We start from the raw sequence: 45828 nt of genomic DNA, 5'->3' as shown, positions 1-45828 counted from the left end.
CGACGAACACGCCGTGTCCACCGACACCGCCGGCCCCTCCAGGCCGAACGTGTACGCCACCCGGCCGGAGACGACACTGCCGGCGCTGTGCCCGGAGACGTAGTCGTGGTACATCACCCCGGCGAAGACACCGGTGGACGAGCCGCGCAGCGATCCCGGGTCGATGCCGGCCCGCTCGAACGCCTCCCAGGACACCTCCAGCAGGAGCCGCTGCTGCGGGTCCATCACCACCGCCTCGCGGGGCGAGATGCCGAAGAAGACCGGGTCGAACTCGGCGGCGTCGGTGAGGAAGCCACCCTTGGCCACGTACGTGGTCTCGGGGCGGGTGCCGGTCGGGTCGTGGAGCCGGGCGACGTCCCAGCCCCGGTCGGTGGGGAAGTCACCGATGGCGTCGGCGCCCTCGGCGACGAGCCGCCACAGGTCCTCGGGCGAGTCGACGCCACCGGGGTAACGGCAGGCCATCCCGACGATCGCCACCGGCTCGTCGGCCGTGGCCGTGCTGGTGCGGGTGTGCGCCGGGTCGGCGTCGGTGCCGACTACCTCGCTGAGCAGGTGACGGGCCAGCTCGCGCGGCGACGGGTAGTCGAAGATCAGGGTGGCGGGCAGCCGCAGGCCGGTGACCGCCGAGAGGCCGTTGCGCAGCTCGACGGCGGTCAGCGAGTCGAAGCCCAACTCCTGGAAGGCGCGGCCGGCGTCGATCCGGTCGGCGGAGGCGTGCCCGAGGACGGCCGCCACCTGGGCGAGGACCAGCGCGGTGGCGCTGCGCTCCCGTTCCTCGGCGGGCTGGGCGGCGAGGTCCGCCGCCCAGCCGGAGGAGGTGACGGACGCGGCGGCGCGGCTGGCGGCCCGCCGGGCCGGTCGGACCAGGCCGTGGAACGGCAGCGGCAGGTCGTCGCCGAGGGTACGCAGGGTGGCCAGGTCGAGCCGGGCCGGGACGGCGGTCGGGTACGGGTTGGCGACGGCGGCGTCGAGCAGGGCCAGCCCGTCGGCGGTCGTCAGGGGCAGCACCCCGCCCCGCGACATCCGTTCCCGGTCGGCGTCGCTGAGCCGGTCGGTCATCGCCGAACCCTGACCCCACAGCCCCCACGCCAGTGACACGCCCGGTAGGCCGGCGGAGCGCCGCAGCACCGCCACCGCGTCCAGGAACGCGTTCGCCGCCGCGTAGCTGCCCTGCCCCGGCGCACCCAGCACCCCGGACAACGAGGAGAACAGCACGAACGCCGACAGGTCCCGGTCCCTGGTCAGCTCGTCGAGCAGCCACGCCGCATCGACCTTCGGACGCAGCACCCCCGACACCCGCTGCGCCGACAACGACGACAGCACACCGTCGTCCAGCACACCGGCCGTGTGCACCACCGCCGACAGCTCCGGGTGGGCGTCCAGCAGCGCCGTGACCTGTCCCCGATCGGCCACGTCACAGGCGACCAGTGCCACCTCGGCGCCCGCCTCGGACAGCTCGGCGACCAGGGCCGGGGCACCCGGTGCCGCCGCGCCCCGGCGCGAGACCAGCAGCAGCCGGCGGACCCCGTGCGTCGACACCAGGTGCCGGGCCACCACCGCGCCCAGCGCGCCGGTCGCGCCGGTGACCAGCACGGTGCCGGTGCCGAAGAGCGGGGTGTCCGGGGTGGCGGGTGCGACGACCTGACGGGTGAGACGCGGCACCGAGACCACGCCCCGCCGGATCCGTACCTGCGGTTCGCCGGTCGCCAGCGCGGCGGCGAGCAGCGCCGCGACCACCCCGGTCGGGTCGGCGTCGGCATCGGTGTCGGTGTCGGTGTCGACCAGTAGTAGCCGGTCCGGGTTCTCGGCCTGCGCGGAGCGGAGCAGACCCCAGACGGCCGCGCCGGCCAGGTCGGTCCCGTCGTCGCCGACGGCGTGCCGGGTGAGCACGACCAGCCGGTGGGTGTCCGGGCCGGTCAGCCAGTCCTGCACCACGGCGAGGACCCGGTGCACCTCGTCGTGCACGGCGGCGGGGCTGTCGACGGCTCCGCCGCCCCCGGCGGGCAGCACCAGCAGCCCGGCGGTTGCCTCGGCGGCGGACGTGGTGTCCGGGGGCGTCGGGTCGGCGGCGGCCGGGGCCGCCTGCGGCGGGGCGGGGGCCGTGCCGGCGGCCGGGTGGTAGGCCCAGGTCGGGGCGGGTACCGCCGTGGGGGTGCCGATCTCCTGCCAGGTGAGGTCGAACAGCGCGTCGGCGATCCCGCCGGCCCGGGTGACCTGGACCGGGCGCAGCACCAGCGATTCGACGGTGGCGACGGGGGCGCCGACCGCGTCGGCGACCGCCACCCGGACGCCGGAGCCGGCCGGGGTGAGCCGTACCCGTACGCCGGCCGCGCCGGTGGCGTGCAGGGTGATCCCCGACCAGGCGAACGGCAGGCCGCGGAAGGTGTCGCCGGCGGCGAGGCCGAGGGCATGCAAGCCGGCGTCGAGCACCGCCGGGTGCAGGCCGAAGCCGTCGGCGGCCACCCCCTCGGGGAGGCTGACCTCGGCGAAGAACTCGTCGCCGCGTCGCCACACCCGGCGCAGGCCACGGAAGACCGGGCCGTAGACCAGGCCGCCGGCGGCGAGGTGGTCGTACAGGTCGTCGGTGGGGACGGGGTCGGCGTCGGCGGGCGGCCACTCGGTGAGGGCGGTGCCGGTGGTGCGTCGGCCAGGGGTGAGCAGGCCGCTGGCGTGCCGGGTCCACGGGGCGTCGGCGTCCGCGCCCCGGGCGTACACCTGGACGGTGCGGGCCTGGACGGCGTCGGCCGCGCCGACGACGACCTGGAGTTGGACGGCGCCCCGCGTGGGCAGGACCAGCGGGGTCTCGATGGTCAGTTCGTCGACGGTGTCGGCGCCGACCTGGGCACCGGCGTGCAGGGCGAGGTCGACGTAGCCGGTGCCGGGGAAGACCACCGCGCCGTCGACGGCGTGGTCGGCGAGCCAGGGGTGCGATTCGAGGGAGAGCCGGCCGGTGAGGACGGCGCCGTCGGCGTTGGCGAGGGTAACCGCCGCGCCGAGCAGCGGGTGGTCGGCGGAGTCCAGGCCCATGGCGGTGGCGTCGCCGGGGTCGGCGGTGGCGTCGAGCCAGTAGCGCTGGTGCTGGAAGGCGTAGGTGGGCAGGTCGACCTGCCGGCCGCCGGGGTGGACCGCCGCCCAGTCCAGGTCCAGCCCACTGACCCACGCCTGCGCCATCCCGGTGGCGAAGCCGGCGACCTGGTCCCGGTCCCGACGCTGCAACGGGACCGCCACCGCGTCCTCCACACAGTCGGCGACCATCGCGGTGAGCACACTGTCCGGCCCGATCTCCACGAACCGGGTCACCCCACGCGCCGCCAACACGGCCACCGCGTCGGCGAACCGCACCGTGCCCCGCACCTGCGCCTGCCAGTAGGCGACACTGCCCAACTGCGCGTCGCCGACCAGATCCCCGGTCGCCGTGGACACCACCGGGATACCCGCCGGACCAGCGTCGACCTCGGCGAGGACCTGCCCGTACTCGGCCAGCATCGGATCCATCAGATGCGAGTGGAACGCGTGCGACACCCGCAACCGACGGGTCTTCACCTCCAACGACGCTTCCAGGGCGGCGATCTGCTCCTCGGTGCCCGACACCACCACCGCACGCGGGCCGTTCACCGCCGCCACATCAATGCCGCCGAGATCCAACTCGGCCAGCGGCGCGGCGATCGCCAACATCGCCCCACCAGCCGGCAACGCCTGCATCAGACCACCCCGAGCCGCCACCACCCGACAGGCGTCCTCCAGGGACCACACCCCGGCCACATACGCGGCAGCCAACTCACCGATCGAATGACCCGCCACGAAGTCCGGCCTCAGACCCCACGACTCGGCCAACCGGAACAACGCCACCTCGACCGCGAACAACGCCGGCTGCGTCCACCCGGTCTGATCGAGCACACCATCCGGGTCGGCGAACATCACCTCCCGCAGATCACCACCCAACAGCGGCCCGAACGCGGCACACACCTCGTCCAACGCCGACGCGAACACCGGGAACGCGGCGGCGAGGTCACGACCCATCCCCACCCGCTGCGCACCCTGACCCGTGAACAGGACAGCCGTCCGACCGGCGGTCACCCGACCCGACAGACCACCACCGGCAGCCAGGGCGTCCAGGCCGGCCGCGCCGTCCCCGAGCGCCACACCCCGGTACGCCGATGCCGCCCGCGTCGTGCCGAGCGAGTACCCGACGTCCGCCGGACGCTCGTCGGTGAGGAAGTCCCGCAGCCGGGCGGCCTGGGCGGCGAGCGCCCCCGCCGAGCGGCCGGAGAGCGGCCAGAGCAGCACCGGCGGTTCGTCCGCCTCGACCGGCGCGTCGGCCTCGACCGGTGGCGCCTGCTCCAGGATGACGTGCCCGTTGGTGCCGCTGACGCCGAACGACGACACCCCGCCCCGGCGGGGCTGGCCGTGGTCCGGCCACTGCTTCGCCTCGGTGAGCAGCCGCACCGTGCCGGCGGACCAGTCCACGTGCGACGAGGGTGCGGAGACGTGCAGGCTCCTGGGCAGGACGCCGTGCCGCAGCGCCATCACCATCTTGATCACGCCGCTGACGGCGGCGGCGGCCTGGGCGTGGCCGATGTTCGACTTGACCGAGCCGAGCCACAGCGGCCGGTCCGTCGGCCGGTCGTGGCCGTACGTGGCGATCAGCGCCTCCACCTCGATCGGGTCGCCGAGGGTGGTGCCGGTGCCGTGCGCCTCGATCAGGTCGATGTCGGTGGAGGTGAGCCCGGCGTTGGCGAGGGCCTGGAGGATGACCCGCTGCTGGGCCACCCCGTTGGGGGCGGTGAGGCCGTTGGACGCGCCGTCCTGGTTGATCGCGGAGCCCCGGATGACGGCGAGCACGGGGTGGCCGTTGCGCTGGGCGTCGGAGAGCCGCTCCAGCAGCAGCATGCCGACGCCCTCGCCCCAGCCGGTGCCGTCGGCGTCGTCGGAGAAGGGCTTGCAACGGCCGTCGGCGGCCAGCCCCCGCTGCCGGCTGAACGCGACGAACGCGCCGGGCGTCGACATCACGGTCACGCCGCCGGCCAGCGCCAGGCCGCACTCCCGCTGGCGCAGCGCGTGCGCGGCCAGGTGCAGGGCGACCAGCGACGACGAGCAGGCGGTGTTGACGGTGACCGCCGGCCCCTCCAACCCGAGGCTGTACGACACCCGCCCGGAGATGACCGCACCGGAGCTGCCGGTGCTCATGTACGCCTCGACCGGCTCGGGCAGCACGGTGAGCCGGTCCCAGTAGTCCTGCCCGCCGCAGCCGACGAAGACGCCCACCGGGCCGCCGCGCAGCGAGTCGGGGTCGATGCCGGCCCGTTCGCACGCCTCCCAGCTCGCCTCCAGCACCAGCCGCTGCTGCGGGTCCATGGCCAACGCCTCGCGGGGCGAGATGCCGAAGAACTCGGCGTCGAACTCGGCGGCGTCGTGGACGAAGCCGCCCTGCTGGACGTAGCTGCTGCCGGCGGTGCCCGGGTCGGCGTCGTAGAGGGCGGTGGTGTCCCAGCCCCGGTCGGTGGGGAAGTCGCCGATGGCGTCGACGCCGTCGGCGACCAGCCGCCACAGCTCCTCGGGTGAGGTGACCCCGCCCGGGTAGCGGCAGGCCATGCCGACGATCGCGATCGGGTCCTGCTCCTGCGACTCGACCTCGCGCAGCCGTTCCCGGGTGCGGTGCAGATCGGCCGTGACCCGCTTCAGGTAGTCGAGGAGTTTCTCTTCGTTCGCCATCCGAACCTCACCAAACTCGTTGCCAGCGGACACGTTCCGGGGAGCGCGGTGGCGGCTCAGGTCATCCCGAGTTCCTTGTCGATCAGGTCGAAGACGTCGTCGGCGGAGGCGCTTTCGAGCCGGTCGACCAGGGTGGTGCCCGCGGTGGTGCTGAGGGTCTCGTTGAGCTTCGCCAGCAGGGACTGGAGCCGGACGGTCACCCGGTTGCGTTCGATCTCCTCGGGCGTCAGGCCGGCCACGGTGACCTCCAGCCGGTCCAGCTCGGCCAGCAGGCCACCGGCGGCGTCGCCGGTGAACCCGAGTTCGGCGCGGAGCTGGTCGGCGAGGGCGGTCGGGGTGGGGTGGTCGAAGACCAGGGTGGCGGAGAGCCGGACGCCGGTGGCGGCGCTGAGCCGGTTGCGCAGTTCCACGGCGGTCACCGAGTCCATGCCGAGTTCCTTGAACGCGCGCTGCGGTTCCACCTGGTCGGCGTCGCCGTACCCGAGGACGGCGGCCACGTTGGTGCGGACCGTGCCGAGCAGCACGGCGCGCTGCTCGGCCTCGGGCAGCCCGGCGAGCTGGTCGGCGAGCGCCGAGGACGCCGGGTCGGCGGCCTCGGCGGCCTCGGGTGCGGCGTCGGGGAGGTCGGCGAGCAGCGGCCGGGACCGGGCCAGGGTGTAGATCGGGGCGAACCGGGTCCAGTCGACGTCGGCGACGACGAGGTGGCTCTCGTCGTGGTCGAGCGCCTGCCCGAGCGCGCCGACGGCGAGCCGGGGGTCCATCACGCCGACGCCGAGCCGGTCGAGGTGCGCGCCGACCTCACCGCCGGCCATCCCGCCGCCACCGCCCCAGCTCCCCCAGGCGACCGAGGTGGCCGCCGCCCCCCGGGTCCGCCGCTGCTGGGCCAGCGCGTCGAGGTACGCGTTGGCGGTGGCGTAGCCGGCCTGCCCGGCGCTGCCCCACACCGCCGCCCCGGACGAGAAGAGCACGAACGCCGCCAGCGGCCGGTCGGCCAGCAACGCGTCCAGGTGGGCCGCGCCGAGCACCTTGGCCCGGCACACGTCGGCGAAGTCGTCGAGGCTGGTCTCGCCCAGTGGCACCTCGGCGTGCAGCACCCCGGCGGCGTGGAAGACGGCGGTCAGGTCGTCGCCGATCTCGGCCAGCAGCGCGGCGACCGCGTCCCGGTCGGCCACGTCGCAGGCGACCACCCGCACCCCGGGGAGCCGGGCGGTGAGTTCGGCGGCCCCGGGCGCGTCCGGGCCCCGCCGGCTGGCCAGCACCACCCGCTCGGCGCCCTGGTCGATCAGCCACTCGGTGACGTGCCCGCCGACCCCGCCGGTGCCGCCGGTGACCAGCACCGTGCCGGTGGGCCGCCAGCGCCGCTCGGGCGTGCCGGTCACCGGCCGGCGGACCATCCGGCGGGCCAGCGGGCCGGCCGGGCGCAGCGCGACCTGGTCCTCGGCGCCGCCGGTCAGCACGTCGACCAGCCGGTCGACGGTCTGCGGCGTCCACTCGGCGGGCAGGTCGACCAGGCCACCCCACCAGCCGGGGTAGTCGAGGGACAGCACGGTGCCCAGGCCCCACAGCGCGCCCTGGGCGGCGTCCGGCACCGCCTCGAACCGGTCGACGCCCACCGCGCCGGAGGTGACGCACCAGAGCCGGCCGGTGAAGTCGGAGGCGGCGAGGGCGTGCACCAGTGACACGGTGGCGGTGATCCCGGCGGTCAGGCCGACGCCCAGCGGGTCCGGGCCGTCGTCGAGGGCGAGCAGCGACACCACCCCGGCCGGGGCCGCCCGGCCGGCGTGGTCGGTGCCGGTGACGGTGACCACCTCGGCGCCCCGCGCGGCGAGGCCGTCGGCGACCGTACGGAGCCGGTCGTCGCCGGCCAGCGCCGCCGGCGCCACCACCCACCAGACGCCGGTCAGCACGCCACCGGCGGGCAGTTCGGCGGGACGCCACACCACCCGGTACCGCCAGCCGTCCACGGTGGAGACGTCGCGCTGCCGGGACCGCCACGAGGTCAGGCCGGGCAGCACCTCGCCGACCAGCCCGCTGTCGACGCCCAGCCCGTCGGCGAGCGCGTCGACGTCGGCGCGTTCGACGGCGTCCCAGAACCCGGCGTCGGTGCCTTCGCCGGCCGGGGCGGCGGCGGACGGCCCGATCCAGTAGCGCTGGTGCTGGAAGGCGTAGGTGGGCAGCTCCGCCCGGCGGCTGCCGGGCAGGGCGGCGGCCCAGTCCACGGGGACGCCGCGCACGTGCAGCTCGGCCAGCGAGGTGAGCAGCCGGTCCAGGCCGCCGTCGTCGCGGCGCAGGGTGCCGGTCACCACCACCGGCCGGTCCGCCGACTCCAGCGTCTCCTGCATTCCCATCCCGAGCACGGGATGCGGGCTGACCTCCACGTACCCGGTCCAACCCTGCCCGGCGAGAGAGCGGATCGCCGGGTCGAACCGGACGGTGTTGCGCAGGTTCTCGTACCAGTAGCGGGCGTCGAGGGTGCCGGTGTCCACCCAGTCGCCGGTGACCGTGGAGAGCATCCGGATGGTGCCGGTACGCGGGTTGATCGGGGCCAAGTCCTCCAGCAGCCGGTGTTCCAGCGCCTCCACCTGGGCGGAGTGGGAGGCGTAGTCGACGGCCACCTGCTTGACCCGGACCCCCTCCTCGGTGAGTGCGGCGACGAGTTCGCGCAGCGCCTCCGGGGTGCCGGAGACCACCACCGAGCCGGCGCCGTTGACCACGGCGAGGGAGATGTCGCCGTGCCACTGGGCGATCCGCTCCTGCGCCCGGTCGGCGGGCAGCCCGACGGAGACCATGCCGCCCTGCCCGGTCAGCTTCTCGCCGATGGCCCGACTGCGCAGGGTGACCACCCGCGCCCCGTCGGCCAGGGAGAGCCCGCCGGCCACGCAGGCGGCGGCGATCTCGCCCTGCGAGTGGCCGACCACGGCGTCCGGTTCGACGCCGTACCCGCGCCAGGTCGCGGCGAGGGAGACCATCATCGCCCAGAGGGCGGGCTGGACGACGTCCACCCATTCGAGGGAGGGTGCGCCGGGGACGCCGCGCACCACGTCGAGCAGGTCCCAGTCGACGTAGGCGCGCAGTTCGTCGGCGCAGCGCCGCATCTGCTCGGCGAAGACCGGCGAGGTGTCCAGCAGCGCGGCGGCCATGCCGACCCACTGGGCGCCCTGCCCGGGGAAGACGAAGACGATCCGGCCGGCGGCGTCGGCGGTGCCGGTGACCGCGGCCGGGGACGGTTGACCGGCGGCGACGGCGGCGAGCGCGGCGCGTAGCTGCGGCAGGTCCCCGCCGAGCGCCACGGCCCGGTGGTCGAGCCGGGCCCGGCCGGCCAGCGTACGGCCCACTGCGGCGAGGTCGACGGCCGCCCCGTCGAGGTGGGACAGCAACTGCTCGGCCTGGGCGCGCAGCGCCCGGTCGGTGTGCCCGGAGAGCACCCACGGCAGCACCGCCGGGGTGGCCGGCTCGGCGTCCTCCTCGGCCGGTGGCGGCTCCTCCAGCACCACGTGCGCGTTGGTGCCGCTGATGCCGAAGGAGGAGACCGCGCAGCGGCGGGCCCGGCCGGTCTGCGGCCAGTCGACCGGCTCGGTGAGCAGCCGCACCGTGCCCGGTGACCAGTCGACCTCGCCGCTGGGCTCGTCGACGTGCAGGGTGCGGGGCAGTACCCCGTGCCGCATCGCCTGGACCATCTTGATCACCCCGCCGACCCCGGCGGCGGCCTGCGAGTGGCCGATGTTGGACTTGAGCGAGCCGAGCCAGAGCGGCCGGTCGGCGGAGCGTTCCCGGCCGTACGTGGCGAGCAGCGCCTGCGCCTCGATCGGGTCGCCGAGCCGGGTGCCGGTGCCGTGCGCCTCGACCGCGTCGATCTCCTGGGCCGACAGCCGCGCGTTGGCCAGCGCGGCCCGGATGACCCGGCGCTGGGAGGGGCCGTTGGGGGCGGTGAGGCCGTTGGAGGCGCCGTCCTGGTTGGTGGCGGAGCCCCGGATGACGGCGAGCACGGGGTGGCCGTTGCGGCGGGCGTCGGAGAGCCGTTCCAGCACCAGCGTGCCGACGCCCTCGGCCCAGCCGGTGCCGTCGGCGGCGGCGGCGAACGACTTGCACCGGCCGTCGAAGGACAGCGCCCGCTGCCGGGAGAACTCCACGAACGCGGCGGGGGTGCCGATCACGGTGACCCCACCGGCGACGGCGAGCGACGACTCGCCGGAGCGCAGCGACTGGCAGGCCCAGTGCAGGGCGACCAGCGACGACGAGCAGCCGGTGTCGACGGTGACCGACTGCCCTTCCAGGCCGAGGGTGTAGGACAGTCGGCCGGAGACGATGCTGCCGGCGCCCCAGCTGTCCGGGTAGTCGTGGTAGGCCACGCCGGTGAACACGGCGGTGGGGCTGCCCTTGAGCGACAGCGGGTCGATGCCGGCCCGCTCCAGCGCCTCCCAGGACGTCTCCAGGAACAGCCGCTGCTGCGGGTCCATCTCGGCGGCCTCGCGGGGCGAGATGCCGAAGAACGTCGGGTCGAAGTCGGCGGCGTCGTAGAGGAATCCGCCCTCCCGGGTGTAGCTGGTGCCGGGGTGCTCCGGATCCGGGTCGTAGAGCCGGTCGAGGTCCCAGCCCCGGTCGGTGGGCAGGCCGGAGATGGCGTCGGTGCCGGCGGCGACGAGGTCCCACAGGGCGTCGGGCGAGTCGACCCCGCCCGGGTAGCGGCAGCCCATCCCGACGATGGCGATCGGCTCGACGGCGCGCTCCTCGATGTCGCGGAGCCGCTCGCTGGTCTCGTGCAGGTCGGTGGTGACCCGCCGCAGGTAGTCACGAAGCTTCTGTTCGTTGGACATCAGGAACCCATTCGTGGACGTGGCCGGCAGAGCGGACGGATCATGAGGTGCCGAACTTGCTGTCGATGAAGTCGAAGAGGTCGTCGTCGGAGGCCGAGTCGAGGTCCTCGGTGACGGTGGCGACGTCGGCCGGACGCTGGCCGGTGTGCCACGCCGCGAGCAGGGCCTTCAGCCGCTCCCCCACCCCGGCGCGGGTGGACTCGTCGAGGGCGGCGACCGCGTCGGCGTCCAGGGTGGACAGCGACGCCTGTAGCCGGTCGAGGTCGTCGAGCAGGGTCACGCCCCCGGCGTCCTCGGGCACCAGCTCGGTGAGTAGCTGCTGGGCCAGCTCGGTCGGGGTGGGGTGGTCGAAGACCAGGGTGGCGGGCAGCCGCAGCGCGGTCTCGGTGGCGAGCCGGTTGCGGAGCTCGACGGCGGTCAGCGAGTCGAAGCCGGCCTCCTTGAACGCCCGCTCGGGGTCGACGTCGCCGCCGGAGGCGTACCCGAGGACGGCCGCGACCTGGTCGCGGACCAGCGCCAGGACGGTGTCGAGCCGGTCGGGTGACGCCATCGCGGCGAGCCGGCCGGCGAGGTCGGCGGTGGGCGCGGCGCCGGCCGGGGTGACCGGTTCGGTCTCCGGGTTGGCGTCGGGCAGCGCGGCGAGCAGCGGCCGGGGCCGGGCCAGGGTGTAGACGGGGGCGAACCGGGCCCAGTCGATGTCGGCGACGACGAGGTGGCTCTCGTCGTGGTCGAGGGCCTGCCGCAGCGCCTGGACGGCGAGCCGTGGGTCCATCGGCGGGGTGCCCTGCCGGCGCAGGTGCGCGGTGGCCTCCCCGTCGGCCATGCCGCCGCCGGCCCAGCTTCCCCAGGCGACCGAGGTGGCGGTACGGCCGTGCCCGCGCCGCTGCTGGGCCAGCGCGTCGAGGTACGCGTTGGCGGTGGCGTAGCCGGCCTGCCCGGCGCTGCCCCACACCGCCGCCCCGGACGAGAAGAGCACGAACGCCGCCAGCGGCCGGTCGGCCAGCAACGCGTCCAGGTGGACCGCGCCGAGCACCTTGGCCCGGCACACGGCGGCGAACTCCTCCGGCGTGGTCTCCGGCAGCGACCTCTCCTGGTGCAGCACGCCGGCGGCGTGGAAGACGGCGGTCAGCTCGTCGCCGATCTCGGCCAGCAGCGCGGCGACCGCGTCCCGGTCGGCCACGTCGCAGGCGACCACGTCGACGCCCGGGTGCCGGGCCACTAGGTCGGCCGCCCCGGGGGCGGCCATCCCGCGCCGGCTGGCCAGCACCACCCGGCGGGCGCCGTGGGTGAGCAGCCATTCGGTGAGGTGCCCGCCGATGCCGCCGGTGCCGCCGGTGACCAGTACGGTGCCGGTGGGCTGCCAGCGGCGTTCGGGGGTGCCGACGGCGGGCCAGCGGACCAGCCGCCGGGCCAGCACCCCGGCGGTACGGACGGCGACCTGGTCCTCGGCGCCGTCGGCGAGGACGTCGACCAGTCGGTCGAGGTGCCCGTCGGTCCAGTCGGCGGGCAGGTCGACCAGGCCGCCCCAGGTGTGCGGGTACTCCAGGGACAGCACGGTGCCGAGGCCCCAGAGGGCACCCTGTGCGGCGTGCGGCAGCTCCTCGAACCGGTCGACGGCGACGCCGCCGGCGGTGAGGCACCAGAGCCGGCCGGCGAAGTCGGTGGCGGTGAGCGCCTGGACCAGCGCCACCGTGTCGGTGACGCCGACGGAGAGCCCGGCGCCGGTGTCGTCGGGGGTGTCGTCGAGGGCGAGCAGGGACACCACCCCGGTGGGGGTCTCCCGGCCGGTGAGGTCGGTGCCGGTGACGGTGTGCACGTCGGCGCCCCGGGCGGCCAACCGGTCGGCGACGGCCCGGACCCGCGGGTCGCCGGCCAGCGCCGCCGGTGCGACGAGCCACCAGGTGCCGGTCAGTTCCGGGCCGGCGGGCAGTTCGGTGGAGCGCCACACCACCCGGTAGCGCCAGCCGTCGACGGTGGAGACGTCCCGCTGCCGGGAGCGCCAGGCGGCGAGGCCGGGCAGCACCTCGTCGACGACGCCGGTGTCGACGCCGAGGCCGTCGGCGAGCAGGCCGGTGTCGCCGCGTTCGACGGCGTCCCAGAATCCGCTGTCGGTGTCGTCGTCGCCGGTGCCGGCGGTGGTGCCGGGTTCGATCCAGTAGCGCTGGTGCTGGAAGGCGTAGGTGGGCAGGTCGACCTGCCGCCCGCCGGGGTGCACGGCGGTCCAGTCGAGCGGGACGCCACTGACCCACGCCTGCGCCATCCCGGTGGCGAAGCCGGTGACCTGGTCGCGGTCCCGACGCTGCAACGGGACCGCCACCGCGTCCTCCACACAGTCGGCGACCATCGCGGTGAGCACACTGTCCGGCCCGATCTCCACGAACCGGGTCACCCCGCGATCCTTCAACGCGGCGACCGCGTCGGCGAACCGCACCGTGCCCCGCACCTGCGCCTGCCAGTAGGCGATGCTGCCCAACTGCGCGTCGCCGGCCAGGTCGCCGGTGGCGGTGGAGACGAGAGGGATGCCTGCCGGCCCGGCGGTGACCTCGGCGAGGACCCGCCCGTACTCGGCCAGCATCGGATCCATCAGATGCGAATGGAACGCATGCGACACCCGCAACCGACGGGTCTTCACCTCCAACGACGCTTCCAGGGCGGCGACCTGCTCCTCGGTGCCCGACACCACCACCGCCCGGGGACCGTTGACCGCCGCCACGTCCACGCCGTCGAGATCCAGCTCGGCCAGCGGCGCGGCGATCGCCAACATCGTCCCACCGGCGGGAAGCGCCTGCATCAGACCACCCCGAGCAGCCACCACCCGACAGGCGTCCTCCAGGGACCACACCCCGGACACGTACGCGGCAGCCAGCTCACCGATCGAGTGACCCGCCACGAAGTCCGGCTTCAGGCCCCACGACTCGGCCAACCTGAACAAGGCCACCTCGACCGCGAACAGGGCCGGCTGCGTCCACCCGGTCTGGTCCAACACACCATCCGGGTCGGCGAACATCACCGCACGAAGGTCACCGCCGAGCAACGGCCCGAACGCCGCACACACCTCGTCCAACGCGGCAGCGAACACCGGGAAGGCATCCGACAACTCCCGGCCCATCCCCACCCGCTGCGCACCCTGACCGGTGAACAACACCGCAGTCCGACCACCGACCACCCGACCGGACAGGCCACCACCGGCGGCGAGGGCCGCCAGGCCGGCGACGAGATCCGCGCCACCGCCGCCCACGACCACACCCCGGTGCTCCAGGGCCGCCCGGCCGTTGGCCAGGGCGTACCCGACGTCCACCGGACGTACGTCGCCGGGCAGGTCGTCGCGCAGCCCGGCGGCCTGCCCGGCGAGCGCGCCCGCCGAGCGGGCCGACAGCGGCCAGAGCACCACCGGGGGCTCGGGCATCTCGGCCGGCGCGTCGGCGTCGACCGGTGGGGCCTCCTCCAGGATCACGTGGGCGTTGGTGCCGCTGATGCCGAACGACGACACGCCGGCCCGGCGGGGGCGGCCGTCCGCCGGCCAGTCCACCGGCTCGGTGAGCAGCCGCACGTCACCGGCCGCCCAGTCGACCTGCCGGGACGGCGTCTGCGCGTGCAGGGTGCGCGGCAGCGTCCCGTGCCGCATCGCCATCACCATCTTGATCACACCGGCCATCCCGGCGGCGGCCTGGGCGTGCCCGATGTTCGACTTGATGGAGCCGAGCCAGAGGGGGCGGGCCCGGTCCCGGCCGTAGGTGGCCAGCACCGCCTGCGCCTCGATCGGGTCGCCGAGGATGGTGCCGGTGCCGTGCGCCTCGACGGCGTCCACCTCGTCGGGGGTGAGTCGGGCGTTGGCCAGCGCGGCCCGGATCACCCGCTGCTGCGCCGGCCCGTTCGGCGCGGTCAGGCCGTTCGACGCGCCGTCCTGGTTGACCGCAGAGCCCCGGATCACGCCGTAGACGCGGTGGCCGTTGCGCTGGGCGTCGGAGAGACGTTCCAGCACCAGCACGCCGACCCCCTCGGCCCAGCCGGTGCCGTCGGCGTCGTCGGAGAACGACTTGCACCGGCCGTCGGGGGCGAGACCCCGCTGCCGGCTGAACGCCACGAACGGGGTCGGGTTCGACATCACCAGCACGCCACCGGCGATGGCGGTGCCGCACTCCCCGGCCCGCAGCGCCTGGCTGGCCAGGTGCAGCGCGACCAGGGACGACGAGCAGGCCGTGTCGACCGTCATCGACGGTCCCTCGAAGCCGAACGCGTACGACACCCGGCCGGAGATGACCGACGCGGAACTGCCGGTGCTCAGGTACGCCTCGGACTCGGCCGGGGCGAGGCCGAGCAGGTCGCCGTAGTCCTGCGCGCCGGAGCCGACGAACACGCCGACCGGGTTGCCGCGCAGCGCCTCCGGGTTCAGCCCGGCCCGCTCGCACGCCTCCCAGGTGACTTCGAGCATCAGCCGCTGCTGCGGGTCCATGGCGATCGCCTCGCGGGGCGAGATGCCGAAGAACTCGGCGTCGAACGCGCCCGCGTCGTAGACGAAACCGCCGGAGCGGACGTAGCTGGTGCCGGGCCGGTCGGGGTCGGCGTCGAAGAGGGCATCGGCGTCCCAGCCCCGGTCGACGGGGAACGCGCTGATCGCGTCGGTGCCGGTCGCGACGAGCTGCCACAGGTCCTCCGGGGACCGGACGCCGCCCGGGTAGCGGCAGCTCATCCCGACGATGGCGATCGGCTCGTCGGGGGTGAGCGGGGTGGCGGCCGGCGTACCGGTGGGCGCGGCGGCGGTGCCGACGAGTTCGTCGTACAGGTGGCGGGCCAGCACGGCGGGGGTCGGGTGGTCGTAGACCATGGTGGCGGGCAGTCGCAGCCCGACCGCCGCGCCGAGGGCATTGCGCAGCTCCACCGCGGTCAGCGAGTCGAAGCCGAGTTCCCGGAACGGCCGCTGGTCGTCGACGGTGGCCCCGGCGGCGTACCCGAGGACGGCCGCGACGTGGGTGCGGACGGTGTCCAGCAGGTACGGCAGCCGGTCGGCGTCGGGCAGGTCGGCGAGGACGGAGGTGTCCCGTGGCGCGGGCGGCGCGGCGGTCACGCCGCCCTGGTGGGTCTCGGGGAGCGCGGCGAGCAGCGGCCGGGGCCGGGCCAGGGTGTAGATCGGGGTGAACCGGGCCCAGTCGATGTCGGTGACCACGAGGTTGCTCTCGTCGTGGTCGAGGACCTGCTGCAACGCGCCGAGGGCGAGGCGCGGGTCCATCGGCGGGGTGCCCTGCCGCAGGAGGTGTGCGGTGGCCTGCTCGTCGACCATGCCGCCGCCGCCCCAGGTGCCCCACGCGACGGAGGTGGCGACCCGGCCCTGCCGGCGGCGCTGGTGGGCGAGGGCGTCGAGCCAGGCGTTGCCGGTGCCGTACGCGGCCTGCCCGGCGCTGCCCCAGACGGCCGCCCCGGAGGCGAAGAGGACGAACGCGTCGAGCGGCCGGTCGGCGAGCAGCGCGTCGAGGTGGGTCGCGCCGAGGACCTTGGCCCGGCACACGTCGGCGAAGTCGTCGAGGCTGGTCTCGCCGAGCGGGGCGGGGTCGTGCAGCACCCCGGCGGCGTGGAAGACGGCGGTCAGCTCGTCGCCGATCTCGGCCAGCAGCGCGGCGACCGCGTCCCGGTCGGCCACGTCGCAGGCGACGACGCGTACGCCGGGCAGCCGGGCGGCGAGGTCGGCCGCGCCGGGGGCGGCCGGGCCGCGCCGGCTGGCCAGGACCACCCGGTCGGCGCCCTGGTCGAGGAGCCATTCGGTGAGGTGCGCGCCGATGCCGCCGGTGCCGCCGGTGACCAGCACGGTGCCGGTGGGCCGCCAGCGGCGTTCGGGGCTGCCGGCGGCGGGCCAGCGGACCAGCCGCCGGGCCAGCACCCCGGTGGTACGCAGGGCGACCTGGTCCTCGCTGCCGTCGGCGAGCACGTCGACGAGCCGGTCGAGGGTGTCGGGCGTCCAGTCGGCGGGCAGGTCGACCAGGCCGCCCCACCAGCCGGGGTAGTCGAGGGAGAGCACGGTGCCGAGGCCCCAGAGCCCGGCCTGCGCGGCGTGCGGCAGCTCCTCGTAGCGGTCGACGGCGACGCCGCCGGAGGTGAGGCACCAGAGCCGGCCGGTGAGGTTGGCGGCGGCGAGGGCGTGTACCAGGGCCACGGTGCCGGTGACACCGGCGGTGAGCCCGGCGTCGAGGGCGTCCGGGGTGTCGTCGAGGCCGAGCAGCGAGACGACCCCGGCCGGGGTGTCGCGGCCGGTGAGGTCGGCGTCGGTGAGGTCGGCGTCGGTGAGCCGGACGACGGTGGCGCCACGTGCGGTGAGCGCGTCGGCCACGGCGGTGGCCCGGTCGTCGGCGGCGGGCGGTCGCGGCGTGACGACCCACCAGTCGCCGGTCAGCTCCCGTCCGGCGGGCAGGTCGGTGGCCCGCCAGGCGACCCGGTACCGCCAGCCGTCGGTGGCGGTGGCCGGCGCGGCGGCCGGCGCCTCCAGCCAGTAGCGCTGGTGGGCGAAGGCGTAGCGGGGCAGGTCGACCTGCCGCGCGCCGGGGTGGACGGTCGTCCAGTCGAGCGGGACGCCACCGATCCACGCCTGCGCCATCCCGGTGGCGAAGCCGGTGACCTGGTCGCGGTCCCTGCGTTGCAGCGGGACGGCGGTGGCGTCCTCGACGCTCTCCCCCACCATCGCGGTGAGCACACTGTCCGGCCCGATCTCCACGAACCGGGTCACCCCGCGCGCCGCCAACGCGGCGACCGCGTCGGCGAACCGCACCGTCCCCCGCACCTGACCCTGCCAGTAGGTGACGCTGCCCAACTCGGCATCGGTAGCCAGCTCGCCGGTGGCCGTGGACACCAACGAAACCACCGCCGGACTGACGGTCACACCCTCCAGAACCCGCCCATACTCCGCCAGCATCGGGTCCATCAGGTGCGAGTGGAAGGCGTGCGACACCCGAAGCCGGCGGGTCTTCACCTCCAGCGAGGCTTCCAGGGCGGCGATCTGCTCCTCGGTGCCGGAGACCACCACCGCCCGGGGGCCGTTGACCGCCGCCACGTCGATGTCACCGAGGTCCAACTCACTCAGCGGCGCGGCGATGGCGAGCATCGCCCCACCGGCGGGCAGCGCCTGCATCAGACCACCCCGGGCAGCGACCACCCGGCAGGCGTCCTCCAGGGACCACACCCCGGCCACGTACGCGGCGGCCAGCTCACCGATCGAGTGACCGGCCACGAAGTCCGGCCTCAGACCCCACGACTCGGCCAGCCGGAACAGCGCCACCTCGACCGCGAACAACGCCGGCTGAGTCCACCCCGTCTGATCCAACACACCATCCGGGTCGGCGAACATCACCTCCCGCAGATCACCACCCAACAACGGCCCGAACGCCGCACACACCTCGTCCAACGCGGCAGCGAACACCGGGAACGCGGCGGCGAGGTCACGACCCATCCCCACCCGCTGCGCACCCTGACCCGTGAACAGGACAGCCGTCCGACCAGCGGTCACCCGTCCCGACAGACCACCACCGGCGGCGAGGGCGTCCAGGCCGGAGGTCAGTTCGGCCGTCTCCCGGCCGACTGCCACACCACGGAACTCCAGCCCTGCCCGGCCCGCGCCGAGGGAGAAGCCGACGTCCACCGGACGCTCGTCGGTGCCGGCGGTGAACTCCGCGATGCGGCCCGCCTGGCGGGCGAGTCCCTCGGGGGAGCGTCCCGACACCGGCCAGAGGGTGACCGGCGGGGTCGGTCCCGGCTCGGTCTCCTCGGCGGGCGGCGCCTGCTCGACGATGAGGTGCACGTTGGTGCCGCTGATCCCGAACGACGACACGCCGGCCCGGCGGGGGCGGCCGTCTGCCGGCCAGTCCACCGGCTCGGTGAGCAGCCGCACGTCACCGGCCGCCCAGTCGACCTGCCGGGACGGCGTCTCCGCGTGCAGGGTGCGCGGCAGCACCCCGTGCCGCATCGCCATCACCATCTTGATCACACCGGCGACCCCGGCGGCGGCCTGGGCGTGCCCGATGTTCGACTTGATCGACCCGAGGAAGAGCGGCTGGTCCCGGTCCCGGCCGTAGGTGGCCAGCACCGCCTGCGCCTCGATCGGATCCCCGAGGGTGGTGCCGGTGCCGTGCGCCTCGACGGCGTCCACGTCGCCGACGGAGAGCCGGGCGTTGGCCAGCGCGGCCCGGATCACCCGCTGCTGCGCCGGCCCGTTCGGCGCGGTCAACCCGTTCGACGCGCCGTCCTGGTTGACCGCCGAACCCCGGATCAGCCCGAACACCCGGTGGCCGTTGCGGCGGGCGTCGGCAAGCCGTTCCAGCACCAGCACACCGACCCCCTCCGACCAGGCCGCGCCGTCCGCGCCGTCGCCGAAGGACCGGCACCGGCCGTCCGGGGAGAGGGCGCGCTGGCGGCTGAACTCGACGAAGAGCTGGGGGGTGGCCATCACCGCGACGCCACCGGCCAGGGCCAGGCCGCACTCCTCCTTGCGCAGCGACTGGCAGGCCAGGTGCACCGCCACCGACGACGACGAGCAGGCGGTGTCGACGGTGATCGCCGGCCCCTCCAGGCCCAGGTTGTAGGCGACCCGGCCGGAGACGAGGCTGCCGGAGGTGGTGCTGTCGACGTAGTCGTGGTGCATCACACCGACGAAGACGCCGGTGGCGCTGCCCTTCATGGCGACCGGGTCGATGCCGCCGTGCTCGAACGCCTCCCAGGACGCCTCCAGCAGCAGCCGCTGCTGCGGGTCGGTCTCCACCGCCTCGCGGGGGCTCATGCCGAAGAAGCCGGGGTCGAAGTTGGCCGCCTCGTGGAGGAAACCGCCCTGCCGGGTGTAGCTCTTGCCGGGCTTGCCGGGCTCCGGGTCGTAGACGTCGACGTCCCAGCCCCGGTCGGTGGGGAAGCCGGAGATGGCGTCGGTGCCGTCGACGACGAGCTGCCACAGGTCCTCCGGCGACCGGACGCCCCCGGGGTACCGGCAGCCCATGCCGACGATCGCGATCGGCTCCTGGTCCCGGCCCTCCACCTCACGCAGCCGCCGGTTGGCCTGTTGCAGTTCGGCGGTGGCGCGCTTGAGGAAGGTCCGGAGCTTGTCGTCGTTCGCCATCGTTCACACCAATCTTTCCCGCGCCGGAGGTTCGTCGGAGACTGCCGTCAGGAGATGCCGAGCTCGTTCTCCAGCACGTCGAACAGCTCCTCGTCGGTGGCGGACTCGTAGTCGTGCCGGGAGTCGCCGTCGGGGTCGCCGGACCGGTCCTGCCAGCCGCGCAGCACCGCCTCCAGCCGTGCGGTGATCCGGGCGTGCTCGTCGGCGGGCACCCCGGCCAGCGCCCGTTCCAGGCGGTCCAGGTCGGCGAGCAGCGCGTCGGCCGGGTCGGCGTCGGGCACCACCAGTTCGGCCTTGAGCGCCCGGGCGAGGGCGGCCGGTTCGGGGTGGTCGAAGACCAGCGTGGCGGGCAGCCGCAGCCCGGTGACGGTGCTGAGCACGTTGCGGAACTCGACGGCGGCGAGGGAGTCGAAGCCGAGGTCCTTGAACGCGCGGCCCGGCTGTACCGAGGCCGGGCCGGGGAAGCCCAGCACGGCGGCGGCGTGGGTGCGTACCAGGTCGAGCAGCAGGGTGTCGCGGTCGGCGTCGGAGAGCCCGGCGAGCCGTTCCGGCAGCCCGACCCCGCCGCCGGTCGTCCCGCCGGTGGCCGCCCGCCGGGCTGGGGTACGGACCAGGCCGCGCAGCACGGCGGGTAGCGCGTCGGTGCGCCGGCGCAGCGCGTCCAGGTCGATCCGCACCGGTACGACGGTGGCCCGGCCGGCGTCGACGGCGGCGTCGAAGAGGGCCAGCCCCTCGTCGGTGGTCATGGCGGGCATGCCGAGCCGGCGCATCCGGTGTAGGTCGGCGTCGTCGAGGTGACCGCCCATGCCGGTGCCGGTGGCCCACAGTCCGAAGGCCAGCGAGGTGGCCGGCAGCCCCTCGGCGCGGCGGCGCTGGGCGAGCGCGTCGAGGAAGAGGTTGGCGGCGGCGTAGTTGGCCTGGCCGGCGCCGGCCACCCAGCCGGCCGACGAGGAGAAGAGCAGGAACGCGGCCAGGTCGTGGTCGCGGGTGAGGTCGTGCAGGTGCCAGGCGGCGTCGACCTTGGGCCGCAGCACCCGGTGGAGCTGTTCCGGGGTGAGGGCGTCGACCAGCGCGTTCTCGGCGGTGCCGGCGGCGTGCACGACGGCGGTGAGCGGGTGGGCGGCGGGGATGTCGGCGAGCAGCGTGGCGACCGCGTCCCGGTCGGCGGCGTCGCAGGCGGCGACCCGCACGTCGGCGCCGGCGGCGGTGAGGTCGGCGACCAGTTCCGCCGCGCCGGGGGTGGCGGCGCCGCTGCGGCCGGTCAGCAGCAGCCGGCGTACGCCGTGCCGGGTGACCAGGTGCCGGGCGACGAGGCTGCCCAGCCCGCCGAGGCCGCCGGTGACCAGGACGGTCCCGTCGGCGTTCCAGCCGGTGGTGTCTCCGGGCGACTCGACGGGCACCCGGGTCAGCCGGGGCACCAGGAGCTGCCCGTCCCGGACGGCCACCTCGGGTTCCCCGGTGGCCAGCGCGGCGGCGAGGTGGTCGGTGCCGGAGTCGTCGGTGTCGACCAGCACGAACCGCCCGGGGTGCTCGGCCTCGGCGGCCCGGACCAGTCCCCACAGGGCCGCCGAGGCAGGGTCGACGGGGGTGCCGGCGGCGTCGACCGCAGCGCGGGTGAGCAGCACCAGCGTCGCGTCGGCGTACCCCGGTTCGGTGAGCCATCGCCGCAGCAGCGCCAGCAGCCGTTCGGTGGCCTCGTGCACGGCGGCGGGTGGCGGGCCGGGCGGGTCGAGGGTGACCACGACGGTGGCCGGCCCCGGGTCGGGCAGCTCGCCGTCGGCCAGGGTCCATTCGGTGCCGACGGTGCCGGGGCTGGGGACGGGCTGCCAGGCCACCTCGAACAGGTTGCGGTGGTGGCCGCGGGCGGCGGAGCCGAGCGCCTCGGCGGCGACCGGCCGGACCACCAACTGCTCGATGGTGGCGACCGGGTTGCCGTCGCCGTCGGCGACCGTGACGGTCAGCTTGTCGGCGGTGGCCGGGGAGATCCGGATCCGCAGGGCCGCCGCGTGCGCGGCGTGCAGGGTCAGCCCCCGCCAGGAGAACGGCAGCGGGGTGTCGCCCGCGCCGTCGTCGACCAGGTTGGCGTGCAGCGCCGCGTCGAGCAGCGCCGGGTGGAGCAGGAACCGGGCCGCGTCGGCGGCGGCCACGTCGGGCAGCGCCGCTTCGGCGTAGACCTCGGCGGCGTCGCCGTCGCCGCGCCGCCACACGGCGCGCAGCCCCTGGAATGCCGGGCCGTAGCCGTAGCCGTGGTCGACCAGGCGGTCGTAGAGGCCGGTGAGGTCGACCGGCTCGGCACCGGCGGGCGGCCACTCGGCCAGTCCGGCGGCGACGGGGTCGGCCCCGGCCTGCCGGACGAGGACGCCCTCGGCGTGCCGGGTCCAGCCGGCGCCGTCGGGGGCGTCCTCGGGGCGGGTCCAGATGCCGAGGGTACGGGCGCCGCTGTCGTCGGCGGCGTCGACCGTGACGCGCAGGGCCAGCCCGCCGTCGGTGGGCAGCACGAGTGGCGCGCTGATGGTCAGCTCGTCCAGGACGGGGCAGCCGACCTGGTCACCGGCGCGTAGGGCGAGTTCGACCAGTCCGGTGCCGGGGACCAGGACGGTGCCGAACACCGCGTGGTCGGCCAGCCACGGCTGGGCGGTGCGGGCGAGCCGGCCGGTGAGCACCACGCCGCCGGTGCCGGGCAGCTCGACGACCGCGCCGAGCATCGGGTGTTCGGCGGGGAGTTGGCCGAGCCCGCCGGTGTCGCCGGGGGTGGCGGGCACGTCGAGCCAGTAGCGCTGGCGCTGGAAGGCGTAGGTGGGCAGGTCGACCTGCCGGCCGCCGGGGTGGACCGCCGCCCAGTCCAGGTCCAGCCCACTGACCCACGCCTGCGCCATCCCGGTGGCGAAGCCGGCGACCTGGTCCCGGTCCCGACGCTGCAACGGGACCGCCACCGCGTCCTCCACACAGTCGGCGACCATCGCGGTGAGCACACTGTCCGGCCCGATCTCCACAAACCGGGTCACCCCACGCGCCGCCAACGCGGCCACCGCATCGGCGAACCGCACCGTCCCCCGCACCTGACCCTGCCAGTAACCGGCCGACGAAAGCTGCTCTTCCGTGGCCAGCTCACCAGTCGCCGTGGACACCAGTGGAATCACCGCCGGACTCGACGTGACCCCACCCACCACCCGGCCGTACTCGGCCAGCATCGGATCCATCAGATGCGAATGGAACGCATGCGACACCCGCAACCGACGGGTCTTCACCTCCAACGACGCTTCCAGCGCCGCGACCTGCTCCTCCGTGCCCGACACCACCACCGCACGCGGACCGTTCACCGCCGCCACGTCCACGCCGCCGAGGTCCAGTTCGTCGAGCGGCGCGGCGATCGCCAACATCGACCCACCAGCCGGCAACGCCTGCATCAGACCACCCCGAGCCGCCACCACCCGACAGGCATCTTCGAGAGACCACACCCCGGACACGTACGCGGCAGCCAGCTCACCGATCGAATGACCGGCCACGAAATCCGGCCTCAGACCCCACGACTCGGCCAACCTGAACAACGCCACCTCGACCGCGAACAGGGCCGGCTGCGTCCACCCGGTCTGATCGAGCACACCATTCGGGTCGGTGAACATCACCGCACGGAGGTCACCGTCGAGCAACGGCCCGAACGCGGCGCACACCTCGCCCAACGCGGCAGCGAACACCGGGAAGGCGTCCGCCAACTCCCGGCCCATCCCCACCCGCTGCGCGCCCTGACCCGTGAACAGGACAGCGGTGCGACCACCGACCGTCTGACCGGCGAGACCACCACCGGCGGCGAGCGCTTCGAGGCCCGTCGTCAGCTCGGCGGTGGCGCCGCCGAGCGCCACGCCCCGGAACTCCAGCCCCGCCCGGCCCACGCCGAGGGAGAAGCCGACGTCCACCGGACGCTCGTCGGTCAGCGAGTCCCGCAACCGGTCGGCCTGCCCGGCCAGCGCGCCCGCCGACCGGGCCGTCAGCGGCCAGAGCACCACCGGCGGTTCGTCGGCGTCGGCCGGCGCGTCGGCCTCGACCGGCGGGGCCTCCTCCAGCACCACGTGGGAGTTGGTGCCGCTCAACCCGAACGACGACACGGCCGCCCGCCGTGGTCGCCCGGTGGCCGGCCACTCGACCGCCTCGGTGAGCAGCCGGACGTCCCCGGCCGTCCAGTCGACGTGCGGGGTGGGTTCGTCGACGTGCAGGGTGGACGGCAGCAGACCGTGCCGCATCGCCAGCACCATCTTGATCACCCCGGCCACACCGGCGGCGGCCTGGGTGTGCCCCAGGTTCGACTTCACCGAGCCCAGCCAGAGTGACCGCTCCCGGTCCCGGCCGTAGGTGGCCAGGATCGCCTGCGCCTCGATCGGATCTCCCAGCCGGGTACCCGTACCGTGGGCCTCGACGGCGTCCACCTGGTCGGCGGTGAGCCGGGCGTTGGCCAGGGCGTCGGCGATGACCCGGCGCTGCGACGGGCCGTTGGGCGCGGTGAGGCCGCTGCTCGCGCCGTCCTGGTTGACCGCGCTGCCGCGCACCACGGCCAGTACGCGGTGCCCGTTGCGCTGGGCGTCGCTGAGCCGCTCGACCAGCAGCACCCCGACGCCCTCGGCCCAGCCGGTGCCGTCGGCGGCGGCGGCGAACGGCTTGCACCGGCCGTCGGAGGCCAGGCCCCGCTGCCGGCTGAAGTCGATGAACGTCTCCGGGGTGGCCATCACGGTCACGCCGCCGGCCAGCGCCAGGGTGCACTCCTCCCGGCGCAGCGCCTGGATCGCCAGGTGCAACGCGACCAGCGAGGACGAGCAGGCGGTGTCGACGGTGATCGCCGGCCCCTCCAGGCCGAGCACGTACGCGACCCGGCCGGAGAAGATGCTGCCGGCGTTGCCGTTGCTGATGAAGCCCTCCAGTTCGGCGGGCACCACCGGCAGCCGGGTCGAGTAGTCGTGGTACATCAGCCCGGCGAACACCCCGGTACGGCTGCCGCGTGCCGACACCGGGTCGATCCCCGCCGACTCGAACGCCTCCCAGGACGCCTCCAGCAACAGCCGTTGCTGCGGGTCCATGGCGATCGCCTCGCGCGGGGAAATGCCGAAGAATTCGGGGTCGAAAAGCGCGACGTCGGAAAGGAAACCACCGGAGCGGGCGTACGTCTTACCGACCTTGGAATCGTCGGGGTCGTAGATGTCCTCGACGTTCCAGCCCCGGTCGTCGGGGAAGTCGGAGACCGCGTCACCACCGTCGGCGAGGAGTTGCCACAGCTTCGCCGGGCTGTCCACACCGCCGGGGAAACGGCAGCTCATACCGACGATCGCGATCGGGTCGTACTCCCGTCGCTCGGCCTGACGTAGCTGCCGGCGGGCCTCACGAAGATCGATGGTGGCCCGCTTCAGGTACCCGAGAAGCTTCTCCTCGTTCTCCATCTACGTCTCCCGCCACTAGCCCCAGCCGCAAAGACCCGGGCCGATATCGACTCACGGGTCATCGCGGCGGCAATTGTCGAAACAGAGAGCTTCTTCAGGCATTGTTGGTTGTTCGCGATGACCCTACGAAGTGGCGCGGGCACACCCAACCCCCTATCGCCCCCAGAGCGCCCCCTAGCGGCCGGCGGGCCAACCTCGGCACGGGTCCCCGCCCGGCCTGACTGCCCCCGGGGTCCTACGATCCGACGGATGAGCCTGCCGCCCTCCGCCCGCGCCACCGACCAGTACGCCGGCACGGCCGGCAACCTCGCCGCCCGGATCGCGTTGCACGCCCACGGCACGAACCCGCAGGACTGGCTCTCCTGGTTGGACGAACGGCTGCCGCTGGCCGGGGACGTGCTGGAGGTGGGCGCGGGCACCGGGCGGCTGTGGACCCGGGTCGACCACCGCGCCCGTGGTCTGCGCCTCACCCTGACCGACTTCTCGCCCGCGATGTGCGAGCGGCTGCGCGCGGTCGACGGGGCGCGGGTGCTGCGGTGCGACGCGACGGCGCTGCCCTTCCCCGACGCCAGCTTCGACAGCGTCGTGGCCAACCACATGCTCTACCACCTGGACGACCCGGACGCCGGGCTCCACGAGTTCGCCCGGGTGCTACGCCCGGGTGGGGCGGCTCGCCGTGGCCACCAACGGCGACGGGCACCTCGCCGAACTGGACGCCCTCGCGGTCGCCGTCGGTCGGCCCGAGCTGACCCTGCGCGGCAGCCTCAACGACTTCACCGCCGGCACCGGCCCGGCGTACCTGGCCCGGCACCTCACCGACGTGACCGTCGAGCGTTACCCGGACGACCTCGACGTGCCCGCCGTCGAGCCGATCCTGGCCTACCTGGCCAGCATGGGCGGGGAACCGCTGACGCCGGAGCAGGAGTCGGCGGCGCGTGCCGTCGTACGGGCCGGGATCGACGCGGACGGCGGTTTCCGGGTCCGCAAGCACACGGTGCTGATCGCGGCGACCCGCTGAGCCCACCGGCTACGGGACGTCCGGCACGGCGGGCCGGAGGGCCGGGGCGGGCGGCCGGTGCTGCGCCGGTCCGCCCTGGGACGGCACGCCTGCGGGTGATCGTCCCGGTTGCGTCGCCGGCCCGGACTCCGGCAGGTGCGGCAGACCCGGGTCGTACTCGTGGTAGTGGACCGGGCATACCCAGAGCAGTTCGCCTGACGGCGCCTGGACGCGGCGCAGGTCGCCGAAGGCCCGGCCCTCGTCGTACTTGAACAGCAGGGCGCGCAGGCCGCGGAGTGCCTGTCCCTCGGCCTTCGTCAGCTCGTTGGTGGGCATCGCGTCGAGTCGTTCCTGGCGTTCGACCTCGGCGGGCAGCCGTTCCGTGATGACCTTCATCAGCTCGATCCGCTTCGACAGGTCCTCGGACTGCTGCTTGGGCAGGGTGACGCCGGAGACCGCCGCGACGATCGGCACCACGAGACGGAGGGTCTTCAGCACGAAGTTCGCGTAGGGAGCCACCCTCGTCATCCACTCGCGTTCCTGTTTCAGCTCGTAGGTGGCCGGCTGCCAGGGGTGCCACGCGCCGGGGTGTTCGCACCACAGCGTGAGGTAGATGAGCTGGAAGGTGATCCGGCGTTGCCGGATGAGACCGGACGGCCCCAGCGGCTCGGTGTTGCGCGGCGGGGGTGCCAGGGTGAACATCCGCGGGCAGTCGATGACCTCGGTCGACACCACCTTGAGGACCCGGCGGAGTGAGTCGGCGCTCTGCGCGGCGAAGACCTCCACCCGCTGCACCCCGCCCTCGATCCGCTCGATCCCGCCGGAGATGACGCCCAGTTCCTCGTGCAACGCCTCCAACTGCGCGCGGATCTCCGCCTGCGCGGAGGTGAAGCCGGTGAGCAGGATCGAGATGTCGTGGTCGATGTCGCATTCGAGACAGTCGCGGGTGGTGCGTCCGCGCTCCCGCCAGCGCAGCAGGCCGTTGAGGGGGAACTCGCCCACACAACCCGGGGTGGGGCAGGGAATCAGGAACTGGTACCGGAGTCCCGGCCACCGACGCCTGAGCAGATGCTCCATGCTGTCCCGCAGCACGTTGAAGAACATGTCCGGCGACGGCGCGCGGACCTGCAACATGAGACGGCCGTCCGGCTGGAGTTCGATCAGCGCCTCGGAGGCGTAGGCCGAGGTCGGATGCCGCAGGAAGACGCCGTTTCGCCAGTGCCTCCCGACCGAGGCGTTGTGGTGCCGGACGGTCATCCAGGCGATGACGCCCGGCGCGGGCTCCTGGAGCTTGCAGATGAGCGTGACGACCCGGATGTCCGACGAGGTGGGGGTCTTGAAGACCCAGGGCAGCGGCGGGCGGGAGTGCGGGACGAGCTGGGCGATCAGGCTCTTCTTCTCGTGATCGTCCAGCCGGTACGAGATGTCGAACTTCTCCATCAGCCGCAGGAAGTAGGGATGGTGCCGTACCGGGTACGACTCGCCGTGCACGCGGTCCTGCCAGATCGCGCGCAGCCGCGCGTGGTCGAGGACGCCGTTGGCGTCCCGCGTCACCGAGTCCTCCAGGACGTAGGCGATCGCCTTCGTCAGCCATTCCGGGTTCAGGACGACGATGTCCCGCAGGCCTTCGTCGTCGCCGTAGTAGATGATCTGGCCCAGGTCGTGCAGGAGTTCGGCCAGGGTCGTCGTCTCCTCGTCGTTGAGTTGCTGCGCGTCACACGCCGCGACGAAGTCCGCCCAGGAGATCTGCGGCTCACTCTGGTACCGGGAGAGGATGTCGTCCCGGGCCGTGATCCAGCGCGGGCTGAGCATCCGGCCCATCTGCGGCAGCGCGGCGGCCTCCCTGGCGACCTGTTCGCGTAGTTCGGGGATGCCGTTCCCGCTCTGGTTGTCGACGCTGAACTGCCCCGCCAGCATGTTCGGGAACGTCTGCCGGAGCTGCGCGAGGTCGACCTCCGGGTTCCGCTCGTCACAGTGCGTCGGCACGAGGATGGCCCGGGCCTCGTGGCCGACCCGGAGTCGGATGCGGCCCAGCCAGCCCTCGACCTCGCTCTGTTCCTGCCCCTTGCGGGCGTTCCAGACGAGGATGTAGAGCGCCCGGCGGCTGAAGAAGAACTGGTGCGTGATCCGGTACACCTCCTGGCCGCCGAAGTCCCAGGCGCGCACCATCATGTCGAGGTCGAGGTCGGGGTGCGGCAGGACGAGCGGATGGATCTCCAGGCCGTGGGTGGTGTCGCGGTTCCGGACGAACTCCTCGCCGCGCAACGCGGCCAGCAGGGAGGTCTTGCCCACCGCTCCCTCGCCCACCACCAGGACCTTGGCCTCGTAGTGCGGCACCGCGTCCTCAAGGCTGCGCAGGTAGGCGGCGAGCGCGTCCAGGCCACGGGTCAGCAGGTCCGGCAGCGGATCCGACAGCGGGTTACGGGAGACCGAGAACGAGATCGACCGCCCCAGCAACTGCACCATCTCGCGCGGGAGCTCCCGGATCTGGTTCCCGTCGAGTTCCAGCTTGTCCAGTTTGGTGAGCAGGCCGATCTCCGGCGGCAGTTCGCAGATCTGGTTGTTGCTGAGGTACAGGCGGCGCAGATTGGTCAGCTTGCAGATGTCCGGTGGTATGTGGGTCAGTCGGTTGTTCCTGAGGTCGAGCTGTTCGAGATTCCGCAGGCGGAACAGTTCCGGTGGCAGGGTGGCGATGTCGTTGCCGTCGAGGTCGAGCTCCCTGAGCTCCGACAGCCGGCCGATCTCGGGCGGCAGGACGGTGATCCGGTTGTCGTCCAGGTACAACTCTTCGAGCCGCTGCAACTCGCCGATCTCCTTGGGAAGCGAGTGGAGGCGGTTGCTCCGCACGTCCAATTCGGTGAGGTTGATCAGGTGGCCGATGCCCGGCGGAAGGGTTTCCAGGTCATTGTGGATCAGGTAGAGCCGGTCGAGGTCGCCGAGCTCGCTGATGGCAGCGGGTAGGCTTTTCAGACCCCAGCCGGAGAAGCGGGCGAAGCCTTCCTTGCGGGCCCGGTCGACGTCTGCCGCGGTGAAGGTGCGCGCCGCGTGGTCTGCTTTCCTGATGGCCAACTCCCTGGGTCCGACGACGCCTTCTCGCCCCGGATTCGGCGGCGTGGGAATGGCATTGTCACCGAGCGGGCTGGTGCGCAGATCGCTTGACGGTAACGAACACCGGTCGACCGGTCGACCCGGGTACCAGGTCGATTCCGTCAGATTCGCGACAGCCACTCCAGTCGGTTCGCGGCGACGACCCGCGCCGCCCGCGGGACGGTGACCGGCCACCGGCGGCGCGCGCCGTGGCGCGTGGGCGGGCCGGCGTGGGCGGCTCAGCGCAGCGTCTTGCCGAACCAGTGGTGGGCGTAGGGGTTGCTGTTGTAGGCCGGGATCTCCCGGTAGCCGAGGGCGCGGTAGAGCCGGATCGCCTCGGTGAGGCCACGGTTGGTGTCGAGCCGGACGCTGTCGGCGCCGGCGGCTGCCGTGCGCCGCTCCAGTTCACCCATCAGCCGGCGGCCGACGCCGAGTCCGCGTACCGACTCGGACACCCAGACGCGCTTGATCTCCGCGGGTTCGTCGGGGCGCAGCCGCAGCGCGCCGCAGCCCACCGCCTCGGTCGACAGGGTGGCGAGCAGGAACAGGCCGTTCGGGGGCGTCATCTCCTCGTCGTCGACGCCACTGCGCCCGGGGTCGAAGCCGCCGTCGAACCGGCCGGCGAGTTCGCGTCCGTACGCCCGGAGGCAGGCGCGGGCGCGGGGGTCGCCCGGGTGGCAGGGCCGGATGGTCACGAGTGACGCCACGAGCAGGCGCTCGACCTCGGCCATGGCGTCGGTCAGCCGGCGGCGTTGGCTCTCGCTGAGCGGTGCGAGCACGGACCAGGCGCGTTCGTCCGACATCCGGTCGAGGGCGTCCCACTCGGCGCGGCCGGCGTCGGTCAGCCGGGCGGTGCGTACCCGGGCGTCGCCGTCGGCGGCGGCCACGCTGACGAGCCCTTCCCGCTCCAGGGCGCGGAGCAGCCGGCTCAGGTAACCGGCGTCGAGGTCGAGCCGGGTACGCAGGGCGACGACCTCGGTGCCGGCCGGTCCGATCTCCCAGAGCAGGCGGGCCTGCGCCAGCGGCCGGTCCCGGGTCAGGTAGCGGTCGTCGAGCGCACCGACCCGCTGGGTCACGGTCCGGTTGAAGCGCCGGACGATCTCCGTCAGCCCATGGTCCATACGTCTGACTTTAGTCAGACATCATCGGGGGTCCTCCGTGGGCCCCCGGGCGTTTCGCGTCACCGGGGCCGGGCCGCCCGGTGGTGTGCCGCGCGGCCCGGCTCTCGTCGCGGGTCGGTCAGGCGCGGGACCACTTCTGGTTGCTGGCGCCGTTGCAGTCCCACAGGTGGAGCTTGCCGCCGTTGGCGGGGTTGCGGTCCCGTACGTCGACGCAGCGGTTCGCGCTGAGGTTGACCAGGTCACCGGCGGCGGTCAGGGTGAACCGCTGGGCCGGGTTGCCGTTGCAGCTGACCAGGTTGACCTCGGTGCCGTTGGCGGTGCCGGCCCAGGCCGGGTCCATGCACTTGCCCATCGCGCGGATGGTGCCGTCGGCGGCGAAGGTCCAGGCCTGCGCCGCGCTGGTGTTGCAGTCCCAGATCTGGAGCTTGGCGCCCTCCACCGGGTCGGCGCTCGGGATGTCGATGCACCGGCCGCTCTGCGCGCCCTTGAGCCGGGTGGTGCCGGGCGGCGGGTTGCCGCCGCCGGGGACGTAGCTGGAGACCCGGACGTAGTCGACGAGCATCGACTGCGGGAACGACGTGGAGCCGTCGGGGTAGCCCGGCCAGTAACCACCGACGGCCACGTTGAGGATCATGAAGAACGGGTGGTCGTAGACCCAGCGGTTGCCGCCGAGCCGGGCGGGGTCGACCCGGTGGTACTCGACACCGTCGAGATACCAGGTGATCAGGTTCGGTTCCCAGTCCACCCGGTAGGTGTGGAAGGCGTCGGCGAGTGGCTGGCCGATGTTGCGGCTGCCGCTGATGCCGCCCGCGCCGGAGTAGCCGGGGCCGTGCACGGTGCCGTAGACCGTGTTGGGCTCCTTGCCGATGTTCTCCATGATGTCGATCTCACCGGCGTTGGGCCAGCCGACGCTGCCCATGTCGGAGCCGAGCATCCAGAACGCCGGCCAGATGCCCTGACCCCGGGGGATCTTGATGCGGGCCTCGAACCGGCCGTACGCCTGGTTGAAGGTGGCGGCGGTGAGCAGCCGGGCGGAGGTGTACTCGCAGCGGCCGTAGTGGCACTGGTAGTTGGCCGGGTTCTCCCGGCGGGCGGTGATGACCAGGTTGCCCTGACCGTCGTGCACCGCGTTGCTGGTGCTGTTGGTGTAGTACTGCCGCTCGTCGTTGCCCCAGCCGCCACCGCCGATGTCGAAGCGCCATCGGTTCTGGTCGACGGGCGTGCCGGCGGGGGCGTTGAACTCGTCCTGCCAGCTGATGCCGCCGATGGCGGCCTCGGCCGGTTCGGCCTGCGCGGGCAGGACGAGGGCGGCGGCGAGGGTGACGAGGGCGACCGCCGCGCGGGCGAGGGGTCGTGACCGCATGGCGGGTCGGGATCCGGGCACGGGAGGCTCCTTGGCGACAGGGGGCGGGACGGGGTGGGTTTCCACCGCCGAGAGAGAGCGCTCTCCACGAAGGATGTCGATATTTCGACTTTCTGTCAAGAATGTTGCCAGTTAACTCGAACAGGCCGGCGGCACCACGACCGGGCCGGAACCGACCCGGGCCGGACCGACACCCGCATCCGCACGGGGATCGACCGGGGCTGCTATACCTTCAGCCATGTCCGTCGATCGACTCATCGCCGTGGTCCTGCTGCTGGTCGCGTTCGCGGCCCTGACGGTGTCGAAGGCCGCACCGTTCCTCGACGACCTGGCCGGCCCGGTACGCATGGGCGTCGTGGTCGTCGGCGTGGCCAGCGGCCTCACCGGCGTCTGGCTGTGGCTGCGCAGGTCACCCCGCTGACGACGGCCGGGTACGGCCGGTCGCGGGCAGCCGGCACCGACCGCGGGACGATCGGGACCCGCACGGCAGGGCCGGCGGGTCCGGGGAGGCAGGCCGGTCCGGGACCGGGAATTCAGGCGGCTCGGGACCGGGGCGGGCGGGCCGGTACGGACCGCCCGCCGACCGGTCAGAGCGGCAGCCCGCGCCAGGACGGGTTGCTGCCGCGCCAGGCGTCGGCCAGGATGACCGCCGCCGCCCGGCTCGGGCACTGCTGCACCCGGGACCGACCCGACGCCCCACCGATCTGCGCCTGGACCTCCCATGCCTGCCCGTCGGTACGGATATACACGTCCCGCCGCCCGCGCGGGCTCGGGTCACCGTTCCACCAGTGCTCCTCGACCATCATTCGCCGACCGTATAGCAATTCGGCGCCAAGACGTGAGTCGCGCCCGGCCGGAGCCGCCCGCCGGGCCGGCGCGGTCACGCCTGCCGGGGGGTGAGCAGGTAGTCGTCGGCCTCCGGACTCCAGGCCAGCTCGACCGCGCCGGCGGTCGCGGCGGCCTTGCAGAACTGGAGAAAGCTGCGGTAGCCGAGCTTCTGCTCGCTGAACTCGGGCCGGGCCCGGCGGAGTTGGTTCTTCAGGCCGGAGAGCGCGGCCGGCCCGCCGGCGGCGGTCAACTCCTCGACGACGGTACGCAGCAGCGCGAAGGCCACCTCCTGGTCGCCGTGCTCGGGCAGCGACACCTCGGGGTCACCCTTGGCCGGCCCCTCGGCCAGCTCGACGACGTTGTGCCCGGCGAGGTGGCGCAGGAGTTCACCGAAGGTGCGGAACCCGTAGTCCGACTCGCTGAAGGTCGGGTCCTTGCGCAGCAGGGTGCGCTTGAGCCGGGAGGCGGTCACCTCGCCGCCGGAGCTGCCCTGGAGGCCGGCCACGGTCTGGGCGACCACCACGGCGAGCGCGTCCGCGTCGCGTACCGGCTCCTCGGCGGCGGGCGGGCGCTCCAGCTCCGGCGGCTCCGGCGGCCGGGCCGGGCGGCCCCGACGGCTGCGGGTGGGCGGGATGTCGACGCCCTCCAGCCGGTCGTAGTAGAGGAACTCGTCGCACGCCGGCGGGAGCAGCGCCGAGGTGGACTTCTCGACGCCGACCCCGATCACCCGCTTGTTGAGTTCGCGGAGCTTGTGCACCAGCGGGGTGAAGTCGCTGTCGCCGGTGCAGATGACGAAGGTCGAGATGTACCCGCGCTCGAAGGCCAGTTCCACCGCGTCGACGGCCATCTTGATGTCGGCGGCGTTCTTGCGGGAGGCCCCCATCCGCTGCGGTATCTCGATCAGCTCGACGTGCGACCGGGTGAGCATCCGCCGGTCCTCGTCGAAGTACGACCAGTCGGCGTACGCCCGCCGCACCACCACCCGGCCGCGCTCGGCGAGGGCGTCGGCGATCGGACGGAAGTCGAACGCCCGCCCGCCGTGGTGGTCACGCGCCCCCAGCGCGAGGTTCTCGTAGTCGAGGAAGAGGGCGATCCGGTCTTCTTGATCCACCGGGGCAGCGTACGCCGACCGGCGCGCCGGATGGCTGCGGCGCGGCGGGACGGAGATCGCGCAGCGCCTTCTTTCGTTGTTCTGATCCCATGTTTCAATCTCAAGTCGAAGTATTGCAGGAATGTGTCCGGCGCTGACATGATGGCCGTCGATCCCCTCCCCTGACCGTGAGGAGCAGCTCGATGGCCGTGTCACGCCGGAAGTTGATCGGATCCATCGCCGCGGGGTCCGCCCTCGCCGCCGTCTCCCCCGCCGACCTGCTCCCGGCACTGCGCGCGGCGGCCCGCGCCGCCAGTCCACCCGGGGACGTGGTCGGCAAGATCACCGTCGGCTACCAGGGCTGGTTCAGCTGCCCGGGCGACGGTGCGCCGATCGGCGGCTGGTGGCACTGGAGCCGGGACCGCTTCCAGTCGCCCTCGCCGACCAACACCACCATCGTCTCCTGGCCCGACATGCGGGAGTTCACCCGTGGCTACCCCACCGCCTACCCGGCGCTGGGCGACGGCCGGCCGGCGACGCTGTTCTCCTCCTACGACCAGCAGACCGTGGACACCCACTTCCGGTGGATGCAGGAGCACGGCTGCGACACCGCCGCCCTGCAACGGTTCAACCCGTTCGGCGACGAGGGACCCACCCGCGACGCCATGGCGGTCAAGGTCCGCAGCGCCGCCGAGCGGTTCGGCCGCAAGTTCTACGTGATGTACGACGTCACCGGCTGGACGGCGATGCAGTCCCAGCTCAAGGAGGACTGGACGACCAAGATGTCGGCGCACACCGCCTCCCCGGCGTACGCCCGGCAGAACGGCCGGCCGGTGGTGTGCGTCTGGGGCTTCGGCTTCAACGACGACGGCCGCCCGTTCGCCCCGGCCGCCTGCCTCGACGTGGTCAACTGGCTGAAGGCCCAGGGCTGCTACGTCATCGGCGGCGTGCCGACCTACTGGCGGCAGGGGATCAACGACTCCCGGCCCGGCTTCGCCGACGTCTACCACGCGTTCCACATGCTCTCGCCGTGGATGGTCGGCCGCACCGGCACCCTCGACGGGCTCGACTGGTTCCACACCAACGTCAACGTCCCCGACCTGGCCGACTGCGCCGCGTACGGCATCGACTACCAGCCCTGCGTGATGCCCGGCGACCTCTCCGCCGGGCACCGCCGGCACGGCGACTTCTACTGGCGGCACTTCTACAACGTCACCCGGCTCGGCGCGCAGGGCGTCTACGTCTCGATGTTCGACGAGTTCAACGAGGGCAACCAGATCGCCAAGACCAGCGAGACGCAGGCGTCCACCCCGGCCGGCGTGGGCATCCGCGCCCTCGACGAGGACGGCACCCGCTGCTCCGCCGACTACTACCTGCGGCTGACCGCCGACGGCGGCCGGATGTTCAAGCGGCAGCTCGCGCTGACCCCGGTCCGCCCGACCCCGCCGGTGACCGGCGGCGGCCCGCCGCCGCCGGTCGACCTGGCCGCCGGCCGACCGACCTCGGCGAGCAGCCAGAACGGGCCGTACACCGCCGGCAACGCCGTCGACGGCGACCCCGGCAGCTACTGGGAGAGCACCAACGGGGTCTTCCCCCAGTGGCTACAGGTCGACCTGGGCGGCCCGGTGACGGTCGGTCGGGTGGTGCTCCGGCTGCCCCCGCCGGCCGTCTGGCAGCGGCGCACCCAGACGCTGTCGGTGGAGGTCAGCCCGGACGGCGCCAACTGGAGCACCGCCGTCGGATCCGCCGGACGGGTCTTCGACCCGGCGACCGGCAACCAGGTCACCCTGACCTTCCCGGCCACCTCGGCGCGGTACGTCCGGATCCGGATCACCGGCAACACCGGCTGGCCGGCGGGCCAGCTCTCCCAGTTCGAGGTCTGGGCCGCCTGACCGGCGGCGGTCGAGGCAGTCCCCCGGCCGCCCGAAGCCCACCGCCGATCGCCCGTACCGCATCCACCGGCCGGCCGCCGACGGCCGGCCGGCGCATCCCACCGAACAGAAGGGTCCACCGATGTCCCGCAGCTCGATCCCGTGGTGGCGGTCACGGCGCGGTCCGCGCCGACCGGCACGCACGTTGGCCGCCACCGTCGCGCTCGGCACCGCCCTCGGGGTGCTGACCGGCGCGCCCGGCCCGGCGGTCGCCGGGCCCGCCGGGGCGGGGCCGGTGGTGACCCGGGCCGCCCTCGACCCGCAACTGGTCGCCGGTCGGGGTGCCCGGGTGGGCTTCCTGGAGCAGGAGGCGGAGAACGCCCGCACCGACGGCGAGGTCATCGGCCCCGACCGCACCGCCTACACGCTGCCGTCCGAGGCTTCCGGCCGGCGGGCGGTCCGGCTCACCCCCGGCCGGTACGTCGAGTTCGTGCTGCCCGCCGCCGCCAACGCGATCACCGTGCGCTACAGCATCCCGGACGCGCCCACCGGCGGCGGGATCACCGCCCCGCTGGACGTCTCGGCCAACGGCCGGCCGATCCGCACCATGACGCTCACCTCCCAGTACGCCTGGCTCTACAACCAGTACCCGTTCTCCAACGACCCCCGGGCCGGGCTGCTGCACCCGGACTGGTGGATCACCGAGTGCTCCTGCGTGCCGGCGCAGACCACCCCCACCCCGACCGTCGCCACCCCGTTCCGCCCGCACCACTTCTACGACGAGCAGCGCCTGCTGCTCGGCCGCACCTACCGGGCCGGCGACCGGATCCGGCTCACCGTGCCCACCGGCAGCAACGCCGCGTGGACGGTCGTCGACCTGCTCGACTCGGAGTTGGTCGGCCCGCCGCGGGTCCGGGTGGTCGCGGCGAACGTGCTGGCCTTCGGCGCCGACCCCACCGGCCGGCGCGACTCCGCCCCCGCCATCGAGCGGGCCATCGCGGTGGCCCGGCGCACCCACCTGCCGGTCTACCTACCGCCCGGCACCTACCAGGTGAACCGGCACATCATCGTCGACGACGTGACGATCGAGGGCGCCGGTAGCTGGTACACGATCATCAAGGGCCGGGAGGTGGCGCTGCCCGAGCCGGCGCCGGACGGCTCCGTGCACACCGGCGTCGGCTTCTACGGTCGGGACGCCGCCGACGGCGGCAGCCACGACGTCCACCTCTCCGGCTTCGCCGTCGAGGGCGACGTCCGGGAGCGCGTCGACACCGACCAGGTGAACGCGATCGGCGGGGCCCTCAACGACTCCACCATCGACGGCCTGCACCTGCGGCACACCAAGGTCGGCGTCTGGCTCGACGGGCCGATGCGCAACGTCCGGGTCACCAACACCGTCATCGTCGACCAGATCGCCGACGGGCTGAACCTGCACACCGGCGTCACCGACTCGGTGGTGGCCGACAACGTCGTCCGCAACACCGGCGACGACGGCCTGGCGATGTGGTCGGAGCGGGTGGGCAACGCCCGCAACACGATCACCCGCAACACCGTGCAGTCCCCGGTGCTCGCCAACGGCATCGCCCTGTACGGCGGCACCGACAACACCGTGTCGCACAACCTGGTCGCCGACCCGGTCCGCGAGGGCAGCGCGATCCAGGTCGGCGCCCGGTTCGGCGCGGAGCCGTTCACCGGCCACCTGCGGATCACCGGCAACACCACCGCCCGCGCCGGCACGTACGAGCTGAACTGGAGGATCGGGCTCGGGGCGATCTGGTTCTACGCCCTCGACCGGGACATCGCCGCCGACATCGAGGTCACCGGCGACGCCTACCTCGACAGCACCTACAACGCGATCATGCTGGTCAGCGAGTGGTCGGTGAAGGACCTCTACGCGATCAGCGGCGTCCGGTTCCGGGGCGTACGGGTCGACGGCACCGGCACCTCGGTGGTGAGCGCCCGCACCGCCGGGTCGGCCTCGTTCGCCGACGTGGACGCCCGCAACGTCGGTGCCGTCGGGGTGAACAACTGCGGCTCGTTCCACTTCACCCCGGCCGGTTCGGAGTTCGGCCTGACCGACCTCGGCGGCAACGACGGCGGCTGGTTGGCCCCCTGGCTGCTGCCGAACACCATCACCTGCGACGACCGCCCGCCGGTGGTGCCGCCGCCCCCGCCCTCGCCCTGGTGATCCGGTGCCCGGGGTCGCCGCCGTCCGGCGGCGACCCCGGGCGGCCGACGCCGACGTGCGGCACACCCTGGCGTGGGAAACGCTCTCCTGCGCGGCGTGGCTGGTCAGCAGACCGGGCCCACCAGGACGGCGCCGGCCGCGTCAGCCGGCCTCCTCCGCGAGGGTCTTGATGCCGCGCAACGCCGACTCGATGTTGCTCCGGAGCTGGTCGAGGCGGACCGCCACGATCTCCTCCTCGCGCTCCGGGTCGGAGTCGATCACGAGGCTGAGCCCGGACCGGCCGAGACCGATCCGGACCGACTGCCGCAACCTCGTGCCGGTCGCCTCGGGCGTCAGCTCGAAACGCCAGGCCGACGCCGGTACCGTGGCGTCGCTGTCGGGCCCGGCGAACCTGCCGTCCGTGTCCGTCACGACCCAACCGAACACCCGCTGCTCCCGCAGCTCGGTGACGTGGGACGTGGTCCGCCACTCGCCGATGCGCGGGTGCCGGTTGTATCCGAGGAAGCTCGCCCCCAGGGCCGGGCGGGCCGCACCGCCGAGCCACTCCACCCGCTGCAACTCGGTACTCAGCCGGGCCGGCAGGTGGATGTCGGTCACCAGTTCCCAGACCCGTGGCGGAGCCGCCTCGACGTAGACCTCGCAGGCCACGCCTGGCCTATCGGCATAACGCAACGTCGCCGCCTTCAGTCGGACCCGGCCGTCGGGATCAACCCGGGTGATCGACGATAACGGTTGCGAGGGCGTGTCCACTACGGACGACCGGACGGCACCACCCCACCTAACGGTGACCGGCGTCCCGCCACTCGCCCGGCGGTGGGGCCGCCCGTCACCCGTCCTGTCCGGCGGCCGGCGGAGTGGCCATCTTGTGGTTCTGCCCCGGGGTCCGGAAGTGGTGGAAGCTGACGGTGGCGCTGACGTCCAGCGCCTCCACCCAGTGCCACCAGCCCACCGGCACGAGCAGCATCTGACCCGGTTCCAGGACGGTTTCGAGCACCGTCGCCTCGGCGAACCTCGGGTGCCGGGCGAGGTCCGGGTGCGCGGCGTCGACCGCGCTGAACGTGCCCCCGCGCGGGTAGACCAGGTGCCGCTCGTACGAGGGGACCAGGCGGACGTGCTTGCGGCCGAGCACCTGGCACAGCAGCACCGAGCTGTTGTCCACGTGCAGCGGCGTCACCGTGCCCGCCGGCCCCAGCAGCAGGTGCCCGAGGCCCGACGGGTCCACGATGCCCTCGGGTGCCCGCACGTCGTCGACGAGGGGCCGCAGCGCGCCGGTCCAGTTCTCGTTGCGCGGCACCATGTAGTAGTCGTTGGTGCGGGTGCCCGAGCCGAGCATCGCCAGGTAGTCGCGGAACGGCATGCTGGTGCGGTGCCGGTCGTACTGCCAGGCGTGGTCCGGGTTGGCGTCGCGCCCGGTCATCACCTCGACCACGGCGTCGCCGCACGCCGCGGCCAGGCCGTCCAGGGTCCAGTCGAGCGCGGGCCAGTCGGCCATCAGGCCGTCGAGCACGACCGGGCGGTGCCCGAAGTAGTACCGGGCGAAGAACTCCTCCGGGGTGATGTCGGCGCGGCGGTCCAGGGTGCGACCGCCGTCGCTGTTGCGCAGCGCCCGGTACGTGTCGAGCACGGACTCCATCCAGTCGTACCGCAGCGCGAGGCGGCGGCACACGGCGAAGTACGGGTGGGCGGTGAGCTCCGCCAGTTCGGCGTCGACGGCGTCCGGGTCGGCGCCCCCGGCGACGACGGCGGCCCGGGCGTCCTCGACGGAGGCGCCCATGGCCAGGTTCTCCGCCAGCCACTCCCGCCAGGCGGGGCCGAGCCGCGCCAGGGTGGGCGTGGTCATGCCACGGCCGCCGGCACGGCGGTGAGCCGGACCGTCCGGGCGGTCTCCTGGCAGGTCGGGTACGAGTTCTTGACGTGGGCGGGGAGGTGCTCCGCCGGCGGCGGGGTCAGCCGGGCCGCGCGGGCGTACTCCTGGCAGTTGACGTAGGAGTTCTTGACGTGCGCCGGGAAGTGGTCGGCCGGCGGCGGGGTGAGCCGCGCCTCGCGGGCGTACTGCTCGCAGTTGACGTAGGAGCCCTTGACGTGGGCCGGGAAGTGGTCCGGGAGAGAGGTCATGGCGACAGTCAACGGGCCCCGCCGACCCGGCCGCCAGGGACCGGCGTCCCGGCCGCCCGGGACACCGCCGCCGCACCGATCGGCCGATGCGCGGGGTCCCCCGCTCGACCGACTCCGCACCCGAGCCGCCGTCACCTGCCCTGCCGGGAAATTCTCGAACGGGGCAAACCCCCATCAGGTGGGCGGTCCTGCGTAGACTCTGCCTCGACTCGCCGACGATCCCCGGAAAGGGTCATGACCAAGACGTACGAGGTGCCGCTCCTGGTGCTGACCGCGGCGACGGGCGCGATCGACGGCGTCAGCTATCTCGCCCTGGACCGGGTCTTCACCGGGAACATGACCGGCAACGTGCTGTTCATCGGCTTCGGCCTGGCCGGCGTGTCCGGCCTGCCGGCGCTCAACAACCTGGTGGCGCTGCTCACGTTCATGCTCGGCGCGGTGCTCGCCGCCCGGCTGACCCGGGGCGCACCGGGGCCGGCGAGGCTGCCCCGGTCCGGGCTCGCCGTCCTGGTGGCCGGCAGTGTGGGGACGCTCGTCCTGGCCGGGCTCTGGCTCGGCACCGGGGCACCGGGCCACGGCGCGATGCTGGTCACCACCGGGCTGCTGGCCCTGGTGCTCGGTGCCCAGGCCGCGGCGGTCAGGCACATCGGCATCCGGGACCTGTCCACGGTGGTGGTGACGATGACGATGGTGCACCTGTCCACCGACAGCCGGGCGGCGGGCGGCGTCGGCGCGTCCTGGGCCCGGCGGTTCGGGGCGATCTCCGCGATGGGTCTCGGGGCCTTCGTCTCCGCCGTACTGACCCTGCGGGTCGACGGGGCGGTGGCGCTGCTCGTCGCCGGCGGCTTGATGGCGGTCGGCACGGGGCTGATCGCGGTGGTCCGCCGCCGCGAGGTCGCCGCCGGCTCGCCCGCACCGGACGCGCAGCCGACGACCGGCGGGCACTGACCGCCCCAGCCGGGACGGCGGCGGCCAGGCCGGACAGACGGCCAGGTCAGGGGGTACGACCAAACCCGGCCTGGCGCGGGTGGCGACATCTTGCGACGCTAGCAGGCGTGTATGACTACGACCTGTTGGTGCTGGGCTCCGGGCCCAGTGGTCAGAAGGCCGCGATCGCCGCCGCGAAGCTCGGCAGGCGGGTCGGCATCGTGGACCGCCGCGACATGATCGGTGGGGTGTGCATCAACACCGGCACCGTCCCCTCCAAGACGCTGCGCGAGGCCGTGCTCTACCTGACCGGCCTGAGCCAGCGCGACCTGTACGGCAGCAGCTACCGGGTCAAGGACGAGATCACGGTCGGCGACCTGGCCGCCCGGACCCAGCACGTGATCAGCCGGCAGACCGACGTCATCCGCAATCAACTGGCCCGCAACCGGGTCGCGCTGATCACCGGCACCGGCCGGTTCGCCGACCCGCACGCGATCTGGGTGGACGGCGGCTCCGGGCACGAATCCAAGATCACCTTCGACAAGGCCATCATCGCCGCGGGGACCCGCCCGGCCCGCCCGGACAGCGTCGACTTCGACGACCGCACCATCGTGGACTCCGACGGCGTCATCAACCTCCAGGCCGTACCCCGCAGCATGGTCGTGGTCGGCGCCGGCGTGATCGGCATGGAGTACGCGTCCATGTTCGCCGGTCTGGGCACCAAGGTGACCGTGGTGGAGCGCCGCGACCGGATGCTCGAATTCTGCGACGAGGAGGTCGTCGAGTCGCTCAAGTACCACCTGCGCGACCTGTCGGTGACGTTCCGCTTCGGCGAGGAGGTCGCCGCGGTGGAGAAGCACCAGACCGCCGCGCTGTGCATCCTGAAGAGCGGCAAGAAGATCGTCGCGGACACGGTCATGTACTCGGCCGGCCGCCAGGGCCAGACCGACGACCTGGCGTTGGAGATGGCCGGGCTGGAGGCCGACCGGCGCGGCCGGATCACGGTCGACGCGAACTACCGCACCGCGGTGGACCACATCTACGCGGTCGGTGACGTGATCGGTTTCCCGGCGCTGGCGTCCACCTCGATGGAGCAGGGCCGGCTGGCCGCGCAGCACGCCTGCGGCGAGCCGGTCCGCGAACTGCACGAGTTGCAGCCGATCGGCATCTACACGATCCCGGAGATCAGCTTCGTCGGGAAGACCGAGGAACAGTTGACCGAGGGCTCGACGCCGTTCGAGGTGGGCATCGCGCGCTACCGCGAGCTGGCCCGCGGCCAGATCGTCAGCGACTCGTACGGGATGCTGAAGCTGCTCGTCTCGCCGGCCGACGGCCGGCTGCTCGGCGTACACGTCTTCGGCACCGGCGCCACCGAGATCGTCCACATCGGGCAGGCGGTGATGGGCTGCGGCGGCACGGTCGACTACCTGGTCGACGCGGTCTTCAACTACCCGACGCTGGCCGAGGCGTACAAGGTGGCCGCCCTGGACGCGTCCAACAAGATCCGCAACATCGTCCGGATCGACGGCTGACCGGCCGGCGGGGGCGACGCCGGCCGGCGTCGCCGCCACCCGGTTGGACCGGACAGGCGGATGGACCGCGCAGCAGCGCCGGCCGCCCTCGGCCGGGGGGCCGGCGGGCCCGGGTGGCGGACCACCCGGACCGGCGACGAGATCCTCCGGCGCCGCCCGCAGGGGCTCGTGCGGTTGACCTGCCGGAGCCCGCCGAGGACGCTGCCGGCTCGTCCGGCTCAGCCGCAGTGGACCCGGTCGTAGCTGGTGGCTCCGCCCCCGCCGGACGTGTCGAAGCTGCCACCGATGTCGATGCAGCTACCCGGGGCGTAGACGTAGAGCGGTCCGGCGTACTTGGTGAAGTGCTGGCCCGCCTTGTCGCCGTCGGTCTGCCAGGTGCCGCCACTCTTGCGGGCGGCGACCACGATGTCCCAGGCGCTGCTGATCACACTGTCGTTCGTACGGGCGATGACGCAGTTGTAGCCGTTCGAGCTGTTGTAGTAGACGTCGATGTAGCCGCCGGCCAGGGTCCGCCAGTCGATGGCCCACGACTTCAGGAAGCCGTAGGAGCTACCGCAGTAGTTCGTCCGCGGGATGGCGCTGGCCGGACCGGCCGACAGTCCTACCAGGCCGGTGGTGGCCAGCGCGACGGCACCGAGCAGGGCGGCGGCGCGGGTGCGCAGGGTGCCGGCAGGGGTGAGCTGGAAGATCGACATGAACGGTCCTTCCGTGGTTCCGATGATCCGCACCCAGGCAATCAGCTATCCACTCCCGACGGACAGGTGTCGAAACGACCACCATTCCCTCCCGGCGCGCGGGGATGGCCCGCACGGGGGGTGAGGCCCAGGCCGCGCAGCCCGGGCCCTGCGCTGGGCCGGTCACCGCTGGGACAGGCCGGCCAGCCAGCGCTCCAGCGCCGCCGGGGAGCGGAACAGCAGCACCGGCGGTCCGGCCGGATCGGCCTGCCAGGCCCGCATCCGCCGCCGGGCCCGGCCGAACGCGCCGACATGCCACACCAGGATGGAGTCCCGGGACAGCACGCTGCCCAGCGACTCGCGATTGCCGTTGCAGATCTCCTCCCCGGTCCACAGCCGGCGCACGGTGCGGCGCAGCAGCCGCCAGAAGGAGCACCAGAGCGGGTAGTCCAGGCCGACGACCAGGTCGGCGCGAGCCAGCGGCACGTCCCGCCACCCGTGGTACGCCCCGTCGAGGATCCAGCGGTCGCGGCGGCAGATCGCCTCGATCCGGCTGCGCTGCTGCGCGACCGGCACCTCGACCCAGCCGGGCTGCCAGAGCAGGTCGTCGACCGGGTACCACGGCAACCCGAGGCGGTCGGCCAGCCGCGCGGCGAGGGTGGACTTGCCGGCCCCGTACACCGCGTAGACCAGGATGCGGCACGGTGCGCTCATCGCGGCAGCGTACGCGGCCGGCGCAGCGGGCCAGGTGACGGCGGCGCGCGAGCGTGCGGTCACCCCTGGCGAGCCCGCCACGGACCTGCCGGACCGCCGCGCACCCCGCTCCCCGGAACGCCGCATCCTTTGGTGGCCCCGCGCGGTCGCGGCGACCCTCGTAGGGTGAGGGCATGGCTGAGCGATCCCTGACCCTGATGGCGGTGCACGCCCACCCCGACGACGAGGCGACGAGCACCGGTGGCGTCCTTGCCCGCTACGCGGCGGAAGGGATCACGACCGTGCTCGTGACCTGCACCGACGGGCGCTGTGGCGACGGCCCCGGCGGGGTCAAGCCCGGCGACCCGGGGCACGATCCGGCCGCCGTGGTGGCGATGCGCCAGGCCGAACTGGAGGCCAGCGCCGCCGCGTTGAAGGTCACCCACCTGGAGACGCTCGGCTACGCCGACTCCGGGATGATGGGCTGGCCGAACAACGACCAGCCCGGCGCGTTCTGGACCACGCCGGTGGCGGAGGCGGCGGACCGGCTGGCGGAGCTGATCCGGCAGTACCGGCCGGACGTCGTCGTCACCTACGACGAGAACGGCTTCTACGGCCACCCGGACCACATCCAGGCCCACCGGATCACCATGGCGGCGGTCGCGCAGACGGACCTCCCCGCCAAGGTCTACTGGACCACCGTGCCACGCTCGGCGTTCGCGGAATTCGGCCGGGTGATGAAGGAACTCGGCGTCGAGTGGGCCGAACCGGACGCGTCGGCGGCGGAGTCGGGGCCACCGCTCGGCCTGCCCGAGGACGAGATCACCACCTGGGTGGACACCAGCGGCTACGGCACGCAGAAGTTCGACGCGTTGGCCGCGCACGCCAGTCAGACCGAGAACATCTTCTTCCTGCAACTGGGCCGGGAGCGGTTCACCGAGCTGATGGGCGTGGAGACCTTCGTGCGGGTCCGCGACAGTACGGGCGCGCCGGTGCCCGAGGACGACCTGTTCGCCGGCTTGCGCTGACCGGCCCGGCACCGTCCGGTGACGCCGACCCCGGGCGGCAGCCCGCCACCACGCCCGGCCTCGGCCGGGGACGGCGTCGGGCCCCGGCCGCCACGGCCGGGGCCCGAACTGTTCCGGAGGAGCCGCCGCTAGCAGCGGGGCAGGCCGGGATGGAACCCGTCGTATCCGCTCTGGATGTTGGTGTCCGAGGCGTAGAAGTAGGTCATCCCGGTGACGACCCGGTCCCAGATCGCGCTGGTCCCGAGGTTGCCGGTGACGGTGTCGCCGGTCGTCTGGCAGCTCACCGAGACGTAGCTGCCGTTGGGAACGGTGAGGTCGACGGAGCAGCTCAGTCGGGGGCAGCTACGCAGGTTCAGTGCCGGGCCTCCGGTGCTCACCCGGAAGGTCAGGGCCGTGATTCCCACCTCGCCGGAGGCCGGGCCGGCTCCCTGGGTCACGGCGACCCGTTGTGGCGTGGCGGCGGGTGCGGCATGAGCGGCGGCGGTGGCCACCGGAACGGAGGCGGCCACGGCGACCAGCAGGCTGAGCAGGCTGGCGAGCCGGTGGCGCGGTGCGATACGGCGCATGGAACGGAAGCTCCTTCTCGGCGGGATCGGCGCGGTGGTCAGCAACGGGGCAGGCCGGGGTGGAAGCCGTCGTATCCACTGCGGATGTTGGTGTCCGAGGCGAACCCGATCGGTCCGGACGAGCCGATGATCCGGTCCCAGACGGCACTGGTGCCGAGGTTGCCCGTGACGGTGTCACCGGCCCGCTGGCAGTCGACCGTGATGAAGGTTCCGTTGGGGATGGTCGTGACGACGCCACAACTGAGGCGGGCGCAGCTACGGACGTTCAGGGCGGTGCCACCGGTGCTGACCGTGAAGGTCAATTCGACTGCCTGCCGGTAGGCGACGGTTGCCTGGGCGGACTGTTGCGCCTCCAGCGCCGGGGACGGAGCCGGGGCGGCGTTCGCCGGGGTGGCGGCGAGGGCGACGACGGTGCCGGCGGTGGCCAGCATGCCGAGGAGGGTGGCGAAGCGGCCACGAGGGGTGTGGTGACTCACTGCTGTTTCTCCCGTTCATCCGGTAACTGCGGATGCGTACGACATTAATGCGCGACGATGCGTTTCATAAGATGATCGCCGTTGTGCGGAGAATCTCACCATCAGTCGGCAGAAATTAACCCATGACGCGTAAAGGGGTTGAACGGAGTTGCGTCCCGCAGAGTGGTGTGTGGCAGGCCCCTTGAGGTGGGGCTTGGCGTAGACGTGAGGCGGCCACCGCGTGATTCTTCGATCTGAG

At 73.5% G+C, this 45828-nt stretch carries 23 protein-coding genes and 1 pseudogene; 8 read left to right on the top strand and 16 right to left on the bottom strand.

Annotated elements, in window-relative coordinates:
• From ACIQG9_RS29035 to ACIQG9_RS29020, 4 genes are all read right to left on the bottom strand, one after another.
• A partial coding sequence (locus tag ACIQG9_RS29035) for a type I polyketide synthase (protein ID WP_400408348.1) occupies positions 1 to 5712 on the bottom strand: 5712 nt, incomplete at its 3' end.
• Positions 5713 to 5768: 56 nt separating this feature from the next.
• Positions 5769 to 10526 carry a type I polyketide synthase gene (locus tag ACIQG9_RS29030; RefSeq protein WP_400408346.1) on the bottom strand — a complete coding sequence of 1586 codons (4758 nt, stop codon included), beginning with the start codon at positions 10524 to 10526 and terminating at the stop codon, positions 5769 to 5771.
• Between the two features lie 40 nt (positions 10527 to 10566).
• Positions 10567 to 19611, bottom strand: coding sequence for a type I polyketide synthase (locus ACIQG9_RS29025; protein ID WP_400408345.1), 9045 nt, complete (start codon positions 19609 to 19611; stop codon positions 10567 to 10569).
• Positions 19612 to 19658: 47 nt separating this feature from the next.
• Positions 19659 to 25034, bottom strand: coding sequence for an SDR family NAD(P)-dependent oxidoreductase (locus ACIQG9_RS29020; RefSeq protein WP_400408344.1), 5376 nt, complete (start codon positions 25032 to 25034; stop codon positions 19659 to 19661).
• Between the two features lie 117 nt (positions 25035 to 25151).
• Here ACIQG9_RS29020 and ACIQG9_RS29015 point away from each other — a divergent pair.
• Positions 25152 to 25643, top strand: a pseudogene (locus ACIQG9_RS29015) (class I SAM-dependent methyltransferase); the annotation flags it as partial.
• A gap of 52 nt (positions 25644 to 25695) precedes the next feature.
• Positions 25696 to 26052, top strand: coding sequence for a hypothetical protein (locus ACIQG9_RS29010; RefSeq protein ID WP_400408342.1), 357 nt, complete (start codon positions 25696 to 25698; stop codon positions 26050 to 26052).
• Positions 26053 to 26061: 9 nt separating this feature from the next.
• Here ACIQG9_RS29010 and ACIQG9_RS29005 read toward each other — a convergent pair whose 3' ends face one another.
• The 3 genes from ACIQG9_RS29005 to ACIQG9_RS28995 form a co-directional block, all read right to left on the bottom strand.
• Complete coding sequence (locus tag ACIQG9_RS29005; protein ID WP_400408340.1) at positions 26062 to 29100, bottom strand: COR domain-containing protein; 3039 nt, start codon at positions 29098 to 29100, stop codon at positions 26062 to 26064.
• Positions 29101 to 29357: 257 nt separating this feature from the next.
• A complete protein-coding gene (locus ACIQG9_RS29000; protein WP_400408338.1) occupies positions 29358 to 30239 on the bottom strand; it encodes a GNAT family N-acetyltransferase in 882 nt (293 codons plus the stop codon).
• Between the two features lie 118 nt (positions 30240 to 30357).
• Complete coding sequence (locus ACIQG9_RS28995) at positions 30358 to 31602, bottom strand: family 16 glycosylhydrolase (RefSeq protein ID WP_400408336.1); 1245 nt, start codon at positions 31600 to 31602, stop codon at positions 30358 to 30360.
• A gap of 238 nt (positions 31603 to 31840) precedes the next feature.
• Between ACIQG9_RS28995 and ACIQG9_RS28990 the strand changes: the two genes are divergently transcribed.
• Positions 31841 to 32023, top strand: coding sequence for a hypothetical protein (locus ACIQG9_RS28990; protein WP_400408334.1), 183 nt, complete (start codon positions 31841 to 31843; stop codon positions 32021 to 32023).
• A gap of 166 nt (positions 32024 to 32189) precedes the next feature.
• Here the strand turns inward: ACIQG9_RS28990 and ACIQG9_RS28985 are convergent, their stop codons facing one another.
• Together ACIQG9_RS28985 and ACIQG9_RS28980 are read right to left on the bottom strand one after the other, a co-directional pair.
• Entirely contained in the window at positions 32190 to 32408 is a 219-nt protein-coding gene (locus ACIQG9_RS28985) for a hypothetical protein (RefSeq protein ID WP_400408332.1), read from the bottom strand.
• A 74-nt stretch (positions 32409 to 32482) separates the two neighbouring features.
• Complete coding sequence (locus ACIQG9_RS28980) at positions 32483 to 33541, bottom strand: NYN domain-containing protein (protein ID WP_400408330.1); 1059 nt, start codon at positions 33539 to 33541, stop codon at positions 32483 to 32485.
• Between the two features lie 182 nt (positions 33542 to 33723).
• Here ACIQG9_RS28980 and ACIQG9_RS28975 point away from each other — a divergent pair, with 182 nt between their 5' ends.
• Positions 33724 to 35412 carry a discoidin domain-containing protein gene (locus tag ACIQG9_RS28975; RefSeq protein ID WP_400408328.1) on the top strand — a complete coding sequence of 563 codons (1689 nt, stop codon included), beginning with the start codon at positions 33724 to 33726 and terminating at the stop codon, positions 35410 to 35412.
• A gap of 121 nt (positions 35413 to 35533) precedes the next feature.
• Positions 35534 to 37579 (top strand): glycosyl hydrolase family 28-related protein, encoded by a 2046-nt coding sequence (locus ACIQG9_RS28970; RefSeq protein ID WP_400408326.1) that lies wholly within the window; start codon positions 35534 to 35536, stop codon positions 37577 to 37579.
• Between the two features lie 141 nt (positions 37580 to 37720).
• On the opposite strand, the gene ACIQG9_RS28965 is transcribed toward ACIQG9_RS28970, so the two are convergent.
• From ACIQG9_RS28965 to ACIQG9_RS28955, 3 genes are all read right to left on the bottom strand, one after another.
• Positions 37721 to 38227, bottom strand: a complete 507-nt coding sequence (locus ACIQG9_RS28965; protein WP_400408324.1) for an SRPBCC family protein — start codon at positions 38225 to 38227, stop codon at positions 37721 to 37723.
• A 178-nt stretch (positions 38228 to 38405) separates the two neighbouring features.
• Complete coding sequence (locus ACIQG9_RS28960) at positions 38406 to 39419, bottom strand: cupin-like domain-containing protein (RefSeq protein WP_400408322.1); 1014 nt, start codon at positions 39417 to 39419, stop codon at positions 38406 to 38408.
• Positions 39416 to 39694, bottom strand: a complete 279-nt coding sequence (locus ACIQG9_RS28955) for a hypothetical protein (RefSeq protein ID WP_400408320.1) — start codon at positions 39692 to 39694, stop codon at positions 39416 to 39418. Before ACIQG9_RS28955 ends, ACIQG9_RS28960 begins: the two co-directional genes overlap by 4 nt.
• A gap of 234 nt (positions 39695 to 39928) precedes the next feature.
• Here ACIQG9_RS28955 and ACIQG9_RS28950 point away from each other — a divergent pair, with 234 nt between their 5' ends.
• Together ACIQG9_RS28950 and sthA are read left to right on the top strand one after the other, a co-directional pair.
• Positions 39929 to 40642, top strand: coding sequence for a YoaK family protein (locus ACIQG9_RS28950; RefSeq protein WP_400408318.1), 714 nt, complete (start codon positions 39929 to 39931; stop codon positions 40640 to 40642).
• A 107-nt stretch (positions 40643 to 40749) separates the two neighbouring features.
• A complete protein-coding gene (sthA, locus tag ACIQG9_RS28945) occupies positions 40750 to 42153 on the top strand; it encodes a Si-specific NAD(P)(+) transhydrogenase (RefSeq protein ID WP_400408317.1) in 1404 nt (467 codons plus the stop codon).
• 218 nt (positions 42154 to 42371) lie between these two features.
• On the opposite strand, the gene ACIQG9_RS28940 is transcribed toward sthA, so the two are convergent.
• Positions 42372 to 42848 carry a hypothetical protein gene (locus ACIQG9_RS28940; protein ID WP_400408315.1) on the bottom strand — a complete coding sequence of 159 codons (477 nt, stop codon included), beginning with the start codon at positions 42846 to 42848 and terminating at the stop codon, positions 42372 to 42374.
• A gap of 162 nt (positions 42849 to 43010) precedes the next feature.
• The gene (locus ACIQG9_RS28935) at positions 43011 to 43541 is read right to left on the bottom strand and encodes an adenylate kinase (RefSeq protein WP_400408313.1); all 531 of its coding nucleotides are present in this window, start codon (positions 43539 to 43541) and stop codon (positions 43011 to 43013) included.
• Between the two features lie 173 nt (positions 43542 to 43714).
• On the opposite strand from ACIQG9_RS28935, the gene ACIQG9_RS28930 reads away from it, so the two are divergent.
• Positions 43715 to 44548 (top strand): PIG-L family deacetylase, encoded by an 834-nt coding sequence (locus ACIQG9_RS28930; protein WP_400408311.1) that lies wholly within the window; start codon positions 43715 to 43717, stop codon positions 44546 to 44548.
• Positions 44549 to 44676: 128 nt separating this feature from the next.
• Here ACIQG9_RS28930 and ACIQG9_RS28925 read toward each other — a convergent pair whose 3' ends face one another.
• Positions 44677 to 45114: a hypothetical protein gene (locus tag ACIQG9_RS28925; protein ID WP_400408309.1), complete on the bottom strand. Its 438-nt coding sequence runs from the start codon at positions 45112 to 45114 to the stop codon at positions 44677 to 44679.
• Positions 45115 to 45152: 38 nt separating this feature from the next.
• Positions 45153 to 45590 carry an SH3 domain-containing protein gene (locus tag ACIQG9_RS28920; protein ID WP_400408307.1) on the bottom strand — a complete coding sequence of 146 codons (438 nt, stop codon included), beginning with the start codon at positions 45588 to 45590 and terminating at the stop codon, positions 45153 to 45155.
• Between the last annotated feature and the right edge of the window lie 238 nt (positions 45591 to 45828).

The sequence above is a fragment of the Micromonospora sp. NPDC092111 genome, assembly GCF_044755745.1.
Lineage (GTDB): Bacteria > Actinomycetota > Actinomycetes > Mycobacteriales > Micromonosporaceae > Micromonospora.
The sequence above is the reverse complement of the archived record's forward strand: the minus strand, read 5'-3'. Positions and strand labels throughout refer to the sequence as shown.

Coding starts and splice junctions, on each gene's coding strand:
- ACIQG9_RS29030 (WP_400408346.1), bottom strand. CDS start 10,526: ATGTCCAACGAACAGAAGCTTCGTGACTACCTGCGGCGGGTCACCACC.
- ACIQG9_RS29025 (WP_400408345.1), bottom strand. CDS start 19,611: ATGGCGAACGACGACAAGCTCCGGACCTTCCTCAAGCGCGCCACCGCC.
- ACIQG9_RS29020 (WP_400408344.1), bottom strand. CDS start 25,034: ATGGAGAACGAGGAGAAGCTTCTCGGGTACCTGAAGCGGGCCACCATC.
- ACIQG9_RS29000 (WP_400408338.1), bottom strand. CDS start 30,239: ATGGACCATGGGCTGACGGAGATCGTCCGGCGCTTCAACCGGACCGTG.
- ACIQG9_RS28995 (WP_400408336.1), bottom strand. CDS start 31,602: ATGCGGTCACGACCCCTCGCCCGCGCGGCGGTCGCCCTCGTCACCCTC.
- ACIQG9_RS28990 (WP_400408334.1), top strand. CDS start 31,841: ATGTCCGTCGATCGACTCATCGCCGTGGTCCTGCTGCTGGTCGCGTTC.
- ACIQG9_RS28985 (WP_400408332.1), bottom strand. CDS start 32,408: ATGATGGTCGAGGAGCACTGGTGGAACGGTGACCCGAGCCCGCGCGGG.
- ACIQG9_RS28975 (WP_400408328.1), top strand. CDS start 33,724: ATGGCCGTGTCACGCCGGAAGTTGATCGGATCCATCGCCGCGGGGTCC.
- ACIQG9_RS28970 (WP_400408326.1), top strand. CDS start 35,534: ATGTCCCGCAGCTCGATCCCGTGGTGGCGGTCACGGCGCGGTCCGCGC.
- ACIQG9_RS28960 (WP_400408322.1), bottom strand. CDS start 39,419: ATGACCACGCCCACCCTGGCGCGGCTCGGCCCCGCCTGGCGGGAGTGG.
- ACIQG9_RS28955 (WP_400408320.1), bottom strand. CDS start 39,694: ATGACCTCTCTCCCGGACCACTTCCCGGCCCACGTCAAGGGCTCCTAC.
- ACIQG9_RS28950 (WP_400408318.1), top strand. CDS start 39,929: ATGACCAAGACGTACGAGGTGCCGCTCCTGGTGCTGACCGCGGCGACG.
- ACIQG9_RS28940 (WP_400408315.1), bottom strand. CDS start 42,848: ATGTCGATCTTCCAGCTCACCCCTGCCGGCACCCTGCGCACCCGCGCC.
- ACIQG9_RS28935 (WP_400408313.1), bottom strand. CDS start 43,541: ATGAGCGCACCGTGCCGCATCCTGGTCTACGCGGTGTACGGGGCCGGC.
- ACIQG9_RS28930 (WP_400408311.1), top strand. CDS start 43,715: ATGGCTGAGCGATCCCTGACCCTGATGGCGGTGCACGCCCACCCCGAC.
- ACIQG9_RS28925 (WP_400408309.1), bottom strand. CDS start 45,114: ATGCGCCGTATCGCACCGCGCCACCGGCTCGCCAGCCTGCTCAGCCTG.